The following is a 40,844-nucleotide window of genomic DNA, read 5'->3' on the forward strand; positions in this document are numbered from 1 at the left end:
GGCCAACAATTCAGCCATTGGAACATTGAACAGCTAAACACAATCAACTTACGCAATATGGACTCTTGAGAACAACCGCTAGAATAATAATCAATTAACTCTTGCAGCTTTAACGAATACGAAAATTCGCGCGGGGTTTTACGTTTTGTCATAATTTCTTACTTTTTTTATAGTCAGAATTGTGACAAGCTAAATCCGTATAAGACATTTCCCCCCGGAGGTAGAATTGTGGTGAAGAAATAAGAGGATTAAGATGTTCGGCAGAAAGAAAAAAACTGTTTTCCGGTGTTTTATTCTCTTGCCGCTGCGCCATGAGAAAAGATGCAACCGAAGGGGGATAACCTTATGATGGACTTGAGCTAAAAACTTTCAATTGTTATATTAATGAAATATTATTCGATTATTGCAATACTTTCGATATAAATTCTTAAATTTGCAATCTATTAATTTCAATTATTGTTATGGTTCTTGATGAATTAACAGCTGTGTCGCCCGTAGATGGTCGTTATAGAGGAAAAACTGAGAAGTTTGCCAATTATTTTTCAGAATACGCACTCATCCGTTACAGAGTGAGAGTAGAGATAGAATATTTTATCAGTCTGTGTGAAATCCCCCTACCTCAACTGAAAACGTTCGATGCGACTCTTTTTGAGGAGTTGCGCAAGATATATCGTGATTTCTCCGAAGATAGCGCACGACGCGTCAAGGAGATTGAAAAAGTTACCAACCATGACGTGAAAGCCGTGGAATACTTTCTCAAGGAAGAGTTCGACAGGATTGGTTCACTCGAGGCCTACAAGGAGTTTATCCATTTCGGACTTACCTCTCAGGATATCAACAACACCAGCGTACCCCTTTCTCTCAAGGAAGCTCTTGACGAAGTCTTCATTCCGCAAGTGGAAGAACTCATAGCTCAACTGACAGCCTATGCCAACGAATGGAGCGATGTACCCATGTTGGCAAAGACACATGGTCAGCCGGCGTCCCCTACACGTTTGGGGAAAGAGATACAGGTGTTTGCCTATCGACTCGAGGAACAACTTCAGTCACTCAAGGCTTGTAAACTTACCGCTAAATTCGGAGGAGCCACCGGCAATTACAACGCCCATCACGTTGCCTACCCCCGGTATGACTGGAAAGCCTTTGGCGATAAGTTCGTGAGCGAGAAATTGGGACTTTGCCGAGAGCAGTTCACCACCCAAATTAGTAATTACGACCATTTGGGTTCTATCTTCGATGCCATTCGGCGCGTCAATACCATAATCATCGATTTGGATCGCGACATTTGGATGTATATCTCCATGGAATATTTCAAGCAAAAAATCAAGGCGGGCGAGGTCGGATCGAGTGCCATGCCCCATAAGGTGAATCCTATCGACTTTGAGAATAGTGAGGGCAATATGGGCATTGCCAACGCCATCTTGCAGTTTCTCGCGCAGAAACTACCCATCAGCCGTTTGCAACGCGATCTGACCGACTCCACCGTCTTGCGTAATGTGGGCGTTCCCCTCGGACATAGCGTAATCGCCATACAGAGTACGCTGAAGGGACTTCGCAAGTTAATCTTAAATCAGGATAAGCTCAATGCCGACTTGGAGGACACGTGGGCTGTCGTTGCCGAAGCCATACAAACCATTCTCCGGCGCGAAGGTTATCCACATCCTTATGAAGCGTTGAAAGCTCTTACCCGAACCAACGAGCGCATGACAGAAGAAAGCATACACAACTTCATCAAGGAATTAAATGTGAGCGAAAGTGTAAAAAAGGAACTGATGGCGATTGCACCGCAAAATTACACGGGATTGTAAACTCATCCCTTCGTTCCCTACACGATGGACGCATGGAACATATTATTTGTAAATAAAAAGAAAGAGAATATATACAACACAAATTATGAAGAAAAATGACCGTGAGGTCAAACGTGAAAAATTTAAAGTAAAACAACTATGACAGAAGAATTAGAAAACAAAGAAGGTCAGTCCGTTCAGAATGAAACTAACCGTGAAGGCTATTCACCCGACGGACAGAATGGCGCAGAGAGAGAGTATCGTGGTGCGGTTCATCAGCAGCGTCCGCGCATTCATTCACAACGAGCTTACGTAAATCGTAACGGAAACGACGAGGGCTTCCGTCCGGAAGGATTTGGAGCCAATCTCGGGGGAAACGCCGGTGACGAACGTCAAGGAGACTATCGTCCGAGAAACAATAAACCTTATGGAGGCTATCAGGCTCGTCAGGGCGGTTATCAGCCTCGTTCGCAGCAGGGAGGCTATCGTCCAAGATATAATAATCAAGGCGACTCCAACGATTATCACTCTCGTCAGGGCGGTTATCAAAACTATGGCTATCAGAACCGTCAGCAACAAGGCGGTTATCGACCTCGTTATAATCAGGACGGAGAACAAAACGCTTACCAGCCTCGTCCGCAGCAGGGTGGCTATCGTCCGCGTTACAATCAAGAAGGTGAGGAACATTCCTATCCCACCGGCGGTTACCAGAATCGTGGCGGTTATCAGAATCGCGGCTATAACAACCGTGGGGGCTATCAACCTCGTCAGGGAGGTTATCAGAATCGTGGCTATAATAATCGCGGCGGTTATCAGAACCGTGGCTATAACAATCGCAATGGATACGGACAGGGCGGCTACCGTCAGCATACAGCCGATTATGATCCCAATGCGAAATATTCTTTCAAGAAACGCATTGAATACAAGGAAGAGAATATTGATCCCAACGAGCCTTTGCGCTTGAACAAATACCTTGCCAATGCCGGAGTTTGTTCACGCCGAGAGGCTGATGAGTATATACAGGCAGGTGCCGTTTCCGTGAATGGAGAGGTGGTTACCGAGTTGGGAACCAAGGTGCTGCGCTCCGATGAGGTAAAATTCAAGGACGAGATCGTTTCTTTGGAAAAGAAAGTCTATGTGCTGCTGAACAAGCCCAAAGACTATGTTACCACCAGCGACGATCCCCAGCAACGCAAGACGGTCATGGATTTGGTCAAGGACGCTTGTCCGGAGCGCATCTATCCCGTAGGACGTTTGGACAGAAACACCACCGGTGTGCTTCTGCTTACCAATGATGGCGATTTGGCAAGTAAACTTACTCATCCAAAATTCTTGAAGAAAAAGGTTTATCATGTCTTCCTTGATAAACCGGTTATGCCACAGACTTTGCAACAGATTTCCGATGGCATTGAATTGGATGATGGCGAGATTAAAGCCGATGCCATAGAATATCCCGACGACCGAGACCAGTGTCAGGTGGGGATAGAAATCCATAGCGGAAAAAATCGTATCGTTCGCCGTATCTTCGAGAGCTTGGGCTATCGTGTGGTAAAACTCGACCGCGTACAGTTTGCCGGACTGACAAAGAAAAACCTTCGTCGCGGCGATTGGCGTTTCCTTACCGAGCAGGAAGTGGATATGTTGCGCATGGGCGCTTTTGAATAAGATCAGCCAACACTCCTCCGTGAAGAGGAGAAAGAAACCAAGAGAAATATGAATACCAAAGCTCACTATCTTTTCAAGGTGTGGGCGAAGGTCTTAATTTTTACAATCAATGAAAAGAACAAAAGTCGTCGATGCGTTACAGTGCACCGACTTTGGAAAAGATATCAACGTGAAAGGATGGGTGCGTTCCCATCGTAGTAGTAAGGCTGTCGATTTCATTGCTTTGAACGATGGCTCCACCATCAAGAATATTCAAGTGGTCATCGACCCGGCAGCCCTCGATCCCGAACAACTAAAGAACATTACCACCGGTGCCTGCATCAGCGTTACCGGAAAATTGGTGGAAAGTCAGGGCAAGGGACAGACTTCCGAGATTAGGTGCGGCGAGATGGAGATTTATGGTTTGTGTCCGAGCGACTATCCCATGCAGAAGAAGGGACAGAGCTTTGAGTATATGCGCAAGTATGGGCACATGCGTCTGCGTACCAATACGTTCGGTGCCGTATTCCGCATTCGCCACAATATGGCGATAGCCATTCATCGCTATTTCCATGAACACGGATTCTTCTATTTCCACACTCCTTTGATTACGGGTAGCGACTGTGAAGGTGCCGGCAACATGTTCCAAGTAACCACTCTTGATTTGGATAGAGTGGCTAAATCGGGGAAGGTAGAATACGACAATGACTTCTTTGGCAAGAAGACCCACCTGACGGTTTCCGGACAGTTGGAAGGGGAACTGGGAGCAACATCGCTCGGAGCCATCTATACTTTCGGACCCACGTTCCGTGCTGAAAATTCAAACACGCCTCGCCATCTGGCAGAGTTTTGGATGGTTGAGCCGGAAGTGGCGTTCATCGACCAACAAGAACTCATGGACTTGGAGGAGGACTTCATTAAATATTGTGTTCGTTGGGCTTTGGAGAATTGTAAGGACGACCTTGAGTTCCTGAACAAGATGATTGACAAGGAACTCATTGCCCGTTTGGAAGGAGTGCTGAAGGAAACGTTTGTCCGCCTTACCTACACGGAAGGTTTTGATATTCTCAAAAAGGCACAAGACAATGGCGTGAAGTTTGAATTCCCTGTTTCGGAATGGGGAATGGATCTCAGCAGTGAGCATGAACGCTATTTGGTGGAACAGCATTTCAAACGACCGGTAATCATGACCGATTATCCAAGCGAGATAAAATCGTTCTACATGAAGAAGAATGCCGATGGCAAGACCATGCAGGGAACCGACGTGCTCTTCCCTCGCATCGGAGAAATCATCGGTGGTTCTGTGCGTGAGGAAAGTTATGAGAAACTGTTAGCGGAAATTCGCGCGCGTGGCATGAAAGAAGAAGTTTACGACTGGTATCTCGATACGCGTAAATACGGTTCCTGTCCGCATGGTGGCTTCGGGTTGGGATTCGAGCGTCTCATCCTTTTCGTTACCGGCATGCAAAACATACGCGATGTCATTCCGTTTGCTCGCACACCCAAGAATGCCGAGTTCTAAATCTATGGGTATGCGATAACATTGAACAAATGAACCTTTCTCGCGACACCCATGAAAATACCACCGGTGAGTTGCTCCCATGCAACGACCGGTGGCATTTTACATTTATTTAAATTCCAAAACATTCTTGAATTTCTCTTGAACTTCTTGGCTTTCTAAGTCTTTTTGCTTATTCTCATCTTCTTGTTTTTTTAGAAATTGTGGAGTTTACAGCTTTTCCATGATTGCAAAATAGCTATGGCTCTTAAGCCCCTTAACCCTCATCACTCTGAAGTTACAAGCCAATAGTGTCCTAAATTTTCTTCATTCATCCACCCAAAGCTTAGCTTTCACTTTCCAAAAGCTTACCTTTTGCACTGCAAAAGGTCATGAATTATGCTGCAAAAGCTAAGCTTTTAAATCGCAAATAATATCGTCCTGATTATTAGCAGATTACAAAACGTATCCCCGATGCGGTTTTTGTAATATAATTTCATGGTGCCGGGCAGGTCGAATGTTCGCTATCAAGTGTCTGTTTACCACCACCTGAATACGAATTGGAGTCATACGCCATATCTGATTTAGAGAAAAACACGTCAAGTCTTATGATTTATGCGGTGTTTCGTGAGTTTTCGAAAAAAAATATTTAGGACACTATTGGTTACAATCGCAATAAAACTTCGATGCCATGAAAGAAATCTGTGAATGATGATACAAAAAACGAAAAAAAGCATTACCTTTGTAGAAAATTTAAGGAGAGGAGAATTGCAAAGGTGCAACAAATAGCTCGAAAACCTACTGTGGAACGACTATCTGAACGCGGAAAACATTTATTGGAACATTTATCAAGAAACCTCGAACTTGCAAACCTTCCCTTTGAAAGTTATATTTGAAACGTATTATTTTGTGAATCATCATGTAGTGACATCGGCTCGATTATCCGAGGAGATAATGACCATTATGAGAGACATAAAGTAGATGGGAATTTATGAAACTGGATAGTACGGATTCTCTGTCTGCAGCCAACGAAGCCGAACGATTTTCCAATGTGGAGGGTCAAAGGCTACCGGACGGCAACCGGCACACTGAACCTATTCTTTTGAGTGGCTCAGAAGAGAAGCAGTGCTTGCAAGTTGGTGGGGAAAGCGAGAACAACCCAATGAAAAACCATTCGCAGACCACCGATTCTTGGTGTTATCTCTTCACCCATTGCCGAAGAACTTCGGTTTTCGAAGAGAAATTAAAGACAGATGGTCGCGTCTTTTTTATCCACAAAAGCGTAAAATATGTTCGTAAGTATGGGCGAGGAGTAAAGGAAACAACAACTCCCACCGTTAGCGGACTTATCTTTCTGCAAGGGCAACCAAAAGAAATACAAAACTATCTCAATACTAAATTTCCAGGCTATTGGCTGTGTAAGAATTGCAGCACCGGCAAGCCGGCTGTAATCCCCCACCAACAGATGGAACCTTTCATGCGCATCGCGGAGGTAGAGCCCGACCGTATTCGCTTTCTCATGCGCCCATTTCAATATTATGCCAAAAACCGCACCTTACTTCGCATCGCATCGGGCAACCTTGCCGGACTGGAAGGCTACGTCATACGCATGGCGCGCGACCGAAGATTGGTGATGGATGTCGGCGGAAAGAGCATCGCCATTTCGGGCATTCACAATGAAAGGTTTGAGGAGGTTGGGAAAAACGAGACGCATAAGAAGTGTGGCGACATCTTCTACAAGCGCAACCTGCAAGAACGCAATGCTTTCATCGATCGATATTTCCATCCGGTAACCTCTGAGAGTGAAGTGGCTGCCCAAAAAGAGAATATAGAAATTCTTAGATTGCAAATCCTCTCCGATGAACAGGTGGGGAAGATTAACGTTAAAGAAGCTTTTGCGTCTTTTGCGTTCATGATAGAAGAAATCGGATATTATTATGCACCCTTTTTTCAATCCTCTGGCAATCGTCTGCAACCACTTTTCGCGGCAGGGACAAAGGTCTTTCAAGAGATGAGAAACATCTTGTCCGATTCCAAGCAAGATGAAGATTTTAGTGCATGGGGCAATTCTGTTTATGCCGACTTAAAGACTAACTACGCTTACCTCTTTGATGAGGTGTAATGCGTATTGCTTCCACTTGCTCCACTTTATAAACATGGCATAATCCTAAATGAGTTTTGCCGACAAGGTGAAATCACAATAAGAGAAAATAATTTTATGAGAGATATGCGCAACTTCAAAGATATTAAGATTGCTGTGGCAGGAACAGGCTATGTGGGAATGAGTATTGCCACATTGCTCTCACAGCATCACCAGGTAACGGCGGTGGATGTCATTCCTGAGAAAGTGGAAAAGATTAACAATAAAATCTCTCCCATTCAGGATGATTATATAGAAAAATATTTGGCTGAGAAACCCTTGAATTTAGTGGCAACGCTCGATGGAAGATCCGCTTACGCTGATGCCGATATCATCGTTATCGCTGCGCCTACCAATTATGACCCGGTAAAAAACTATTTCAATACGAGCCATGTGGAAGAAGTCATCGATTTGGTGTTGGAAGTAAATCCCGATGCCATTATGATTATCAAATCAACCATCCCCGTGGGATATACTCGGACTCTTTATTTGAAGTATGCCCAAAAAGGCGTGAAACGCTTCAACCTACTCTTCTCACCGGAGTTCCTGCGTGAGAGCAAGGCACTCTATGACAATCTTTACCCGAGTCGCATCATCGTGGGCTATCCCAAGTTGATAGACAAACCTGAGTTCAAAGAGGAAAACAACGCCATCAAATTGATTACCGATGTGGAGATGCTGCGAGAAGCCGCTGCTACATTTGCACGGCTCTTGCAGGAAGGCGCCGTAAAGGAGAACATAGACACGCTTTTCATGGGCATGAAAGAAGCCGAGGCAGTGAAACTCTTTGCTAACACCTACCTTGCGCTTCGTGTGAGCTATTTCAACGAGTTGGATACCTATGCCGAGATGAAAGGACTCGATAGCAAAGCCATCATCGAGGGCATAGGACTGGATCCGCGCATTGGCACCCACTACAATAATCCATCGTTCGGTTATGGAGGATATTGTCTGCCGAAAGACACGAAACAACTCCTTGCCAATTATCGCGACGTACCACAAAACATGATGTCGGCAATTGTTGAATCCAACAGAACCCGAAAAGACTATATATCGGACGCCGTGCTGCGTATGGCGGGTTATTATTCCGGTAACGGACAATGGGATGCCGCCAAAGAGCACAATTGCGTAATCGGTGTATATAGACTGACCATGAAGTCCAACTCCGACAACTTCCGCCAGTCTGCCATTCAGGGAATCATGAAACGCATTAAGGCAAAGGGAGCGGAAGTGATTATCTACGAGCCGACACTCGACGATGGCGCAACTTTCTTCGGCAGTAGGGTGGTGAACAATCTAAAAGATTTCAAGACACAAAGCAAAGCCATCATTGCCAATCGCTTCGACGACTGCTTGAAAGACGTGGAAAACAAGGTATATACACGTGATATCTTCAGAAGGGATTGAAATGCTGAAAAATAACGTAAATCTGAGGGGGAAGACAATCCTTGTTACAGGTGCCGCCGGCTTCATAGGCAGCAACCTTGTGAAACGTCTTTTTCACGATGTGGAAACCGTGAGAGTGATCGGCATGGATTCGATAACCGATTACTATGATGTGAAAATAAAATACGAGCGTCTGCGAGAAATCGAGCAAATGAATCGCGATTGGACTTTCGTCCATGCCTCCATTGCCGACAAGGATGCGGTGGAAAAAATCTTCGAAGAAAACAAGATTTCCGTGGTCGTCAATCTCGCGGCTCAGGCAGGGGTGCGTTATAGCATCACCCATCCCGATGCTTACATTCAAAGCAATCTCATCGGCTTCTATAACATCCTTGAAGCCTGTCGATATCATGAAGTGGAACATTTGGTATATGCCTCCTCATCATCGGTCTATGGAAGCAACAAGAAGGTACCCTATTCCACAGACGACAAGGTGGATAATCCCGTAAGTCTGTATGCTGCAACGAAGAAGAGCAACGAGCTGTTGGCGCACGCTTACAGCAAACTTTACAACATCCCCTCAACGGGGCTTCGCTTCTTCACTGTTTATGGACCTGCCGGACGCCCGGACATGGCATATTTCGGATTCACCGATAAACTCGTAAAAGGTGAGACCATTAAGATTTTCAATTACGGCAACTGCAAACGCGACTTCACCTATATTGACGACATTGTGGAAGGCGTAGTTCGGGTGATGCAACACGCGCCCGAAAAGCACAACGGCGAGGATGGGCTTCCCGTTCCCCCTTATAAAGTATATAACATTGGCAACAACTCTCCCGAGAACCTCCTCGACTTTGTGTCTGTTCTCCAAGAAGAATTAGTGCGTGCCGGAGTGCTTCCCACCGATTACGACTTTGATGCCCATAAGGAACTCGTTCCCATGCAACCCGGCGATGTACCCGTAACTTACGCCGACACCGCGCCCTTGCAGCGCGACTTTGGCTTCAAACCCGGCACTCCCCTGCGCAAAGGCTTGCGCAAGTTTGCCGAGTGGTATAAGAGCTATTACCAAACAAGTAGAAATAATAACTAAATATCATAAACAATGAGCATTTTTGCAGGAAAAACTTTAATGATTACCGGAGGTACGGGCTCTTTCGGTAATGCCGTGTTAAATCGTTTCCTTCGTACGGATATAGCTGAAATCAGAATCTTTTCACGCGATGAGAAGAAACAAGACGATATGCGACATGAATATCAGGCAAAATATCCAGATGTAGCCAATAAGATTAAGTTCTTCATTGGTGATGTGAGAAACCTGCAATCCTGCCGCAACGCGATGCCCGGTGTGGATTACATTTTTCATGCAGCTGCCTTAAAGCAGGTACCGAGTTGTGAGTTCTTTCCGATGGAGGCCGTGAAGACCAATGTCATCGGTACTGATAACGTTTTGACAGCTGCCATTGAAGCCGGTGTGGGAGCTGTAATTTGTCTTTCTACCGATAAGGCGGCTTACCCCATCAATGCAATGGGAATTACCAAGGCGATAGAGGAAAAGATAGCGGTGGCAAAGAGTCGTTATTCCGGGAAGACCAAGATTTGCTGTACCCGTTATGGAAACGTCATGTGCTCGCGTGGCTCGGTAATTCCTTTGTGGATTGATCAGATACGTAGCGGAAACCCCATCACGGTAACGGAACCGAAAATGACCCGTTTCATAATGTCGTTGGAAGAAGCGGTAGATTTGGTTCTCTTTGCTTTCGAGCATGGGCAGAATGGCGACATCCTTGTTCAAAAAGCCCCCGCGTGCACCATCCATACCCAAGCGGAAGCTGTTTGCGAGCTCTTTGGCGGCAAGAAAGAAGAAATTAAGGTCATTGGAATTCGACATGGCGAGAAAATGTATGAGACCCTGCTGACCAAAGAAGAATGTGCGAAAGCTGAAGACATGGGTGATTTTTATCGTGTTCCGGCCGATAACCGCGGATTGAACTACGATAAATTCTTCAAAGAAGGCGATACGACTCGTTCAGAGATTGAGGAGTTCAACTCCGATAACACTTATCGGCTCAATTTAGAGGAAACCAAGCAGAAAATTGCAGCTTTGGAATATATACAGAAAGAGTTAAAGGGCGAAGGAAACTTCGTGCAATAAATAAAAGTTCTTGCGCTATCTGTTAATATACTATATTTAAATTAGTGATAAGTTATAAATAGTATGATTTTATGTGTTCTTGAGAAGATTGTCGCTTTTTTAAAGCTCTGAGAGGTTTATTATGGCTGAAGTTATTGTGATGCCTCTGTAATTATAAATACATTAAAGATATGTTTAATCTTGATAAATTTATTGCCGATTCTGTTACAAATCGTTTTGTCAGTATGTTTTCAAAGGATATTGAAGCAAATAAAACTGAATTATCACGAGAGATTCGAGGTAGGAAAGTATGTGTAATTGGTGGAGCAGGCTCTATTGGTTCTAGTTTCATCAAAGCAATTCTTCATTTCGAACCTTCAGCTGTTGTCGTTATAGATTTAAATGAAAATGGTCTTGCGGAATTGGTTCGTGATATTCGTTCTACGGAAAAACTATTTGTACCTGAGAAATTTCGTTGTTATACTCTAAATTTTGCGGATCCTATTTTTGAACGTATTTTCCGTGAGGAAAAAGGATTTGACATTGTAGCTAATTTTTCTGCTCATAAACATGTTCGTTCCGAAAAAGATAAATATAGCGTTCAAGCATTGTTAGAAAATAATGACATTAAAGCGAAAAAATTGATGGATTTATTATGTGTTTATCCACCTAAGCATTTTTTCTGTGTAAGTACTGATAAGGCTGCCAATCCCGTAAACATTATGGGGGCAAGTAAGCGTATAATGGAAGATCTTGTGATGTCATATAACAAATATTTCAAAGTAACTACTGCACGTTTTGCGAATGTAGCTTTTTCTAATGGATCTCTACCTGATGGATGGTTGCATCGGTTGAGGAAAAAACAACCATTGGCAGCACCATCAGACGTGAAACGTTATTTTGTATCGCCCGAAGAGAGTGGTCAGATTTGTATGTTGGCTTGTATTCTCGGTAAGGGGGGGGAGGTGTTCTTTCCTAAATTAGGTGAAGAACAGATGCTCACTTTCTCATCTATCTGTGATGACTTTGTAAGAGCAGAAGGGTTTCAGAAAATCGAATGCGCTAATGATTTTGATGCGAAAAAGTATGCGGCAAGAATGAGTTATCAGTCGGATAAGTATCCTGTAGTATACTTTAAGAGTGATACAACTGGAGAGAAACCATATGAAGAGTTTTATATTCCGGGAGAACAGATTAATATGGATCGCTTCATAGCTCTTGGAGTGGTGGAAAAAACAAACCATCGATCGTTGTCTGAAATAGAAACTTTCTTTTTAGAACTGAAAAAGATTTTTGCGAAAGACAATTTTACTAAAGCTGAGGTGGTGAAAGCCATCAAACGGTACATTCCCAATTTCGAACATGAAGAAAAAGGAAAAAATTTGGATCAAAAAATGTAAAGATTTGAATGATATGTTAATAAATCGAAATACAGGGGGGAGACTATCAAACTTTGAGCTTCTGCGATTGCTCTCCATGCTAATGGTAGTTAATCTTCATAGTTTTTGGGGATATGAATATGGTACAGGAGTATTTCAAGCATTTGATTTTTTTCGCGAGAGCGCTTGTATTTGTGCGGTTGATACATTTATTCTAATATCTGGTTTTTTCGGAATAAGATGGAAAGTTAAAAGTCTTTTTAACTTGTTGTTTCAAGTTGTTTTTTATAGTTTTGCAGTTTATGGGGCTTGTATCGCTTTTAATATTTTAACTTTTAGTTGGCATGATTTTATCGAACAATTCAAATGTTTTTATAAGTCATGGGGATTTATCTCATCGTATATAGTTTTGTATTTTATTTCTCCTGCATTGAATGCCTTGTCCGACCAGTCATCTTCAAAGAGGCTATTTGAAATTATCTTGGTTTTAATATTGGCAAATATTTTTATTTTTAGTTTGAATATCAATATCACATTCTTTATAGTATATTTAGTTGGTCGATTGTTGAATAAACTTGATGTAGTAAATAGAACGAAAAATCATGCCGGATTTGCCTATTTGATGGTTACATTTTTGATTTTCACCATAGTTTATACCCTATTCTTGATGTTCCGTTTTAACGCGTCCCGGATGCAGTCGTTTTTCTTTGGCTATAATTATTGTGGTCCCCTTGTGATTTTGCAAGGTGTCTTTCTTTTTCTCTTATTCGGAAGGATGAAATTTAAGAATAATATTATCAATTGGTGCGCTTCCTCATGCTTAGCCATTTATTTGATTCACATGCATCCGTCTATAAAAAATATATACTATCATTTTACAAAAAGTCTTTATGAAAAACCATTTTTTGAACATGTTTATTCCTTGATAGTCTTATTTACCTGTGTCTTTTTGGGATCTATTCTAATCGATAAGATAAGAATTTACATATCAAATAGAATTTACAATTTTATAAATATGATTTGGCAAGCTTTGCCTTTAAGATTCAAGAAGTTTGAGACTTATATCCCGAGTTCACTAAAAGTTTTATTTTAATGATTAGTTATTTAAAAATAATAGACTTTATTAAGTCAATGTATGGGAATCAAAAGTATGTTCCTCTTGCTATTCCTGTATTTGCAGGGAATGAAAAGAAGTATCTCAATGAATGTATTGATACGACATATGTATCTTCTGTTGGAAAATTTGTTGATCAATTTGAAGATGATATGGCTAAATACACCAATGCCAAGAAAGCAGTAGTTTGTGTTTCAGGAACAAATGCTTTACACATGTCTCTCATGCTTGTAGGAGTGAAGCAGGAAGATGAAGTAATTACCCAAGCACTTACATTTATCGCAACTTGTAATGCTCTGAGTTATATAGGAGCTTATCCTATTTTTATTGATGTTGATCGTTCCACAATGGGACTATCCCCGGATTTCATGAAAGAGTGGCTTTCAAAAAATGCTGAGGTAAGAAAGAATACACGTATTTCCGAACTTTCTGATAGTCGTGATTTTTCTTTTGCAGAAGATGAGCTTGCTTGCTACAACAAAAATACAGGACGTAGAATCAAGGCATGTGTACCTATGCATACGTTTGGGCATCCTGTTCGCATTGAGGAAATAGCCAACCTTTGTAAAGAGTGGCACATTGAATTGGTTGAAGATGCGGCAGAAAGTATAGGCTCTACATATAAAGGTAAACACACTGGGACTTTTGGTAAGATAGGGGCTATTAGTTTCAATGGAAATAAAACTATCACAACTGGTGGTGGTGGTATGATGCTCTTCCAAGATGAAAAGTTAGCTGCTTTCGCAAAACATATTACAACTCAAGCTAAACTACCACATCGCTGGGAGTTCCGCCATGATCATATTGGCTACAATTATCGTATGCCCAATGTGAATGCTGCTCTCGGATGTGCGCAACTTGAAAACCTTGACAAGTATATTTTAAGTAAGCGTAAGGTAGCAGCAGAATATGAGGACTTTTTTCGCAATATTCCTGAAATTGATTTTTTCTCAGATTCTCCCGAAACTTACTCTAACTACTGGCTTAATGTTATCATTCTTAAAAATAAGAAAGCTCGCACGGAATTTCTCACACAAACTAACGATAATGGTGTTATGACGCGTCCGATATGGGAGTTGATGAATCGTCTGCCAATGTTTGAAAAATGTGAGAATGATGGTCTAAAGAATACGATAAGGTTTGCTGAACGGGTTGTAAATATCCCAAGTTCTGTACGTCTTACCGACTTACAACGATAATAATGAAACGACCTTTAATTCTTCTTGGTGGAGGTGGGCATTGTAAATCGGTGATAGAAGCGGCTGAGAGTGCTGGTTATAATATTTTAGGCATTCTTGATATCTCTGAGGTAATAGGGAATGAAATCCTACCTAATCATCGAGTGTTAGGAGATGATAATGATATTCCAATTTATATAGATAAAGCAGATTTTGTTGTTACTGTGGGCTATATTAAAAACCCCTCTATCCGAATAAGATTGTATAATCAAGTACAAGAAGCAGGAGGGCATCTTGCAACCATAATAGCTTCTACAGCTCATGTTTCCCAATATGCCAGTATTGGAGAAGGAACTGTAATCTTGCATCAGGCGGTTGTAAACGCCGGTGCTCAGGTTGGTGAAAATGTTATACTTAACACTTTTACTAACATAGAGCATAACACCATCGTGGGAGCTCAAAGCCACATATCTACGGGTACAATGATAAATGGTGATTGCAAGATAGGAGAACGCGTTTTTATTGGAAGTCATAGTGTTCTTGTTAACGGCATCACAATAGGAGATGATGTTATAATCGGGGCGAGTTCTTCCATCAGGAAAAGTATTATGGAGAAAGGGATATATTATAATAGTTCAACTCTTTTGAAACTATAATCTACATAATGGCTCATACATTAATTATAGCTGAGGCTGGTGTTAATCACAATGGTTCTATTGAGTTAGCGAAGCAGTTGATAGATGCTGCTGCGGATGCCGGTGCTGATATTGTTAAGTTTCAAACTTTCACAGCAGATAAACTTGTTTCAAAACAAGCAAAGAAAGCAGAGTATCAACAACAAAATACGAGGGATGACGATACCCAATATGATATGCTCAAGAAATTGGAGCTTTCTCACGAAGCACATCAAATACTAATTTCGTATTGTCATCAGAAAGGTATTCGTTTTTGGTCAACAGCCTTTGATTTAAATAGTATTGATTATTTGCATTCGTTAGGCATGAAGCTGTGGAAAATACCTTCTGGTGAAATTACAAATTATCCTTATATACGCAAAATAGCTCAGTTTAGGGAAGAGGTTATTATGTCAACTGGTATGTGCGATGAGCAGGATATTCAAAATGCAATTAATGTATTGTATGAATTTGGCGTGAGTAAAGAGCAAATCACCCTTCTCCATTGCAATACGCAATATCCTACACCTTTTGAAGATGTTAATCTTCGTGCAATGTTAACCATTAAGAATAATTTTGGAGTAGAAATAGGTTATTCAGATCACACAAGGGGTGTAGAAGTCCCTATTGCTGCTGTTGCTCTTGGAGCAAAAGTTATTGAAAAGCATTTCACTCTCAACCGCCTTTTACCAGGACCTGATCATAAAGCATCACTTGAACCTGATGAGTTGAAAATGATGGTAACTGCTATTCGAAATATAGAGAAAGCACTTGGTGATGGTGAGAAAAAAATAACAACTTCAGAACGTGCAAATATCTTAATCGCTCGAAAGAGTATTGTTGCGGCTGTTCCGATAAAGAAAGGTGATTTGTTGACAGAAGAAAATATTACTATCAAACGCCCGGGAACTGGTCTATCACCAATGTATTGGAATAGTATTATCGGTACCATTGCCAATCGAGATTATAACACAGATGAACAGATAGTGTCTTTATTTTAGTTATGCGTAAGATATGTTTTATAACAGGTAGCCGGGCTGAATACGGACTTCTTAGAGGTTTAATGAATGCTGTTCAGAATGATCCTGCATTAGAACTTCAGGTTGTTGCTACAAATATGCATCTTTCTCCAGAATTTGGGCTTACTTACCGTGAAATAGAAAAAGATGACTTCAATATTAATAAAAAAATTGAAATGCTACTTTCTTCTGATTCTGCTCAAGGTATTTCAAAGTCTGTAGGACTTGGGATGATTGGTTTTGCGGATGCGTTTAGTGAGCTTAGTCCTGATTTAATCGTCATTTTAGGTGATCGATATGAAATGCTTGCTGTGGCATTTGTGGCTCTCTTTCATAAAATACCAATCGCTCATCTTCATGGCGGAGAAATTACAGAGGGCGCTTATGATGATTGTATTCGCCATGCTATTAGCAAGATGAGCCACTTGCATTTTACATCAACGGAAGTATATCGTAAGCGTGTCATTCAATTAGGAGAGCAACCTGATCGTGTTTTCAATGTAGGGGCAATAGGCATTGATAATATCAAGCATATTCCCTTAATGTCTAAAGAAGAGTTGGAGCAAAGTCTTAATTTCTCACTTGGAGATAAGTTTATAGTAGTAACCTATCATCCAGTTACACTTGAAGATAATTCGGCGGAAAAACAAAGTCAAGCCTTGATATCGGCATTAAATGCTCTGGATGGCTATAAAATACTCTTTACTTATCCAAACTCTGATTCTAACGGGCGTGTTATAATAGACCATATCAAAGAATTTGTGGCTGCTCAACCAAGAAAAGTCAAAGCATGGAAGTCGTTAGGAATAAGGCGTTATCTTTCAGCTCTCCGTTATGCAAAAGCTGTGGTAGGAAATTCTTCAAGTGGAATTATCGAAGTGCCTTCATTTCATATTCCGACTTTAAATATTGGTATCCGACAAAAGGGACGCATATCTGCAAATAGTGTCTTTAATTGTGAAGCTACAGAAAAATCTATTAAAGAAGGGTTGGCAATCATTCTTGATGATGATTTTTCCACTAACGTAAAAAACAATAATCCTTATGAGGGAGAGAATACTACAGAGAAGATAGTGGATGTTATTAAGAATTACCCTCTTGCCAACTTAGTTGAAAAAAAATTTTATGATTTAAGTCAATGAAATCGCTAGTTATTATTCCAGCACGTGGGGGGAGCAAAGGTATTTTACATAAGAATATAAAACCTTTATCGGGCAAACCGCTAATTTATTACACCATTGATGTAGCTCGCTCCATTTGTTCCGACAACGATATATGTGTTTCTTCAGATGATTCTCAAATTATTAAGGTGGTTGAGGATTATGGTTTAAGGGTTCCTTTTATTCGTCCAGCAGAATTAGCTACAGATAAAGCAGGCATGTATGAAGTTTTGCTTCATGCACTTAAATTTTATGAAGAACATGGGAAGCATTATGATAATATTGTTCTTTTACAAAATACCTCTCCTTTTCGAAATGCGGAACATCTTCGAGAAGCGATGAACTTATATACGCAAAAAATAGACATGATTGTATCTGTGGTTAAGACTTCTTCTAACCCATATTATAACTGTTTTGAAGAGGATGATAATGGATTCTTGCATATATCTAAAGGTAATGGTATGATAACACGTCGGCAAGATGCCCCTATAACGTATGAATATAATGGAGCTATTTATATTATTAATCCCGAAAGTTTGAAACGTGAACCGCTTGCTCTATTTAAGAAACGTATCAAGTATGTAATGGATGATATTTCATCCGTTGATCTTGACACTATGTTAGATTGGCACTATGCCGAATTTTTAATCAAAGAAAAGTTAGTTGAATTATGATAGAAAACAACTATTTTATAGTTGAGGATAAAACGTTGCTTGATGCATTGAAGCAACTCAATTCTTTATCTTCAGCCCCTCTTGTGCTATTTGTTGTGAATAGCGATGGAAGAATGGTTGGTACCATGACAGATGGTGATATAAGAAGAGCACTTATTGCAGGAATTAATATAAGTGATACTCTTGATAAGGTAATGCATCGTACTTTCAATTATCTGCGAGAAGGAGTGAATGATGATGTGTCTCATATCAGAGAGCAGAAAGCACTTAAGATGCAACTCGTACCAATTCTTGATAGTGAGGATCGTATTGTAGATATAATTGACCTTGAGAAATATCGTACCAAACTCCCAATTGATGTGGTATTAATGGCTGGAGGAAAAGGTGAACGCCTTCGTCCCCTTACAGAAAACACCCCAAAGCCATTATTAAAAATGCAAGGAAAACCTATTATTGATTATATCGTTGAGCATGTTATTAGTTTTGGGATAAAAAACATTTCTGTCACAGTTAATTATCTTAAAGAACAAATTGAGGAACACTTTGTTGAGTCAAAACAAGGAGTTTTTGTGAAATGCTTTAGTGAGCCTAAATTTTTAGGAACTATTGGAGGACTTGCCTATGTTGATAATCTTGTAAACGAGACAGTTCTTCTCATGAACTCTGATGCGATAACTGACTTGGATTTGGAAGATTTCTTCCTCCACTTTCAAGAGTATAATGCAGATATGAGTATAGCCGCTGTTCCTTATACAATTTCAGTTCCTTATGGAATTTTAGAACTTCAAGGACGCAATGTGAAGGGTGTCCATGAAAAACCGACTTATAACTATTACGCAAATACCGGAATCTACCTCATCAAACGAAGACTTCTGGATCTTATCCCTAAAGGTGAGTTTTTTAACGCTACAGACTTTATGGAGTTATTGATGAAAAATGGATATAAGGTTATTCGATTTCCATTGAATGGAACTTGGATAGATATAGGTAATCAACAAGAATATCAAAAGGCAAAAGAAATAGTAAAGCACATAAAATTTTGAATGGAATAAAATTTAGATGAGAAAAATTGACATTTTGATTCTATATGAGCATAAAGCACGAGAACTTGAGAACTCCGCTTTGATAGCAACCGAATTGGAAAGAAGGGGATACACGACAAAAATTCTTAATATCTCTTCAAATAGTAAATTTTATATCGATTCCAAGGTCGTTTTGGTACCTCATGTTTATAATGAGTTTCAATTGCGATATTTTACTCGAAATGATAAAAACAGCAATAGAAATGTCATAAGTATGCAGTATGAGCAAATCCTTTCGGAAGCATCAGAAGATGGGATTCATAACCCATCTGGTCAAGCAAAAGAAGCTCAACATTTGGCATGGGGGCAGGTTCAAGTTGATAGATATTTAAGTCATGGGATTAAGCCTGAACATATACATGATGTAGGATCTGTTGCAATGGATTTGTTTCGTCCTGAGTTCAAAGATTATTTTCTTAGCAAAGAACAAATAGCTAAAGAATTTAAAATAGACATTGATAAGCAATGGATTCTGTTTATATCTTCTTTCTCTTATGTTAATCGTTCAGAAGAAGAGATTAAACGTTTAGAGTGCTTAAATCCTAATGCTCGAATCTTTTCAGACTTTAGTAATAAATCATACAAAGAAATTCTTGTTTGGTTAAGGAAAGCTGCCGAGAAGCATCCTGAGAAAATATTTATTTATCGGCGACATCCTGCTGAAAGAGATAATGAGCACCTGCATGAGATAGAAAATTCAATATCGAATTTCAGATGTATAAATGCTTATTCTATGCGTCAATGGGCTGTTATTTCTGATAAAATTTACAATTGGTATAGTACATCTCTCGCAGATATTTATTTCGCAGGTAAACCATGTTATATCTTAAGACCGGTTACAGTTCCTGAAGGCTTGGAAGTCTCTATTATGCTTGGAGGAGTTTTTATTAATAGTAACGATGATTTTGAGAAAACTATAGATGAGGATGATTATTCATTTCCTGTTTTGGATAAGAATGTAACTCGTTTTTTCAGCAATTCAAAGACTGGTGAAATGGCTTATCAAAAAGTAGCGGATTTATGTGAGAGGATGATAACTGATTCAACCTTAGGTTTTGATTATAATTTTTCACCCATTAAGAAAGATTTGAAATATTACCTTAGATTTATTTTAGAAAAATTATTATATAGCTGGGGATTATATCATCAAACTCCTAGAAGATTGTTAAACATCTTAGCTTTAGTACCAACCTTGAATCGTTTGGAAAGTAAATTGAATTTGTATAATACCGATTTATATAATTCCGAAAAAGAGGTGAAATTGTATAAGGATAAGTTCAGAAAAATATTTGAACAAATCTATTAAAATGTCGAATAATCCTAATTTAATAAAAGGTATTTTTCAATACTCTATTTCAACATGGCTGAGTTTCGTTTTAGGGTTATTGTCTGTTGTCATAACAACAAGGCTTCTTAGACCTGATGTTTATGGTCTAATTGCAATATTTTATTCAGCCTCAAGTGTTATGTTATACGTATTGACAATAGGCATGGATGGGGCGTACATACGTTTCTATAACGAACCTCCGGGTACTGATACAGGCAGTCAGTTGTTGTATAAAAATATTATTTTCTCTACACTTATTTGTTTCATTGTTGGAATTGTTACGATACTCTTTTTCGGAGAATCCTTTTCTGACTTTATTTTTGGAGTAGGCAGTAAACTTATTACCGGTTTGCTTTTCCTATATTCTTTTACCAATATTATATTGAGATATTTGAATATTTCTTTTAGAATGTCTTTTCGTGTATTTCAATATAATTTTCAAAATATATTAATGAATTGTTTCTCACGGCTTCTTGTTATTATTGCGGCTTTCTTTACGGATGGATTTGTGTGGATAGTCTCTATTTTGACAATTGGTTTATTTTCAATACTCATTATTTATCTTTTTACACAGAGAAAAGAATACGTTCCTATTGATGAAAACGGCAAACTAAATAGCTCTTTGTCTCTTGTCGGTTATAGTGAATATATGAAATTTGCATTATATAGTGCTCCAACGTATATAGTGGTGTATCTGAATACTTATGTTAATCAACAAGTGATAAGGACGATGCTTTCTTCTTATGCTTTAGGCATTTTTTCCTCGACTGTGATGTTTGGATCTATATTGAGTGCGGTGAAAGGTGGCTTTTCCACATTTTGGGCAGCCTATGTTTATCAAAATTATAAAGATGATAGAAGGCGAATAGAAAAAATGCATGATTTTGTTGTTATTTTTACAATATTTGCAACATCTATTTTGGTTTGTTGTCGAGATATAATATATCTTTTTATAGGTAAGGATTATCATTCAAGCAAACTATTCTTCTCGCTACTTTTAGCATTACCTGTTTTAAGTTTTTTATTGGAAACAACTGACAAAGGCATAGCATTGGCAAAGAAAAATCACATTTCTTTTCTTACCCATTCTGCATCTGTAGTCTTAAATATTTTACTATGTTTGTTATTAATACCAGAAATGGGGTTGATTGGGGCTGCTATCGCAAATTCTTTTGCGGCAGTGTTGTTATATGTTTTAAACACTTATTATGGTCAGAAATTGTATCGCACAATATTCAATGTAAAAAAAAGTATTATAGGAACTTTCTTGTTGCTGGGAATATTGTTGATGCCCACCCTGTTTTTTAATATTAAAGCAATTATCTTTCTAGTAATACTGATTGATTTTACAGCATTCTTTTTTTATAAAAGAGAATGTTATGTTATTCTCGAAAGAGTTAAGAGATTATTTATTTCTTAATCGTTTTCATTTCCCCCTACCGTAAAAACATATTGGTTTCTTTTATTAATAACTACAAAATGCCATCAATAAGAAGAGCTATTAACTATTTGTTGTGTAATCCTAAGCAATTTGTTGATTCTTTAATTAAGAATTTCGGATTTCTGTTTTCCGATAAGTTGTATCTGTCATTAAGATTTCGTTGTAGAATGGGGTATTGGTTGAATTGGAGCCATCCCACGACCTTTAACGAAAAATTACAATGGTTGAAAATCTATAATAGAAATCCAGTATATACGCAGCTTGTTGATAAATATGAAGTGAAGCAATATGTAGCTAATAAAATAGGAGATAAGTACGTAGCTAAACTTTTAGGTGTTTGGGATTTTCCTGAATTGATAGATTTTGCTTCGCTTCCTGATAAGTTTGTTCTTAAAACCACTCATGGAGGAGGAAATACTGGTGTCGTTATTTGTAAGGATAAGGCAAAATTAGATAAAGGTAAGACCCTTAAATTGTTATCTCTTGCTATGAAATCTAATATTTATCGCGAATGGTGTGAATGGCCTTATAAGAATGTTAAACGAAGAATTATTGCGGAAGAATATCTTGAAGATGCAGAAACCAAGGGGTTAATAGATTATAAGTTTTTTTGTTTCAATGGCAAAGTAAGAGCTTTATTTGTTGCGACTGAAAGGCAAACACGAAGTGAACCATATTTTAATTTTTTTGATGGCAATTATAATAGTCTTGATATAACCCAAGGTCATCCCCAGTCTCAAGTACTTCCTTCCAAACCATTTAAGTTTGAGGAAATGAAGGCGTTAGCAGAAAAATTATCGCAAGGTTTTCCACACGTGAGAGTCGATTTTTATGAAGCTAATAATAATGTTTATTTTGGTGAATTCACTTTCTTCCATTTTGCAGGCGTGGTGCGCTTTTCACCTAATGAATGGGATTACACTTTTGGAAATTGGTTAGAACTTCCGATAAAAAATAAAAATTAAGTTACTTGAAAATAATGGCTTATAACGAAAATATATGAATCCTTTAGTTCTTAATTTTCTTTTTTTGGTGATTTTAGGTTTCTTTTGTTCATTCCCGAAACCTAAAAAGAGTAAGAATAAGTTTTTTGTTCTAATAAGCTTTTCAACTCTTCTTTTTTTGCGAACCTTTGTAGATATCCAAAGTGTTCCCGATTTACATTCTTATATCTTAGGTTTTAAGCAAATGATAGATGTGGACTTTCTTAAAGTGCCGATAACAGAACTTTATTATGTAAAGATCCCGGAAATAGGCTTTCGATATTTAATGAAAATATGTGGATTGGTTTCTTCTTCTTTTGTATTCTTTTTATTTGTTTATGGTCTATTGTGGCTTTGTGGATATATAAAAGTAATGAAATCCTATTCGCCTTATATTATCCTCTCAATATTATTCTTGGTTGTTGGCAATTTCAATCAATCAATCTTTGTTATTAGGCAACATTTAGCAATAGTGGTCGTATTCTTATCATATAAGTATATTATAGAAAAGAAACTTTTAAAATATCTTTTGATAATCTTTTTGGCATTTATGTTGCATCAGGCAACCATAATAGTTTTTCCATTGTATTTCTTATACCACGTAAATGGAAGAAAGAAAATTATCTTAACGATTATTTCGTGCGCTGTATTCATATATTTCAATTTTGCATATTTTTTAGCAAAGATGGGGACTGAAGTGCTTCAAGGTTACGCTTCATACGTTGAAAGCGATATAAAGACTAATTCCACTCTCAGCTTCATAATAGGAATTGAATTGCTCTTATATATATTAATCTTAAAGAAAAATATTCTTAATAAAGGAATTAATAAATTGTTATTTCTTTCTTTGTCTATGGGGTTAGTCATATCAATATGCGGTATTGGTTTTAATCCAACAAGCCGTATGGTGATGTATTATACTTCTGTTAGTTTTTTGACAGTTCCTATAATGGTGAAATATGCAAAAAGTAGTTTAGTTAAAAACTTAATAATTCTGCTATTTTTATCACTTTATACTTATATGACATTCTTTGGTAGTGGCTTTGTCTTCCTTAGCGACTTCAGGCTTGATTTATGAAAGTACTCTTGTTGATAGACAGCCTTGGTCCTGGAGGGGCTCAAAGGCAATTGGTAGGTTTGGCTGTAATGCTAAAGCAGCAGGGACATAATGTGGTTGTTGCGACTTATCATGATAACAGATTCTATGTTGATACCCTTTTGGATTCAGGTGTTCCTTACGTATATTTGAAGAACTCACACGGCGTATTCAAACGCGTTTTTTGCATCGCTAAATATATTAGGAAAACAAGACCTGATTGGGTGATTTCTTATTTAGAGACTCCCTCTATCATAGCTTCATTGGTCAGAGTCTTTAATCACCGTTTCAAATTGATAGTATCTGAGAGGAATACTACTCAAGTGATAAGAAGAAATGAAATAATACGTTTTAATCTCTTTAGATATGCTAATTATGTAGTTCCTAATGCATATGCGCAAAAGAATTTCATAGTAGATAATTTTCCTTTCTTGGTTGATAAGATAAAAACGATAGCAAACTTTGTTGATACCAATTATTTCTGCCCTGTTCAGCATAAACGACATGGAATTTCTAAAATCGTAATCGCGGCATCAATATGGTCTCCTAAGAATACTTTAACTTTTATTAAGGCTGTAAGATTAATGAAGGACAAAGGTGCAAAATTCCATGTAAGTTGGTATGGAAAAGTAGATAGCAATATTGCTTATTTCAATGATTGCATTGCTTTGATAAAAGAATTGGGTGTTGAGGCAGAGATAGAACTCTTGGATAAGACTAAATCCATTAAGGATAAATATCAAGATGCGGACTTTTTTGTGTTACCATCATTTTATGAGGGTACTCCCAATGTTATTTGTGAAGCAATGGCATGTGGCTTACCCATCGCTTGCAGCAATGTTTGTGATAATCCGATTTACGTGAAGCAAGGTATTAATGGAGTTCTGTTTAATCCGGAGTCTGCAGAAAGTATGGCTAATGCCGTTATAGAACTTCTTTCTATAGATGATAGCACTTATAATTATTATTGTGCGAATAGTAGGAAAATCGCTATTGAGAAACTAACCCCTCAAAGATTTGTTGATAACTATTTAGAATTGATGGAATAATGAATATCGCCAAGTCAATAAAAAACAATCTCTTTATCCGTGGTTTATACATGCTTCTCCACAATTATTTAGGCATAAGAAAGACGTCTTTTGGCTTTATTGGAGAAAACGTAACAATTACCCCTCCAATATCTGTTACTGCTCCGAATTGTTATATTTATGATAATGTTAGTATCGGTTCTAATTGTTCAATTTCAACACCAAATGCAAACGTAATTATTAAAGGAAATTGCGCAATAGCAGAGAATTTCACCATACATACCGGTAATCACGCTCGAATTTGTGGGAAGTGGATAACAGATATTAACGAAAGTAATAAACCTAAAGGTTATGATAAGGATGTTATTATCGATCACGACGTGTGGATAGGGTGTAATGTAACAATTTTGGCTGGTGTACATATTGGGCGTGGAGCAACGGTTGCCGCAGGAGCAGTGGTTAACAAGGACGTGCAGCCTTATTCTCTCGTAGGCGGAGTTCCTGCAAAGAAAATAAAAATGAATTGGACCATAGATGATATTCTTGAACACGAGCGGAGGCTATATCCGGAGGAACAACGTTATAGTCGTGAATTTTTAAAAGATCTGTACTAATTGCGATATGGTTCATAATAAAATACGAATTTTATTTGTTTCACCTTTTTCGAGCAGCGTTGTTGGTGGTATTGCCAAATGGACTGCGAATATATGGAATTACTATAACCAAATAGACTCAAATGACATAGAACTTATTCCATGCTATAACGAAGATACCCAGACTCCTTTGGGAGGTGATAATCTCTTCAGTAGAATAAGAATGGGCATACACAATTATTTGCCCCTAATAAGAAAAGTCAGAGAAAGGCTGAGTAGGAAAAGTATAGATGTGGTGCATATATGCAGCAGTGCATCGATAGGGCTATTGAAAGATCTGATTATAATACGGATGGCAAAGCGTCATGGGGTTAGATGTCTGGTACATTTCCATTTTGGGCGCATTCCGCAAATATTCTTAAATTCTAATTGGGAACAAAAGCTTATTAAAAAAGTCATAAGCCTTTCCGATCAGGTGGTAGTGATGGATATGGCTTCGTTTTCAACTTTACAACAAAACGGGTATAAAAATATAGTATACATTCCTAATCCTCTTTCAATAGAAACACAAGAATGTATAAAACAGAATGAAGCTATTAAGCGTATACCAAGGAAAATTGTTTTTGTAGGGCAAATGCTGGAAACCAAAGGAATTTTTGAATTGGCACAAGCTTGTAATTTGATAGATAATGTCATGGTGTATTTTATCGGTCCTATACCCAATGTGCAAGTTGTGGATAAACTTAAAAGCATGATTGATAAAAACAAATTGGTAATATGTGGGTCAAAACCTTTTGATGTTGTTATCAAAGAAATGATGTCTTCATCTGTGTTCGTGTTGCCCTCCTATTCAGAAGGCTTTCCCAATGTAATCATTGAAAGTATGTCGTGCGGTTGCTCTATAATAGCAACTTCGGTTGGGGCTATTCCGGAAATGTTGAATATTAATACAGATTGCGAATGTGGTATATGTGTACCAGCGAAAGATATAAATAAATTGAGAGAATCCATTTGCTATATGTTAGATAATACTATAGATGCGGCAAGGATGGGAGAGAAAGCGAAGAAGAGGGTGAATGATGAATATTCAATTTCTAAGATATGGCAGAAGTTGAATGCCTTATGGATAGATAAACCATAAGAATTTATGATGTTTGGTGTTCTGTAAATTGATACTGTTATTACTCTGAAATGGGAAAATGTGAAAAATAGATAAAAGTTATGCAGATTCTTGTTACCGGTGCAAAGGGTTTTGTTGGGAAGAACCTTTGTGCACAACTTAAAAATATAAAAGAGGGGAAGGCGCGTTGCTATGGCGACTTGAAGATAGGAGATGTTTTCGAGTACGACCTTGATTCAACGCAGGATGATTTAGACAGGTGGTGTGAAGAATGTGATTTTGTGTTCAATCTTGCCGGTGTCAATCGTCCGAAGAGCGATGAAGAGTTTATGAAAGGTAACTTTGGTTTCGCTTCTACCTTGCTCGAAACGCTGAAGCGACATCATAACACCTGTCCGGTCATGTTGGCAAGTTCTCAACAGGCGTCTCTGACGGGGAGGTTTGGAAATAGCGAATATGGGCGAAGCAAGAAAGCGGGTGAAGACCTTTTTTTGACTTATGGACAAGAGACCGGAACCAAGGTTCTTGTATATCGTTTCCCAAATCTCTATGGAAAGTGGTGTCGCCCCAATTACAATAGTGCTGTCGCTACTTTTTGTAACAATATTGCCAATGACTTGCCAATAAAAGTGAATGATCCCACTGTTGAATTGGAACTGCTTTACATAGATGATCTCGTGGATGAAATGATTCGGGCAATAAAAGGAGAGGAGCATCGTTGCGAATTTGATGGCCTTGAAGTACTATCATCGAAAGAAGGCAGATATTGTTATTGTCCGGTTACCCATAAGGTTACGTTGGGAGAGATTGTCGATTTGCTTCATCAATTCTCCGAGATGCCCAAGACGTTGTTGATTCCGGAAATACCTGCAGATTCCTTTGCCAAGCGGTTGTATAGCACTTTTTTGTCTTATTTGCCAAAGGAAAAAGCAATCTTCGATTTGAAGATGAATGTGGATCATCGTGGTTCGTTCACCGAACTTGTGCATACGTTGAATTGCGGTCAAGTGAGCATTAATATATCAAAACCGGGAATTACCAAAGGTGAACACTGGCACAATACTAAATGGGAACAATTCATCGTAGTTAGTGGTCATGGTTTGATACAACTTCGCAAAGAGGGAACGGACGAAGTGTTGAATTACGAGGTAAGCGGTGATAAAATTCAATCGGTCATCATGCTTCCCGGTTACACGCATAACATTATTAATCTTTCAGAAACGAAAGACTTGGTAACGGTGATGTATTGCAATGAGATTTTTAATCCCGACAAGCCCGACACTTATTTTGACAAAGTAGAACAAAAATGAAAGCTGTAAAAATGGCAAAGCAACCCAAACTTGATTATTCGGATATTACGTTCAAGGAAAATGGCAAATTAAAGTTGGTTATTGTTGTCGGCACTCGACCTGAGATTATTCGTCTTGCTGCCGTTATAGATAAATGCCGTAAGTATTTTGACGTGATTCTTGCCCACACCGGACAAAACTATGACTATAATCTAAATGGTATTTTCTTCAGGGACTTGAAATTGACAGAACCGGAAGTTTACATGGATGCTGTTGGCGATGACCTTGGTGCCACGTGTGGTAACATCATCAACTGCTCCTACAAACTTTTCGCGCAGATTCGGCCCGATGCAGTACTCGTCTTGGGCGATACCAATAGCTGTCTTTCCGTGATAGGGGCAAAACGTTTGCATATTCCCATCTTCCACATGGAGGCAGGCAATCGTTGCAAGGATGAATGTTTGCCGGAGGAAACCAATCGTCGTATCGTTGATATCATCAGCGATGTGAACATGGCTTATTCCGAACATGCGCGTCGCTATCTTGCCGATTGTGGCTTGCCGAAAGAGCGCACCTACGTTACGGGGTCGCCAATGGCGGAGGTGCTTCGTAATAACCTTTCCGACATAGAGGCGAGCGATGTTCATCAGCGACTTGGCTTGGAAAAAGGAAAATACATCCTTTTGTCCGCTCATCGCGAAGAAAACATCGATACGGAAAAGAACTTCCTGTCTCTTTTCAATGCCATCAACAAAATGGCAGAAAAGTATGACATGCCTATTCTCTACAGCTGTCATCCGCGCAGTCGCAAACGTCTTGCAGCAAGTGGTTTCCGGCTCGATGCGCGTGTCATTCAACACGAACCGCTTGGTTTCCACGACTACAATTGTCTTCAGATGAACGCCTTCGCCGTGGTGTCCGATTCGGGAACTCTCCCTGAAGAAAGCAGCTTCTTTACAAGTGTCGGTCATCCATTCCCCGCCATCTGCATCCGTACCTCGACCGAACGCCCGGAAGCAATCGACAAAGGAAATTTCATTATTGCCGGCATCGATGAGAAAAATCTTTTGCAAGCTGTGGACACGGCAGTAACACTTTGTCGTGATGAGCAGTATGGCATTCCTGTTCCGGATTATGTGGATGAGAATGTTTCTACCAAGGTAGTAAAAATTGTGCAAAGTTATGTGGGAATAGTGAATAAGATGGTATGGAGAAAATTCTGAGTTCCCCGACAGACTTGAAATAGTTTGCGAGCAAGGGGGGCAATAGTGCCCTAAATTACTTTTGAAACCTAACGCAACGCTGCATCAAATCATGAGATTTGACACTTTTTTATTCCAATGCCGAACACTACATACCTTCTTATGTCTCCAATTCGTATTCAGGTGTGGCAAAAAGTTTCTTGATACCGAACATCCGACCCGCTTATCACCACGAAATTACATGACAAAAACAGCATTAAAAACGCACTTTGTAATTCGTTGATAATCAGCATGATATTGATGCGATTTTAAAAGCTAAGCTTTTGCACTCCAATTCATGACCTTTTGCATTGCAAAAGGTAAGCTTTTGAAAAGCCAAAAGGTAAGCTTTGTATGAATAGAGGGGAATTTATAGAGAATACTATTGGATAAGAGTATATCATTTCGGAAGAGCTATATGACAAAAACGGAACAGACCTTGTTGGCACTCATCAAGTATATGGTAAATGGGACGGAAACTTTTAAGTTGGATGATAACATCAATTGGGAACAACTCATCAGATTATCCAATTTACAAGGAATTTCCATCCTGATAATTGATGGCTTGCAGCAATACCTTTCCGCCCATCCGGAGTGCAGACTTTTCGATGAAGAGAACTCTGCGGACAGACTGCGACGCCTCCAATGGTTTGGACAAGTGGTCATTCATGAACGGATGTATGCCAAACACAGAAAGGAAATAGCCAACTTGTCGCGACTCTATGCGAAGGTCGCCATAAAGATGATGGTGTTGAAAGGCTATGGATTATCGTTGGATTGGCCTGTCCCCAATCATCGTTCCGTTGGCGACATGGATGTTTATCATTATGGAAGATGGCAAGAGGCTGACGCTTTAGTGGAAAAGGAATGTGGCATCAAGATTGACCGAGGGCATGAACACCACACCTTATTCAACTTTAACGGAATTCTTGTGGAAAATCACTACGACTTTATCAACACAAAAGCACATCGAGATGCCCCGAAGATAGAGACTCGACTTAAAAAACTTGCGGAGAAGGGCAACATGGAAATAGAAATGAAAATGGAAGACGCCAAAATTTATCTTCCCTCCGCTGATTTTAACGCTATTTTCCTAATGCGCCATATGGGACAACATTTCTCCGGAGAGAGATTAAGCCTGCGTCAAGTGCTTGATTGGGGATTTTTCATGCGTGCCCACCATGCCGAAGTGGATTGGCTTTCAACAATAAACTTCTTAAAGGAAATAGGCTTGTATAAATTCTTCAATCGGATTAATGCAATTTGTGTGAACCATTTGGGATTTTCGGAAGAATCGTTTCCGACTATTGAGAGGAGAGAAAATATCGAGCAAAGAATTCTCATGGATATTTTTCATCCGGAATTTGACAAAAAGAAGCCCGAAAAGGGTATGTTTCCCATTCTTCTGTTCAAGTTCAATCGTTGGTGGAACAATCGTTGGAAGCATAAGATGATATATAATGATGATTTATTGATGACATTTGTTACTTTGACGTGGAGTCATTTGAAAAGGTATAAATCCATAACAGATTGATGGTAGCACGTCTATGTGGATATTTTTTGTGTTTGGCTTAGACTTAAATAAATGAACATACTGTTTCTAACAATGGGTTCCGGTTTTCGGGATGTGAATGTCAGAGGGATATATACGGATTTGTTGCGTAGATTTATGAAAGACAATCATCAGGTCTATGTGATTTATCCCAACGAGAGAAGAACGGGATTGGGAACCACACTGAATGAAGAAGGGCTTTACCACGCGCTGGGCGTAAAAACCTTGAATGTGCAGAAGACCAATGTGCTTGAAAAAGGACTTGGACAGGTGCTCTTGGAACGTCAGTTTAAGAGAGCGTTGAAGAAGTTCTTCGGTCATGTGAAATTCGACCTTATTCTCTATTCCACTCCTCCCATTACCTTAACCAAGGTTGTTAGGTGGGCGAAGAGACATAACCCCGCGGCAATGACCTATCTGATGTTGAAAGACATCTTTCCGCAGAATGCGGTAGATTTGGGCATGTTGCGAAAGACCGGATTGAGGGGCTTGCTCTATCGCTTCTTCCGTGAAAAAGAAAAGGAATTTTATCGCATTTCCGATTGGATAGGCTGCATGAGTCCGGCTAACGTCGCATATGTGCTTAAACACAATCCGGAAGTTGATGCCATGAAGGTGGAGATTTGTCCGAATTCCTATGACATCCCCTCTGCTCCCCTGACCTCTAAAGAAAGTGTCCCTCAGCGAGAAGAGGTGAAGCGTTCCGTCAGGGCTAAATATGATTTACCAATCGACAAGCCCATATTCATTTACGGAGGGAATATGGGTAAACCGCAAGGCATTCCTTTCTTGATAGAATGCATGGAAGCGAACAAGCATCGTAAGGATTGCCACTTCTTGATAGTTGGGAACGGTTATGATTATCCGTTGCTTGAGACATGGTATAATGCGAATAAACCCGAAGCTGTCAGCCTCTTCAAAAGGCTGCCCAAAGCGGATTATGACAGGTTGGTGGATTCGTGCGACATCGGTATGATATTCTTAGACCATCGTTTCACCATTCCAAATTATCCGAGTCGGTTGCTACCTTATCTCATGGAACGTAAACCCATTCTTGCTTGTACGGACCCGAATTGCGACATGGGAAAGTTGGCTGTTAAGAATGGTTATGGCATGTTTTGTGAAAGCAACGATGTCAATGCGTTTACGTGTGCTGTCGATGAGCTGTTGCGAGCCGATTTAAGTGAAATGGGCGATAATGCCTATCGCTTTTATCTCGATAATTATACCGTTGATCATACTTATAATACCATCTTGAAGCATCTTGCATAACCCTTATATTTGATAAAATTTTCTATGTACAAACATTTCTTTAAACGCTTCTTCGACTTTTGGATTTCTTTGGTGGCGTTAATCGTGCTTAGTCCGGTGCTTTTGATAGTAACCATTTGGCTGCATTTCGCTAATAAAGGTGCCGGTGCTTTCTTTCTTCAAGAACGACCGGGGAAGAATGAGAAGATATTCAAGGTGATTAAGTTCAAGACGATGACAGATGAAAGAGATGAAAGCGGAGAATTGTTGCCAGATGCCAAACGTTTAACAAAAGTTGGTATGTTCGTAAGATCAACTTCAATAGATGAATTGCCACAGCTTATTAATGTTTTGATAGGCGATATGGCTTTGATAGGTCCACGACCATTACTCGTAAAATATCTCCCATTATATAGTAAGCAACAGATGAGACGTCATGAGGTTCGTCCCGGAATTTCCGGTTGGGCACAGTGTCACGGAAGGAATTCAATTTCATGGACAGAGAAGTTTAAACTCGATGTGTGGTATGTTGATCATTGTTCTTTATTAACAGATCTCAAGGTAATATTTATAACGATCAAAAAGGTGTTGTTTCGTGAGGGTGTCAATACGACTACCGGTAAATCGGCTACGATGGATAGCTTTGATGGGACAAATTAAGACTAATAAAAAACCAATAATCCTATATATTTATGGATAATATTTTATTTTGTAGTGTAGGGCGTCGTGCCAAATTGTTAATGGATTTTAGAAAATCCATGAATGGTTGTGGTAAAATTATAGCAGTCGATTTAAGTCCGGTTGCGCCAGCTCTCTTCCATGCTGATGAAACTTATTTGGTTCCAAGTATTGATGACCCTAATTATTTCAGCACTATATTAAGTATTTGTGAGAAGAATAATGTGAAGGCGATAACCACACTTATAGATCCTGAAATTGAAATTTTGTCTTCACATCGTAAAGAATTGCTCAAAAAAGGGATTTTGCCCCTTTGTCCTGCAGATTGGACTGCACATTTGTGTTTTAACAAGTACGAAATGTTTAAATATCTTCGTTCCAAGGGTATAAGAACGGTGCTTACTTATGATTCAATTGAAGGATTAAAAGAGGGTCTTGAAAAAGGAGAAATCTCGTTTCCGGTATTCATGAAGCCAATATCTGGAAGTGGAAGCATAGGGATTGGTGTGGTTGAGGACTTAGAGACCGCAGAAAAGAAATTTCGTGATGGAAACTTTAGATATATCGTTCAAGAGCTTATGACCGAAGGAGATTGCGATGCTGATGTTTATATTGATTGTATAAGCCATAAGGCTGTTTCTGTGTTCTGTAAAAAGAAAATTGAAAGTAGAATAGGAGGCGCAAGCAAAACCATATCTTTCAGGGATCAGAAACTCTTTGATTTTATCAAACAAGTTTGTTCTGTTTTGGAATTAAATGGTCCTTGTGATATGGATTTCTTTATTAAAGATGGTAAATATTATCTTTCTGAAATAAATCCACGCTTCGGTGGTGCTTATTTACATGCTTATGGTGCTGGCGTTGATTTCATAAAACTTATTCTTAACAATATTCATGGCATTGAAAACAAATCGATCATAGGTGAATACGATGAGGATATTATTATGCTGATGTATGATGATGTAGTAATCACTCGGAAGAAGGAGTTATTGTCAGATAGCTACTCTTTGTTATAATATTGTAATCATTACGGAAAGTAATTTAGTAAACAAATTATGTCAGACGAACGGAAAATGATATATCTCTGTCTGGCTCACATGAGTGAGGAGGGATGGGAACAGAAATATGTAAAAGAGGCTTTTGACACCAATTGGGTGGTGCCGATGGGACCTAATGTAAATGCTTTCGAGAAAGACTTGGAGGCGTTCGTGAACGAGAAAGGAAATGGTGAAGAAAGGCTCGACCGAAGAGTGGTGTGCCTTTCTGCCGGTACGGCGGCCGTGCATTTGGCATTGATAGGCTGTGGCGTGAAACCGGGCGACGAAGTGTTGGTGCAGTCGTTTACGTTCTGTGCCTCTTCGCATCCGATTACCTATCTCGGGGCTACGCCGGTGTTTGTGGGATCGGAGAGTGAGACATGGAACATGGATCCGCAACTGTTGGAGAAAGCCATCATCGACAGAAAAGAAAAGACGGGGCGTTATCCGAAAGCCATTGTGCCGGTCGCGCTCTACGGTATGCCCTACAGAATAGACGAGATTATGACGATTGCCGATAAGTATGGCATTCCTGTGGTGGAGGATGCCGCCGAGGGGTTAGGCTCTCGCTTCGACGGACAGGTGTTAGGCACTTTCGGAAAGTATGGCGTGTTGTCATTCAATGGTAACAAGATGATTACCACTTCGGGAGGCGGTGCCTTGATTTGTCGCGATGCCGAAGATGCCGATGAGGTGATGTGGTATGCCACGCAGGCTCGCGATGCCTACCCATATTATCAGCACACCGCCATAGGATATAATTATCGGTTGTCAAATGTCTGCGCCGGTATCGGACGCGGACAGATGAAGGTGGTGAACAATCATATTGTTCACCACAAGCATGTACAGACTCTCTATGAGAAACTGCTTAAAGACGTTCCGGGTGTAAGGATGCACAAGCAACCTGCCGATTCGCGTTATGATGCGAATTTCTGGCTTTGTGCTGCAACGATGGATGCGGACGTGAAGATTAAGGGTCAGGAGAATGCTTATCGTGAAGTGGTGAGGACGGCCGTAGGCGGAGCTGCCGGCGTTATTCATGCCGTTGATACTGCTACTACCGACTGCCAACCCAATGCGAATATCGAGGCTCTGCGCGTGTTCATGCTTGATAAGAAGGTGGAGTGCCGTCCGCTTTGGAAGCCGATGCACAAACAACCGGTCTATGCGAAAGCGCCTGTCTATACGAATGGCATTGAAGAATCGCTCTTCAAGGTGGGCTTCTGCTTGCCGGCAGGTCCGTATGTTACGGATGATGATGTGCGTTATATCGTGGAGAGCATCAAAGCCGCGATGGCGCAATAACGAAGCCCCTGTTGCCATGTGTAATCATTGAGGGTGCAAGTCGAATCGGAACTTGCACCCTCAATGCATATTGGCGCATCACCATCAAGTGATATTGATGCCTATCTTTGCGAATTGGTGCGCAAGGTGTTTGCCTTGATACAAAGGTCTTTTACCACCTCGCCACCCACAATCAGACCGGCTGCGGCAGGAACCCACGCGTTGGAGGCCGGTGTGGCGCGCTTTTTGTGGGCTATTCCTGTGGGTTCTTCGGTGTTATCTTCCGCCTGTTCTGCCCCGACGCTTGGCAGAGGTTCCTCCGGACTATACACCACTTTCACGTTGCGTATGTTGGTTTTACGCAGTTTCTTGCGCAGTACTTTGGCAATGGGGTCGTTGATGGTCTTGAAAAGATCGGTAACACGAAACTGCGTGGCATCGAGCTTAAAGGCAGCTCCCATGGAACTAATCATCGGAATGTTCAGTTGATGGCAACGAGTGATGAGGTCGAGCTTTGCAACTACTGTGTCGATGCAGTCCACCACGTAGTCGTAAGAGGAAAAGTCGAATTGTTCGGCTGTCTCCGGAAGGTAAAAAGTTTGAAATTTGCGGACGTTACATTCCGGAAAGATGTCCTTGATGCGTTTCTCAGCCACATCCACTTTGGCTTTTCCCATGGAAGAATGTGTGGCAATGATTTGCCGGTTGATGTTGGAGAGTGCCACAAAGTCATCGTCCACGATGTCGATATTTCCCACTCCGCTGCGCGCCAATACCTCCGACACGTAACCACCGACACCCCCCACTCCAAAAACGATGACATGGCTGTTGCGTAGTGTCTGCATTGCCGCAGAGCCTAATAATAGTTCTGTTCTGGAAAATTGGTTCTGCATGGCGATTATTTGTCCACCAGTTTTATTGCCAATGGTTTCACACTGATGAGTCGGCGTTTGTACAGGTCGCCAATCGCCTTCTTGTACACTTTCTTCGACACTTGGAATCGACGTTTGATGTCTTCTGCCTCGCTCTTGTCTCCAAGGTCGCATTGTCCGTTGTGTTCTTTCAGGTATCGCAAGAGCACCTCTGCGAAATCCTCCGCGTATTTCTGCCCCATCGGCTGGAGTGTGCAGTCTATCTTTCCGTCTGAGCGAACGGTGGCAATGTAGCCCTTTATCTTGTCGCCGGTGTGAACCTTTCTGAATACCTGATTTTCGTAGATAAGTCCAGGATACTTGTTATCCACGATTACTTTAAATCCTAAGTCGGTTTTCTGCCAGATGAGCAGTTCTACTTCCTGTCCGGGGAGATAGTGGGGCACTTCTTTCTCGAAGTAATGTTCCACCTTTGCCGAAGCCACAAGTCGGTAGGTGTCCTCATCAATATGGATGTGAACGATGTAAGAACTTCCTGCCTCCATGCGCATTTTCTGTTCACGGAACGGGCAGAAGAGATCTTTCGTAACGCCCCAATTCAGGAAAGCTCCATACTCGTTTACCCATGAACATTCCAAAAAGGCAAAGTCGCCCACTGTCACCAAAGGTTTCTCCGTGGTGGCGATGGGGCGTTCCTCGTGGTCGAGATAGACGAATACGTGCAACTCATCGCCAATGGCTGTCCCCTCGGGAACATACTTCTGTGGCATGAGTATCTCTCCCTCGCGTCCGCCGTCAAGGTAGAGTCCGAAAGCCTCTCCATTGCCTTCGCGCAGGGCTGTCTTTATTACGGTCAGCGTGTTGTACGCACCTATTTTTATTTCATTTTTTTTCGACATTTCTTTATTGTTTTTTCGATTACCATGCAAGGTGAGTGGATTGTTTCCCTTTTGGGGTTTATTCCATCGTTACCACTTCCTTGTCAAGGATTAAGCCGTCTTTAAGATGGATGGTTCTGTCGGTCAGCTGTGCCAAAGTCTCATCATGCGTAACGATAACGAACGTCTGTCCGAACTTATCGCGTAGTTCGAAGAAGAGTCGGTGCAGCTCTTCCTTGTTCTTTGAGTCCAAACTGCCCGATGGCTCGTCAGCCAAGATGACTGCCGGATTGTTCATCAAAGCCCTCGCCACTGCCACGCGTTGTTTCTCTCCACCTGACAATTCGTTGGGCTTGTGGGTGGCACGGTTGGTGAGTCCCATGAACTCCAGCAACTCCTCTGCTCTCGATCGTGCCTCTTTGGTTTTTGTCCCGGCAATGTAAGCCGGAATCATGATATTCTCAACGGCTGTAAACTCAGGTAGCAGCTGATGGAACTGAAAGACAAAGCCCAAATGCCGGTTTCTGAACTCGCTCAGTTTGTTGGCAGACAGACGATTCGTCTCTATTCCATCCACGATTACTTTCCCGGAGTCCGGTTTGTCGAGTGAACCAATGATTTGTAGCAGCGTAGTCTTTCCCGCGCCCGAAGGTCCGACGATGCTCACCACCTCACCTTTGTCAATGTGCAAGTCGATGCCTTTCAGCACTTTCAGTGCCCCAAAGCTCTTTGTAATTCCTTGTATATCTATCATAATCTTCTTATTTTCTTTCCAATCCATTTCCGGAAGATGTTATATGCGCTCTGTTCCTCCGTGTGTTGAGGCTGTGCGAACGTCATTCCTTCCATGCGGTTGCCATACTGATCCGGAAAAACAATCATGATGGTTCTTTGCTTGAAGAATCGGTTGATTTCATCCGGCAAACGTTCCATTGCCGTTTTGTAGGAGATGGTTCCTTTTCGCGCGGTAATGATGGCAAGCAGATGGTCTTGGTTCACCTTCGTGGCGAGCTTTGGTAATTCGTTCCAATGCTCCATCTCTGCATATTCTGCCCTCACCCCCTGATGGCGATTGCACACGTAGCCACTGATGAGTTGCAGTGTGTCGCGTCGGGCATGGAACACTATTCGGCACTCGGTGTTGGCTGCGAGCCGCGAGAGTCTTTCCAACCAGCGGTAGAAACCCGGTTCAAACTCTGCGCGCGAGGGTACTGCCACATGGATGCGCCGAATGGTGTTCAGTGGTTGCATGATGCGCGAGATGATGATTTGTCGGCTCAGTCCGTTGTAGAGACTTTGGGTGAATTGTCCCCAAAAACTTTTTGTTATTTCTTGTCGGGCATGTAGTCCCATTACGATTTCCGATGCTTGGAATTCCTTGAAAGCGTGTTTGATGCCATTGGCAATGTTGGCGGCTATGCGCACCTGTGTTTCCAATGGCACGTTCGCCGCGCTTGCCTCTTTTCGCAGATGATTTAACAATTCTTGTCCCTCCTCGCGGTTTTTCGCGAGGTTCACATCGTCATATACCACGTTGAGTGTAACTATCTCGCGTTTCAGTTTTGGGTTGCGTATCATCATGGCAAGCGAGAGCAGGTCATCGGCAAATTCCTGGTACTTCACGGGTACTAAGATTTTCTCGTCATTGTCTGTCTTCACCATCTCCGGTTCTTCTTTCCTCATGAGGCGCAGGCGTCGGGCGGCGTTTTCAGTTACCATGGTAGAGATGACGCAAGTAAAAAGTATCATGATGACGATGCCGTTGAGCACCTCATCGTTGAAAAGGAATTGTCCCGGTGCAATTTCCAATTTTCGCCCCACCATCACCATGGCAATAGCTCCTGCAGCATGCGCACTGGTCAGACCGAAAAGCATGTCGGAAACTGCCTTCGGCAGTCGGAAAAGCAGTCCGGCGAGATAAGCTGCCAATGCCTTTCCCACCGTTCCGAAGAACACGATACACAGCACCACCCATAGGATGTGGGTGCCGGTGAAGAGCAGTCGCACGTTGATGAGCATGCCCACTCCAATGAGGAAGTAGGGGATGAACAGTGCGTTGCCCGTAAACTCTATGTGATTCATCAATGGGGAGAATCGCGGAATGAACCGATTGAGAATCAGTCCCGAGAAGAAAGCCCCAAAGATACCTTCCAATCCGATGGCAGCCGACAATGCCGCCGAGAAGAACATGACCGCGAGGACGAAGATGAACTGCATGACGCCATCGGAATAGCGACGCAGAAACCATCTGGTCAGTCGCGGAATGCCCCAAATTAACCCCGAAATGTACAGTGCGAATTTCAGCACGAGCCACATCCACAGTGCCGCACTACTTGCTCCTTTGACGGAATTAACGATGATTGCCATGCTCGATAGTGCCAATAGAAGAGAGACCATCGTGGCTCCCACGCTCAGCGTGGAACTCTCGTGTTGCGTCAAACCGTATCTGCCCACAATGGGGTAAGCCACCAATGTGCTCGACGACATGATGCAACCCAGCAGCAACGACGAAACGACGGAATACCTCAACAGATAAATCCCCATCAGGAAAGTGAGCACAAACGGAATGAAGAACGTGAGCACTCCGAAGATGGAAATGCGCCCCTTGTTCTTCTTTAATCCCTCCATGTCCATTTCCAGTCCGGCGAGGAACATGATGTAATACAATCCCACGCTGCCGAATAGCTCGAACGAGGCGTCGCGCGTCAAAATGTCCAGTCCATATTCCCCTATTAGCACGCCTGCCAGCACCATGCCGATGATATGCGGAATGCGCAATCTGCCCATGATGATGGGCGAGAGAAGAATCACCAAAAGCACCATGAAGAAAATCAGTGTCGGGTCGGTGATGGGGAAGTATTGGCTGATACCGAACATCTTTATTGTTGATAATTATTTGCAAAGATAGTAAAAAGATGCGGGTTGAGGATTGATAGTTGATGGAATTTTGTATTTTTGCAAAAGAAAAGTTTTTAATAAAAGGATAAGGATAATGAAAGTAGCAATTGTTGGAGCCAGTGGAGCTGTGGGGCAGGAGCTTCTCGGCATCTTGGAAGAGAGAAATTTTCCGCTCGACGATATTGTGCTTTTTGGCTCAAAACGTTCGGCAGGTCGCAAATACACATTCAGGGGTAAGGAATACGAGGTGAAAGAACTTCGCCACAACGATGACTTTAAGGATGTGAACATAGCTTTCACCAGTGCCGGCGGCAGCACATCGGCGGAGTTTGCAGAAACCATAACCAAGTATGGTGCGGTGATGATCGATAATTCCAGCCAGTTTCGCATGGATGCCGATGTGCCATTGGTGGTACCGGAGATTAACGCGGAGGATGCTTTGAACCATCCACGCGGCATCATTGCCAACCCCAACTGTACCACCATCATGATGGTAGTGGCGCTGAATCCCATCGAGCGACTCAGCCACATCAGAAAAGTGCGCGTGAGCAGCTATCAGAGTGCTTCCGGAGCGGGTGCGGCTGCCATGAGCGAACTGCAACAGCAATATAAGGAATTGGTGGAGGACGGAAAGGTGAAGACTGTGGAAAAATTCCCACATCAGTTGGCTTACAACGTCATTCCGCAAATTGACAAGATGACCGATACCGACTATACGAAGGAAGAGATGAAGATGTATTACGAAACACAAAAAATCATGCATTCGGATGTACGCACGGCAGCCACATGCGTTCGCGTTTCCTCTCTTCGCAGTCATTCGGAAGCCGTTTGGTTGGAAACCGAAGCTCCTTTGGAAGTGGAAGCGGTTCGCAAGGTTCTTGAAGCAGCTCCCGGCGTAACTCTTGTGGATGACCCACAACATTACGTCTATCCCATGCCACTCGAAAGCGCAGGCAAAGACGATGTCTATGTGGGGCGCGTGCGCAAGGACTTGGCAGCGGAAAACGGCATCACGCTTTGGCTTACGGGCGACCAAATAAGGAAAGGTGCGGCACTGAACGCAGTTCAGATAGCCGAATATTTGCTCAAATCCGGAAAGTAAGTGCAGAACTTCTTTTGAGTTTACAACACTGTGGATTTAATCGGGCTCGTGGCGATTCGGCTATGAGCCTTTTTCCTGTAAAATTTTATGGTTCTGAATGGAGTTGGTTTCAGCCCTTCAAAACAGGATAACGTGCTTGATTAATCACCGTTTTATACCTGTTTGTAACTATCAGATGTTCAAGGTCTTAGCGAGGTGCTTTTAAAAGCTTGCCTTTTGCGTGTCAAAAGCTTACCTTTTGTCCTGCAAAAGGTAAGCTTTTGGAGAGCAAAAGGTGAGAGTTTGTCTTTTCCTGAATTCAC

General features: G+C 41.0%; 34 protein-coding genes. 30 read left to right on the forward strand and 4 right to left on the reverse strand.

Annotated elements, in window-relative coordinates; all coding sequences use genetic code 11:
- The first annotated feature begins 461 nt into the window (after positions 1–461).
- The 29 genes from purB (at position 462) to ETF27_RS06350 (ending at position 34,813) form a co-directional block, all read left to right on the forward strand.
- Entirely contained in the window at positions 462–1,808 is a 1,347-nt protein-coding gene (gene purB / locus ETF27_RS06210) for an adenylosuccinate lyase (RefSeq protein WP_130830472.1), read from the forward strand.
- A 138-nt stretch (positions 1,809–1,946) separates the two neighbouring features.
- Complete coding sequence (locus ETF27_RS06215; protein ID WP_130830471.1) at positions 1,947–3,452, forward strand: pseudouridine synthase; 1,506 nt, start codon at positions 1,947–1,949, stop codon at positions 3,450–3,452.
- Positions 3,453–3,561: 109 nt separating this feature from the next.
- Positions 3,562–4,953 (forward strand): asparagine--tRNA ligase, encoded by a 1,392-nt coding sequence (asnS, locus tag ETF27_RS06220; protein WP_130830470.1) that lies wholly within the window; start codon positions 3,562–3,564, stop codon positions 4,951–4,953.
- A gap of 967 nt (positions 4,954–5,920) precedes the next feature.
- Entirely contained in the window at positions 5,921–7,051 is a 1,131-nt protein-coding gene (locus ETF27_RS06225) for a hypothetical protein (protein ID WP_130830469.1), read from the forward strand.
- A gap of 105 nt (positions 7,052–7,156) precedes the next feature.
- A complete protein-coding gene (locus ETF27_RS06230; RefSeq protein WP_130830468.1) occupies positions 7,157–8,476 on the forward strand; it encodes a UDP binding domain-containing protein in 1,320 nt (439 codons plus the stop codon).
- A 1-nt stretch (position 8,477) separates the two neighbouring features.
- On the forward strand, positions 8,478–9,551 hold the full coding sequence (locus ETF27_RS06235) for an NAD-dependent epimerase/dehydratase family protein (RefSeq protein ID WP_130830467.1): 1,074 nt from the start codon (positions 8,478–8,480) through the stop codon (positions 9,549–9,551).
- 12 nt (positions 9,552–9,563) lie between these two features.
- The gene (locus ETF27_RS06240) at positions 9,564–10,613 is read left to right on the forward strand and encodes a polysaccharide biosynthesis protein (RefSeq protein WP_130830466.1); all 1,050 of its coding nucleotides are present in this window, start codon (positions 9,564–9,566) and stop codon (positions 10,611–10,613) included.
- A 170-nt stretch (positions 10,614–10,783) separates the two neighbouring features.
- Complete coding sequence (locus tag ETF27_RS06245) at positions 10,784–11,992, forward strand: polysaccharide biosynthesis protein (protein WP_130830465.1); 1,209 nt, start codon at positions 10,784–10,786, stop codon at positions 11,990–11,992.
- Entirely contained in the window at positions 11,955–13,064 is a 1,110-nt protein-coding gene (locus ETF27_RS06250; RefSeq protein ID WP_130830464.1) for an acyltransferase family protein, read from the forward strand. The genes ETF27_RS06245 and ETF27_RS06250 overlap by 38 nt, the downstream gene beginning before the upstream one ends.
- Positions 13,064–14,284 carry a LegC family aminotransferase gene (locus tag ETF27_RS06255; protein ID WP_130830463.1) on the forward strand — a complete coding sequence of 407 codons (1,221 nt, stop codon included), beginning with the start codon at positions 13,064–13,066 and terminating at the stop codon, positions 14,282–14,284. Before ETF27_RS06250 ends, ETF27_RS06255 begins: the two co-directional genes overlap by 1 nt.
- Positions 14,285–14,286: 2 nt before the next feature.
- A complete protein-coding gene (locus ETF27_RS06260; RefSeq protein ID WP_130830462.1) occupies positions 14,287–14,919 on the forward strand; it encodes an acetyltransferase in 633 nt (210 codons plus the stop codon).
- A gap of 8 nt (positions 14,920–14,927) precedes the next feature.
- The gene (neuB, locus tag ETF27_RS06265; RefSeq protein ID WP_130830461.1) at positions 14,928–15,938 is read left to right on the forward strand and encodes an N-acetylneuraminate synthase; all 1,011 of its coding nucleotides are present in this window, start codon (positions 14,928–14,930) and stop codon (positions 15,936–15,938) included.
- Between the two features lie 2 nt (positions 15,939–15,940).
- Positions 15,941–17,098 (forward strand): UDP-N-acetylglucosamine 2-epimerase, encoded by a 1,158-nt coding sequence (gene neuC / locus ETF27_RS06270; RefSeq protein ID WP_130830460.1) that lies wholly within the window; start codon positions 15,941–15,943, stop codon positions 17,096–17,098.
- Entirely contained in the window at positions 17,095–17,790 is a 696-nt protein-coding gene (locus ETF27_RS06275) for an acylneuraminate cytidylyltransferase family protein (RefSeq protein WP_130830459.1), read from the forward strand. The genes neuC and ETF27_RS06275 overlap by 4 nt, the downstream gene beginning before the upstream one ends.
- On the forward strand, positions 17,790–18,833 hold the full coding sequence (locus ETF27_RS06280) for a sugar phosphate nucleotidyltransferase (protein WP_376744078.1): 1,044 nt from the start codon (positions 17,790–17,792) through the stop codon (positions 18,831–18,833). The genes ETF27_RS06275 and ETF27_RS06280 overlap by 1 nt, the downstream gene beginning before the upstream one ends.
- A gap of 16 nt (positions 18,834–18,849) precedes the next feature.
- On the forward strand, positions 18,850–20,178 hold the full coding sequence (locus tag ETF27_RS06285) for a surface carbohydrate biosynthesis protein (RefSeq protein ID WP_130830457.1): 1,329 nt from the start codon (positions 18,850–18,852) through the stop codon (positions 20,176–20,178).
- On the forward strand, positions 20,162–21,619 hold the full coding sequence (locus ETF27_RS06290) for a lipopolysaccharide biosynthesis protein (RefSeq protein WP_130830456.1): 1,458 nt from the start codon (positions 20,162–20,164) through the stop codon (positions 21,617–21,619). Before ETF27_RS06285 ends, ETF27_RS06290 begins: the two co-directional genes overlap by 17 nt.
- A 59-nt stretch (positions 21,620–21,678) precedes the next feature.
- The gene (locus ETF27_RS06295) at positions 21,679–22,605 is read left to right on the forward strand and encodes an ATP-grasp fold amidoligase family protein (protein WP_130830455.1); all 927 of its coding nucleotides are present in this window, start codon (positions 21,679–21,681) and stop codon (positions 22,603–22,605) included.
- A gap of 34 nt (positions 22,606–22,639) precedes the next feature.
- Positions 22,640–23,701, forward strand: a complete 1,062-nt coding sequence (locus ETF27_RS06300; RefSeq protein WP_130830454.1) for an EpsG family protein — start codon at positions 22,640–22,642, stop codon at positions 23,699–23,701.
- Positions 23,698–24,768 (forward strand): glycosyltransferase family 4 protein, encoded by a 1,071-nt coding sequence (locus ETF27_RS06305; RefSeq protein WP_130830453.1) that lies wholly within the window; start codon positions 23,698–23,700, stop codon positions 24,766–24,768. Before ETF27_RS06300 ends, ETF27_RS06305 begins: the two co-directional genes overlap by 4 nt.
- Positions 24,768–25,361 carry an acyltransferase gene (locus ETF27_RS06310; protein ID WP_130830452.1) on the forward strand — a complete coding sequence of 198 codons (594 nt, stop codon included), beginning with the start codon at positions 24,768–24,770 and terminating at the stop codon, positions 25,359–25,361. The genes ETF27_RS06305 and ETF27_RS06310 overlap by 1 nt, the downstream gene beginning before the upstream one ends.
- A 7-nt stretch (positions 25,362–25,368) precedes the next feature.
- Positions 25,369–26,481, forward strand: coding sequence for a glycosyltransferase family 4 protein (locus ETF27_RS06315; protein ID WP_130830451.1), 1,113 nt, complete (start codon positions 25,369–25,371; stop codon positions 26,479–26,481).
- Between the two features lie 80 nt (positions 26,482–26,561).
- Positions 26,562–27,770, forward strand: a complete 1,209-nt coding sequence (locus tag ETF27_RS06320) for a polysaccharide biosynthesis C-terminal domain-containing protein (RefSeq protein ID WP_130830450.1) — start codon at positions 26,562–26,564, stop codon at positions 27,768–27,770.
- 11 nt (positions 27,771–27,781) lie between these two features.
- Complete coding sequence (gene wecB, locus ETF27_RS06325) at positions 27,782–28,972, forward strand: non-hydrolyzing UDP-N-acetylglucosamine 2-epimerase (protein ID WP_130830660.1); 1,191 nt, start codon at positions 27,782–27,784, stop codon at positions 28,970–28,972.
- A 436-nt stretch (positions 28,973–29,408) separates the two neighbouring features.
- Entirely contained in the window at positions 29,409–30,524 is a 1,116-nt protein-coding gene (locus ETF27_RS06330) for a nucleotidyltransferase family protein (protein ID WP_130830449.1), read from the forward strand.
- 51 nt (positions 30,525–30,575) lie between these two features.
- Positions 30,576–31,814, forward strand: coding sequence for a glycosyltransferase family 4 protein (locus tag ETF27_RS06335; protein ID WP_147785603.1), 1,239 nt, complete (start codon positions 30,576–30,578; stop codon positions 31,812–31,814).
- 24 nt (positions 31,815–31,838) lie between these two features.
- Positions 31,839–32,453 carry a sugar transferase gene (locus ETF27_RS06340; RefSeq protein ID WP_130830447.1) on the forward strand — a complete coding sequence of 205 codons (615 nt, stop codon included), beginning with the start codon at positions 31,839–31,841 and terminating at the stop codon, positions 32,451–32,453.
- A 32-nt stretch (positions 32,454–32,485) separates the two neighbouring features.
- A complete protein-coding gene (locus ETF27_RS06345; RefSeq protein WP_130830446.1) occupies positions 32,486–33,487 on the forward strand; it encodes an ATP-grasp domain-containing protein in 1,002 nt (333 codons plus the stop codon).
- A gap of 39 nt (positions 33,488–33,526) precedes the next feature.
- On the forward strand, positions 33,527–34,813 hold the full coding sequence (locus ETF27_RS06350) for a DegT/DnrJ/EryC1/StrS family aminotransferase (protein ID WP_130830445.1): 1,287 nt from the start codon (positions 33,527–33,529) through the stop codon (positions 34,811–34,813).
- 101 nt (positions 34,814–34,914) lie between these two features.
- Here the strand turns inward: ETF27_RS06350 and ETF27_RS06355 are convergent, their stop codons facing one another.
- Genes ETF27_RS06355 through ETF27_RS06370 form a run of 4 tightly spaced genes read right to left on the reverse strand, consistent with a single transcriptional unit; the run spans position 34,915 to position 39,419 of the window.
- Complete coding sequence (locus tag ETF27_RS06355; protein ID WP_130830444.1) at positions 34,915–35,685, reverse strand: tRNA threonylcarbamoyladenosine dehydratase; 771 nt, start codon at positions 35,683–35,685, stop codon at positions 34,915–34,917.
- A gap of 5 nt (positions 35,686–35,690) precedes the next feature.
- Entirely contained in the window at positions 35,691–36,563 is an 873-nt protein-coding gene (locus ETF27_RS06360; RefSeq protein ID WP_130830443.1) for a CvfB family protein, read from the reverse strand.
- A 58-nt stretch (positions 36,564–36,621) separates the two neighbouring features.
- On the reverse strand, positions 36,622–37,296 hold the full coding sequence (locus tag ETF27_RS06365; RefSeq protein WP_130830659.1) for an ABC transporter ATP-binding protein: 675 nt from the start codon (positions 37,294–37,296) through the stop codon (positions 36,622–36,624).
- Positions 37,293–39,419, reverse strand: coding sequence for a cation:proton antiporter (locus tag ETF27_RS06370; protein WP_130830442.1), 2,127 nt, complete (start codon positions 39,417–39,419; stop codon positions 37,293–37,295). The genes ETF27_RS06365 and ETF27_RS06370 overlap by 4 nt, the downstream gene beginning before the upstream one ends.
- 115 nt (positions 39,420–39,534) lie before the next feature.
- Between ETF27_RS06370 and ETF27_RS06375 the strand changes: the two genes are divergently transcribed.
- Positions 39,535–40,542, forward strand: a complete 1,008-nt coding sequence (locus ETF27_RS06375; protein ID WP_130830434.1) for an aspartate-semialdehyde dehydrogenase — start codon at positions 39,535–39,537, stop codon at positions 40,540–40,542.
- Positions 40,543–40,844: the final 302 nt, after the last annotated feature.

It is taken from the genome of Prevotella brunnea (genome assembly GCF_008016795.1).
Classification (GTDB): Bacteria; Bacteroidota; Bacteroidia; order Bacteroidales; family Bacteroidaceae; genus Prevotella; species Prevotella brunnea.

Coding starts and splice junctions, on each gene's coding strand:
- purB (WP_130830472.1), top strand. CDS start 462: ATGGTTCTTGATGAATTAACAGCTGTGTCGCCCGTAGATGGTCGTTAT.
- ETF27_RS06215 (WP_130830471.1), top strand. CDS start 1,947: ATGACAGAAGAATTAGAAAACAAAGAAGGTCAGTCCGTTCAGAATGAA.
- asnS (WP_130830470.1), top strand. CDS start 3,562: ATGAAAAGAACAAAAGTCGTCGATGCGTTACAGTGCACCGACTTTGGA.
- ETF27_RS06225 (WP_130830469.1), top strand. CDS start 5,921: ATGAAACTGGATAGTACGGATTCTCTGTCTGCAGCCAACGAAGCCGAA.
- ETF27_RS06230 (WP_130830468.1), top strand. CDS start 7,157: ATGCGCAACTTCAAAGATATTAAGATTGCTGTGGCAGGAACAGGCTAT.
- ETF27_RS06235 (WP_130830467.1), top strand. CDS start 8,478: ATGCTGAAAAATAACGTAAATCTGAGGGGGAAGACAATCCTTGTTACA.
- ETF27_RS06240 (WP_130830466.1), top strand. CDS start 9,564: ATGAGCATTTTTGCAGGAAAAACTTTAATGATTACCGGAGGTACGGGC.
- ETF27_RS06245 (WP_130830465.1), top strand. CDS start 10,784: ATGTTTAATCTTGATAAATTTATTGCCGATTCTGTTACAAATCGTTTT.
- ETF27_RS06250 (WP_130830464.1), top strand. CDS start 11,955: ATGAAGAAAAAGGAAAAAATTTGGATCAAAAAATGTAAAGATTTGAAT.
- ETF27_RS06255 (WP_130830463.1), top strand. CDS start 13,064: ATGATTAGTTATTTAAAAATAATAGACTTTATTAAGTCAATGTATGGG.
- ETF27_RS06260 (WP_130830462.1), top strand. CDS start 14,287: ATGAAACGACCTTTAATTCTTCTTGGTGGAGGTGGGCATTGTAAATCG.
- neuB (WP_130830461.1), top strand. CDS start 14,928: ATGGCTCATACATTAATTATAGCTGAGGCTGGTGTTAATCACAATGGT.
- neuC (WP_130830460.1), top strand. CDS start 15,941: ATGCGTAAGATATGTTTTATAACAGGTAGCCGGGCTGAATACGGACTT.
- ETF27_RS06275 (WP_130830459.1), top strand. CDS start 17,095: ATGAAATCGCTAGTTATTATTCCAGCACGTGGGGGGAGCAAAGGTATT.
- ETF27_RS06285 (WP_130830457.1), top strand. CDS start 18,850: ATGAGAAAAATTGACATTTTGATTCTATATGAGCATAAAGCACGAGAA.
- ETF27_RS06295 (WP_130830455.1), top strand. CDS start 21,679: ATGCCATCAATAAGAAGAGCTATTAACTATTTGTTGTGTAATCCTAAG.
- ETF27_RS06300 (WP_130830454.1), top strand. CDS start 22,640: ATGAATCCTTTAGTTCTTAATTTTCTTTTTTTGGTGATTTTAGGTTTC.
- ETF27_RS06305 (WP_130830453.1), top strand. CDS start 23,698: ATGAAAGTACTCTTGTTGATAGACAGCCTTGGTCCTGGAGGGGCTCAA.
- ETF27_RS06310 (WP_130830452.1), top strand. CDS start 24,768: ATGAATATCGCCAAGTCAATAAAAAACAATCTCTTTATCCGTGGTTTA.
- ETF27_RS06315 (WP_130830451.1), top strand. CDS start 25,369: ATGGTTCATAATAAAATACGAATTTTATTTGTTTCACCTTTTTCGAGC.
- ETF27_RS06320 (WP_130830450.1), top strand. CDS start 26,562: ATGCAGATTCTTGTTACCGGTGCAAAGGGTTTTGTTGGGAAGAACCTT.
- wecB (WP_130830660.1), top strand. CDS start 27,782: ATGGCAAAGCAACCCAAACTTGATTATTCGGATATTACGTTCAAGGAA.
- ETF27_RS06330 (WP_130830449.1), top strand. CDS start 29,409: ATGACAAAAACGGAACAGACCTTGTTGGCACTCATCAAGTATATGGTA.
- ETF27_RS06335 (WP_147785603.1), top strand. CDS start 30,576: ATGAACATACTGTTTCTAACAATGGGTTCCGGTTTTCGGGATGTGAAT.
- ETF27_RS06340 (WP_130830447.1), top strand. CDS start 31,839: ATGTACAAACATTTCTTTAAACGCTTCTTCGACTTTTGGATTTCTTTG.
- ETF27_RS06345 (WP_130830446.1), top strand. CDS start 32,486: ATGGATAATATTTTATTTTGTAGTGTAGGGCGTCGTGCCAAATTGTTA.
- ETF27_RS06350 (WP_130830445.1), top strand. CDS start 33,527: ATGTCAGACGAACGGAAAATGATATATCTCTGTCTGGCTCACATGAGT.
- ETF27_RS06355 (WP_130830444.1), bottom strand. CDS start 35,685: ATGCAGAACCAATTTTCCAGAACAGAACTATTATTAGGCTCTGCGGCA.
- ETF27_RS06360 (WP_130830443.1), bottom strand. CDS start 36,563: ATGTCGAAAAAAAATGAAATAAAAATAGGTGCGTACAACACGCTGACC.
- ETF27_RS06365 (WP_130830659.1), bottom strand. CDS start 37,296: ATGATAGATATACAAGGAATTACAAAGAGCTTTGGGGCACTGAAAGTG.
- ETF27_RS06370 (WP_130830442.1), bottom strand. CDS start 39,419: ATGTTCGGTATCAGCCAATACTTCCCCATCACCGACCCGACACTGATT.
- ETF27_RS06375 (WP_130830434.1), top strand. CDS start 39,535: ATGAAAGTAGCAATTGTTGGAGCCAGTGGAGCTGTGGGGCAGGAGCTT.